This window comes from Natrarchaeobius halalkaliphilus (assembly GCF_003841485.1).
GTDB classification, from domain to species: Archaea; Halobacteriota; Halobacteria; order Halobacteriales; family Natrialbaceae; genus Natrarchaeobius; species Natrarchaeobius halalkaliphilus.
This window is the reverse complement of the sequence record NZ_REFY01000004.1, coordinates 1-57,671: the sequence shown is the minus strand read 5'-3', so window position 1 is coordinate 57,671 and position 57,671 is coordinate 1. Positions and strand designations below refer to the sequence as shown.

49 protein-coding genes (1 of these 49 running past the window's edge) are annotated in these 57,671 nt (G+C 63.9%); 26 read left to right on the top strand and 23 right to left on the bottom strand.

Annotation, left to right across the window (positions count from 1 at the left end; genetic code table 11):
• A protein-coding gene (locus EA462_RS10400; RefSeq protein WP_124178513.1) for a TRAM domain-containing protein crosses the window boundary here: on the bottom strand, positions 1-312 show its 5' portion. 51 nt of this gene lie to the left of the window's left edge; 312 of the gene's 363 nt are visible here — the first part of the coding sequence; it begins with the start codon at positions 310-312; the stop codon falls past the left edge of the window.
• Between the two features lie 102 nt (positions 313-414).
• Between EA462_RS10400 and EA462_RS10395 the strand changes: the two genes are divergently transcribed.
• A complete protein-coding gene (locus tag EA462_RS10395) occupies positions 415-705 on the top strand; it encodes a HalOD1 output domain-containing protein (RefSeq protein ID WP_243641395.1) in 291 nt (96 codons plus the stop codon).
• Between the two features lie 24 nt (positions 706-729).
• On the opposite strand, the gene tgtA is transcribed toward EA462_RS10395, so the two are convergent.
• Both tgtA and EA462_RS10385 read right to left on the bottom strand, forming a co-directional pair.
• Positions 730-2,205, bottom strand: a complete 1,476-nt coding sequence (gene tgtA, locus EA462_RS10390) for a tRNA guanosine(15) transglycosylase TgtA (protein WP_124178512.1) — start codon at positions 2,203-2,205, stop codon at positions 730-732.
• An 88-nt stretch (positions 2,206-2,293) separates the two neighbouring features.
• Entirely contained in the window at positions 2,294-2,842 is a 549-nt protein-coding gene (locus EA462_RS10385) for an NUDIX hydrolase (RefSeq protein ID WP_124178511.1), read from the bottom strand.
• A gap of 188 nt (positions 2,843-3,030) precedes the next feature.
• Here EA462_RS10385 and EA462_RS10380 point away from each other — a divergent pair, with 188 nt between their 5' ends.
• Positions 3,031-3,318 carry a PadR family transcriptional regulator gene (locus EA462_RS10380; protein WP_124178510.1) on the top strand — a complete coding sequence of 96 codons (288 nt, stop codon included), beginning with the start codon at positions 3,031-3,033 and terminating at the stop codon, positions 3,316-3,318.
• 218 nt (positions 3,319-3,536) lie between these two features.
• Here EA462_RS10380 and EA462_RS17285 read toward each other — a convergent pair whose 3' ends face one another.
• Positions 3,537-3,689, bottom strand: a complete 153-nt coding sequence (locus EA462_RS17285) for a hypothetical protein (protein WP_165872042.1) — start codon at positions 3,687-3,689, stop codon at positions 3,537-3,539.
• Positions 3,690-3,822: 133 nt separating this feature from the next.
• The gene (locus EA462_RS10375; protein WP_124178509.1) at positions 3,823-4,545 is read right to left on the bottom strand and encodes a hypothetical protein; all 723 of its coding nucleotides are present in this window, start codon (positions 4,543-4,545) and stop codon (positions 3,823-3,825) included.
• Positions 4,546-4,729: 184 nt separating this feature from the next.
• Here EA462_RS10375 and ahbB point away from each other — a divergent pair, with 184 nt between their 5' ends.
• The 3 genes from ahbB to hemA are packed head-to-tail and all read left to right on the top strand — an operon-like array spanning position 4,730 to position 7,871.
• On the top strand, positions 4,730-5,866 hold the full coding sequence (gene ahbB, locus EA462_RS10370) for a siroheme decarboxylase subunit beta (protein ID WP_124178508.1): 1,137 nt from the start codon (positions 4,730-4,732) through the stop codon (positions 5,864-5,866).
• Positions 5,863-6,519, top strand: coding sequence for a precorrin-2 dehydrogenase/sirohydrochlorin ferrochelatase family protein (locus tag EA462_RS10365; protein ID WP_124178507.1), 657 nt, complete (start codon positions 5,863-5,865; stop codon positions 6,517-6,519). The genes ahbB and EA462_RS10365 overlap by 4 nt, the downstream gene beginning before the upstream one ends.
• A complete protein-coding gene (gene hemA / locus EA462_RS10360; protein WP_124178506.1) occupies positions 6,516-7,871 on the top strand; it encodes a glutamyl-tRNA reductase in 1,356 nt (451 codons plus the stop codon). Before EA462_RS10365 ends, hemA begins: the two co-directional genes overlap by 4 nt.
• Before the next feature lie 27 nt (positions 7,872-7,898).
• Here hemA and EA462_RS10355 read toward each other — a convergent pair whose 3' ends face one another.
• Positions 7,899-9,692, bottom strand: a complete 1,794-nt coding sequence (locus tag EA462_RS10355; protein ID WP_124178505.1) for a hybrid sensor histidine kinase/response regulator — start codon at positions 9,690-9,692, stop codon at positions 7,899-7,901.
• 529 nt (positions 9,693-10,221) lie between these two features.
• On the opposite strand from EA462_RS10355, the gene EA462_RS10350 reads away from it, so the two are divergent.
• On the top strand, positions 10,222-11,259 hold the full coding sequence (locus tag EA462_RS10350) for a PAS domain-containing sensor histidine kinase (protein WP_243641394.1): 1,038 nt from the start codon (positions 10,222-10,224) through the stop codon (positions 11,257-11,259).
• 151 nt (positions 11,260-11,410) lie between these two features.
• Here the strand turns inward: EA462_RS10350 and EA462_RS10345 are convergent, their stop codons facing one another.
• Both EA462_RS10345 and EA462_RS10340 read right to left on the bottom strand, forming a co-directional pair.
• Entirely contained in the window at positions 11,411-11,752 is a 342-nt protein-coding gene (locus EA462_RS10345; RefSeq protein WP_124178504.1) for a hypothetical protein, read from the bottom strand.
• 157 nt (positions 11,753-11,909) lie between these two features.
• Positions 11,910-12,317, bottom strand: a complete 408-nt coding sequence (locus tag EA462_RS10340) for a CBS domain-containing protein (RefSeq protein ID WP_124178503.1) — start codon at positions 12,315-12,317, stop codon at positions 11,910-11,912.
• A gap of 104 nt (positions 12,318-12,421) precedes the next feature.
• Here EA462_RS10340 and EA462_RS10335 point away from each other — a divergent pair, with 104 nt between their 5' ends.
• From EA462_RS10335 to gltB, 6 genes are all read left to right on the top strand, one after another.
• Complete coding sequence (locus EA462_RS10335; protein ID WP_124178502.1) at positions 12,422-14,701, top strand: hypothetical protein; 2,280 nt, start codon at positions 12,422-12,424, stop codon at positions 14,699-14,701.
• Entirely contained in the window at positions 14,698-15,810 is a 1,113-nt protein-coding gene (locus EA462_RS10330) for a PD-(D/E)XK nuclease family protein (RefSeq protein WP_124178501.1), read from the top strand. Before EA462_RS10335 ends, EA462_RS10330 begins: the two co-directional genes overlap by 4 nt.
• Complete coding sequence (locus tag EA462_RS10325) at positions 15,803-19,579, top strand: UvrD-helicase domain-containing protein (RefSeq protein WP_124178500.1); 3,777 nt, start codon at positions 15,803-15,805, stop codon at positions 19,577-19,579. The genes EA462_RS10330 and EA462_RS10325 overlap by 8 nt, the downstream gene beginning before the upstream one ends.
• A 117-nt stretch (positions 19,580-19,696) precedes the next feature.
• Positions 19,697-20,206 carry an 8-oxo-dGTP diphosphatase gene (locus EA462_RS10320; RefSeq protein WP_124178499.1) on the top strand — a complete coding sequence of 170 codons (510 nt, stop codon included), beginning with the start codon at positions 19,697-19,699 and terminating at the stop codon, positions 20,204-20,206.
• Positions 20,207-20,392: 186 nt separating this feature from the next.
• A complete protein-coding gene (proS, locus tag EA462_RS10315; RefSeq protein WP_124178498.1) occupies positions 20,393-21,874 on the top strand; it encodes a proline--tRNA ligase in 1,482 nt (493 codons plus the stop codon).
• A gap of 446 nt (positions 21,875-22,320) precedes the next feature.
• Positions 22,321-26,865: a glutamate synthase large subunit gene (gene gltB / locus EA462_RS10310; RefSeq protein ID WP_124178497.1), complete on the top strand. Its 4,545-nt coding sequence runs from the start codon at positions 22,321-22,323 to the stop codon at positions 26,863-26,865.
• Positions 26,866-26,933: 68 nt separating this feature from the next.
• Here the strand turns inward: gltB and EA462_RS10305 are convergent, their stop codons facing one another.
• The 4 genes from EA462_RS10305 to EA462_RS10290 form a co-directional block, all read right to left on the bottom strand.
• A complete protein-coding gene (locus EA462_RS10305) occupies positions 26,934-28,607 on the bottom strand; it encodes a cache domain-containing sensor histidine kinase (protein ID WP_124178496.1) in 1,674 nt (557 codons plus the stop codon).
• Positions 28,608-28,717: 110 nt separating this feature from the next.
• Positions 28,718-29,620, bottom strand: a complete 903-nt coding sequence (pstA, locus tag EA462_RS10300) for a phosphate ABC transporter permease PstA (protein WP_124178495.1) — start codon at positions 29,618-29,620, stop codon at positions 28,718-28,720.
• Positions 29,617-30,546 (bottom strand): phosphate ABC transporter permease subunit PstC, encoded by a 930-nt coding sequence (pstC, locus tag EA462_RS10295; RefSeq protein ID WP_124178494.1) that lies wholly within the window; start codon positions 30,544-30,546, stop codon positions 29,617-29,619. The genes pstA and pstC overlap by 4 nt, the downstream gene beginning before the upstream one ends.
• On the bottom strand, positions 30,543-31,589 hold the full coding sequence (locus EA462_RS10290) for a PstS family phosphate ABC transporter substrate-binding protein (RefSeq protein ID WP_124178493.1): 1,047 nt from the start codon (positions 31,587-31,589) through the stop codon (positions 30,543-30,545). The genes pstC and EA462_RS10290 overlap by 4 nt, the downstream gene beginning before the upstream one ends.
• A 206-nt stretch (positions 31,590-31,795) precedes the next feature.
• On the opposite strand from EA462_RS10290, the gene EA462_RS10285 reads away from it, so the two are divergent.
• On the top strand, positions 31,796-32,797 hold the full coding sequence (locus EA462_RS10285) for a phosphate signaling complex PhoU family protein (protein WP_124178492.1): 1,002 nt from the start codon (positions 31,796-31,798) through the stop codon (positions 32,795-32,797).
• 180 nt (positions 32,798-32,977) lie between these two features.
• Here the strand turns inward: EA462_RS10285 and EA462_RS10280 are convergent, their stop codons facing one another.
• Positions 32,978-33,352, bottom strand: a complete 375-nt coding sequence (locus tag EA462_RS10280) for a 30S ribosomal protein S8e (RefSeq protein WP_124178491.1) — start codon at positions 33,350-33,352, stop codon at positions 32,978-32,980.
• Positions 33,353-33,489: 137 nt separating this feature from the next.
• Here EA462_RS10280 and EA462_RS10275 point away from each other — a divergent pair, with 137 nt between their 5' ends.
• Together EA462_RS10275 and EA462_RS10270 are read left to right on the top strand one after the other, a co-directional pair.
• Positions 33,490-33,960 (top strand): pyridoxamine 5'-phosphate oxidase family protein, encoded by a 471-nt coding sequence (locus tag EA462_RS10275; protein ID WP_124178490.1) that lies wholly within the window; start codon positions 33,490-33,492, stop codon positions 33,958-33,960.
• Between the two features lie 51 nt (positions 33,961-34,011).
• A complete protein-coding gene (locus EA462_RS10270) occupies positions 34,012-34,608 on the top strand; it encodes an alpha/beta hydrolase (protein ID WP_124178489.1) in 597 nt (198 codons plus the stop codon).
• A 110-nt stretch (positions 34,609-34,718) separates the two neighbouring features.
• Here the strand turns inward: EA462_RS10270 and acnA are convergent, their stop codons facing one another.
• Positions 34,719-37,475, bottom strand: a complete 2,757-nt coding sequence (gene acnA / locus EA462_RS10265) for an aconitate hydratase AcnA (protein WP_124178488.1) — start codon at positions 37,473-37,475, stop codon at positions 34,719-34,721.
• Between the two features lie 205 nt (positions 37,476-37,680).
• On the opposite strand from acnA, the gene EA462_RS10260 reads away from it, so the two are divergent.
• Positions 37,681-38,418: an NAD(P)/FAD-dependent oxidoreductase gene (locus tag EA462_RS10260; protein WP_124178487.1), complete on the top strand. Its 738-nt coding sequence runs from the start codon at positions 37,681-37,683 to the stop codon at positions 38,416-38,418.
• A 12-nt stretch (positions 38,419-38,430) separates the two neighbouring features.
• Here the strand turns inward: EA462_RS10260 and purB are convergent, their stop codons facing one another.
• On the bottom strand, positions 38,431-39,816 hold the full coding sequence (gene purB, locus EA462_RS10255; RefSeq protein WP_124178486.1) for an adenylosuccinate lyase: 1,386 nt from the start codon (positions 39,814-39,816) through the stop codon (positions 38,431-38,433).
• Positions 39,817-39,992: 176 nt separating this feature from the next.
• On the opposite strand from purB, the gene purH reads away from it, so the two are divergent.
• Both purH and EA462_RS10245 read left to right on the top strand, forming a co-directional pair.
• Positions 39,993-41,633, top strand: a complete 1,641-nt coding sequence (gene purH / locus EA462_RS10250) for a bifunctional phosphoribosylaminoimidazolecarboxamide formyltransferase/IMP cyclohydrolase (protein ID WP_124178485.1) — start codon at positions 39,993-39,995, stop codon at positions 41,631-41,633.
• Positions 41,634-41,757: 124 nt separating this feature from the next.
• Complete coding sequence (locus EA462_RS10245; RefSeq protein WP_124178484.1) at positions 41,758-43,383, top strand: hydroxysqualene dehydroxylase; 1,626 nt, start codon at positions 41,758-41,760, stop codon at positions 43,381-43,383.
• A 39-nt stretch (positions 43,384-43,422) separates the two neighbouring features.
• Here the strand turns inward: EA462_RS10245 and EA462_RS10240 are convergent, their stop codons facing one another.
• Positions 43,423-44,283 (bottom strand): universal stress protein, encoded by an 861-nt coding sequence (locus tag EA462_RS10240; RefSeq protein WP_124178483.1) that lies wholly within the window; start codon positions 44,281-44,283, stop codon positions 43,423-43,425.
• A gap of 158 nt (positions 44,284-44,441) precedes the next feature.
• Between EA462_RS10240 and EA462_RS10235 the strand changes: the two genes are divergently transcribed.
• A complete protein-coding gene (locus EA462_RS10235) occupies positions 44,442-45,212 on the top strand; it encodes an SIMPL domain-containing protein (RefSeq protein ID WP_124178482.1) in 771 nt (256 codons plus the stop codon).
• A gap of 335 nt (positions 45,213-45,547) precedes the next feature.
• Here the strand turns inward: EA462_RS10235 and carA are convergent, their stop codons facing one another.
• The gene (carA, locus tag EA462_RS10225) at positions 45,548-46,624 is read right to left on the bottom strand and encodes a glutamine-hydrolyzing carbamoyl-phosphate synthase small subunit (protein WP_124178481.1); all 1,077 of its coding nucleotides are present in this window, start codon (positions 46,622-46,624) and stop codon (positions 45,548-45,550) included.
• Between the two features lie 102 nt (positions 46,625-46,726).
• On the opposite strand from carA, the gene EA462_RS10220 reads away from it, so the two are divergent.
• Positions 46,727-47,140, top strand: a complete 414-nt coding sequence (locus EA462_RS10220; protein ID WP_124178480.1) for an Lrp/AsnC family transcriptional regulator — start codon at positions 46,727-46,729, stop codon at positions 47,138-47,140.
• Between the two features lie 105 nt (positions 47,141-47,245).
• Here EA462_RS10220 and EA462_RS10215 read toward each other — a convergent pair whose 3' ends face one another.
• Positions 47,246-47,959, bottom strand: a complete 714-nt coding sequence (locus EA462_RS10215) for a CehA/McbA family metallohydrolase (RefSeq protein ID WP_124178479.1) — start codon at positions 47,957-47,959, stop codon at positions 47,246-47,248.
• A 54-nt stretch (positions 47,960-48,013) separates the two neighbouring features.
• Between EA462_RS10215 and EA462_RS10210 the strand changes: the two genes are divergently transcribed.
• From EA462_RS10210 to EA462_RS10200, 3 genes are all read left to right on the top strand, one after another.
• Positions 48,014-49,060, top strand: a complete 1,047-nt coding sequence (locus tag EA462_RS10210; RefSeq protein ID WP_124178951.1) for a diacylglycerol/lipid kinase family protein — start codon at positions 48,014-48,016, stop codon at positions 49,058-49,060.
• A 6-nt stretch (positions 49,061-49,066) separates the two neighbouring features.
• Complete coding sequence (locus tag EA462_RS10205) at positions 49,067-49,636, top strand: NUDIX hydrolase (RefSeq protein ID WP_124178478.1); 570 nt, start codon at positions 49,067-49,069, stop codon at positions 49,634-49,636.
• Positions 49,637-49,728: 92 nt separating this feature from the next.
• Positions 49,729-50,052 carry a DUF7853 family protein gene (locus EA462_RS10200; RefSeq protein ID WP_124178477.1) on the top strand — a complete coding sequence of 108 codons (324 nt, stop codon included), beginning with the start codon at positions 49,729-49,731 and terminating at the stop codon, positions 50,050-50,052.
• A 21-nt stretch (positions 50,053-50,073) separates the two neighbouring features.
• Here the strand turns inward: EA462_RS10200 and EA462_RS10195 are convergent, their stop codons facing one another.
• Both EA462_RS10195 and EA462_RS10190 read right to left on the bottom strand, forming a co-directional pair.
• Positions 50,074-50,388, bottom strand: a complete 315-nt coding sequence (locus tag EA462_RS10195) for a hypothetical protein (RefSeq protein ID WP_124178476.1) — start codon at positions 50,386-50,388, stop codon at positions 50,074-50,076.
• Between the two features lie 63 nt (positions 50,389-50,451).
• Complete coding sequence (locus tag EA462_RS10190) at positions 50,452-51,510, bottom strand: zinc-binding dehydrogenase (RefSeq protein WP_124178475.1); 1,059 nt, start codon at positions 51,508-51,510, stop codon at positions 50,452-50,454.
• 140 nt (positions 51,511-51,650) lie between these two features.
• Between EA462_RS10190 and EA462_RS10185 the strand changes: the two genes are divergently transcribed.
• Both EA462_RS10185 and EA462_RS10180 read left to right on the top strand, forming a co-directional pair.
• Positions 51,651-52,289 carry a MogA/MoaB family molybdenum cofactor biosynthesis protein gene (locus tag EA462_RS10185; protein WP_124178474.1) on the top strand — a complete coding sequence of 213 codons (639 nt, stop codon included), beginning with the start codon at positions 51,651-51,653 and terminating at the stop codon, positions 52,287-52,289.
• Positions 52,286-53,035, top strand: coding sequence for a 5-formyltetrahydrofolate cyclo-ligase (locus EA462_RS10180; protein ID WP_124178473.1), 750 nt, complete (start codon positions 52,286-52,288; stop codon positions 53,033-53,035). The genes EA462_RS10185 and EA462_RS10180 overlap by 4 nt, the downstream gene beginning before the upstream one ends.
• A 484-nt stretch (positions 53,036-53,519) precedes the next feature.
• On the opposite strand, the gene EA462_RS10175 is transcribed toward EA462_RS10180, so the two are convergent.
• From EA462_RS10175 to pyrG, 3 genes are read right to left on the bottom strand one after another with little or no spacing between them, the layout of a single operon-like run.
• Positions 53,520-53,846: a DUF7126 family protein gene (locus EA462_RS10175; RefSeq protein ID WP_124178472.1), complete on the bottom strand. Its 327-nt coding sequence runs from the start codon at positions 53,844-53,846 to the stop codon at positions 53,520-53,522.
• Entirely contained in the window at positions 53,843-54,760 is a 918-nt protein-coding gene (gene guaA / locus EA462_RS10170; RefSeq protein ID WP_124178471.1) for a glutamine-hydrolyzing GMP synthase, read from the bottom strand. Before guaA ends, EA462_RS10175 begins: the two co-directional genes overlap by 4 nt.
• The gene (gene pyrG / locus EA462_RS10165) at positions 54,760-56,448 is read right to left on the bottom strand and encodes a glutamine hydrolyzing CTP synthase (RefSeq protein WP_124178470.1); all 1,689 of its coding nucleotides are present in this window, start codon (positions 56,446-56,448) and stop codon (positions 54,760-54,762) included. The genes guaA and pyrG overlap by 1 nt, the downstream gene beginning before the upstream one ends.
• 219 nt (positions 56,449-56,667) lie before the next feature.
• Here pyrG and EA462_RS10160 point away from each other — a divergent pair, with 219 nt between their 5' ends.
• On the top strand, positions 56,668-57,048 hold the full coding sequence (locus EA462_RS10160) for a cyclophilin-like family protein (RefSeq protein ID WP_124178469.1): 381 nt from the start codon (positions 56,668-56,670) through the stop codon (positions 57,046-57,048).
• Positions 57,049-57,671 lie beyond the last annotated feature (623 nt).

Below are 57,671 nucleotides of genomic sequence, written 5' to 3'. Positions count from 1 at the left end.
CGACAGGAGTTTGAACTCGACCACGTCGGCCGACTCGAGGTCGGTGGGAACGTCCTCGACGAAGACGACGAATCCCTCGATCTTGCAGACCGCCTGTCGTTCGCCGGAGTGGTGTTCGGTGAACTCGTGAATCGCGGCCGTCCGGACGTCTCCGACGTCGACCGGCGGCGCTCGCTGTTGCGCCTCCCTGTGGCGCTGCCAGGATTCCGCCTGATCGGTCGAACGGCTCCCGCCACGGAACCGTCGGACGAGCCACGATGCGAACACGACCGTCACGATCGCACCGAGAATGAGCGACGCTACCCCGAGCATACCGTAGCTGGGTAGCGCGGACCCCTTTGCTGTTCTGATATCGATGGTCCGTGACGGCGACGGCGAATACAACCTTTTGTGTGTCGGAGCGCTTGTACCGTCGTGTCCCATCGCTCGTCCGACCGATCGACCGACGTGAGTCTCGCGATCGTCGATGCAGTCGCGACTCGACGCGGAGTCGACCCTCTCTCGCTTCCACCGCTGTACCGGTACGTCGACCCGGACGCGCTGGATCGCCTCATCACCGACGTCCCTCGTAGCGCCACCCCCTTCCGTCTCGAGTTCACCTACGACGGCCACGACGTCGTCGTCGAGCGAGCCGCCGACCTCACCGTCGCCGTCGACGGATCGACGGTCGACGACGGAGCGTCATCGTTCAACACCGACGGATGAGTTCGTAAACCGATCCACTCGCCGCTACTCGTCGGTCAGATCGACCAGTGCAACACGATCTGGAACTCGATCGAGAACGCTCTCCGGCCATCCCCGATGACCGAGCGTGACCGCTGTCTCAGGGTTCGTCTCGACGAGCCGCCTGACGCCGTCGGCCGCGGCACGGAGCGCCGACCGATCGGTTCGGCCGGGGACCTCGGCAGTCAGTGGGTAGCTCCTCGAGAGCGCCCGTGGGAAGGGGCCGAACGGCGGTTCGACGCGCCAGGACTCGTCGAACGTCTCGCGGCTGGCTGGCTCGCCTTCGGTGAGAAATAGCGAGTCGGGAACGGACAGCCGTTCGAGTCGTCGGTGGTGTCGGATCACCTCGGGACGGCGTGCGCTCTCGTGAGACGTATAAAAGAACGTCCCCTTCGAAACCGGATCCGTGCGCTCGAGTTGGCCGGCGTGATCGAGCAGTGCTCGATAGCCGTCGAGCATGGTCGGATGAGAGCGAGCGCGTCCCTCGACGAGTTCGAGGAGGTTTCCGGCGCGGATCGCCTGTTTGATCCGTCGGATCTCCGCGAACGTGACGTGGAGGTTGTGGGCGGCGAGTTCCTCCTCCCGTCGGTCGTCCTCGAGCATCCGAAGCTCGTCCGGCGAGAAATCGGTACAGATCGGACACGAACACGGGAGGTAGTCGAGGTCCTCGAGGTGACGAGTACCGCGGACGGTGAGGTAGCGATCGTCGCGAGCGTAGAGGGCGTAGGCCGCCGAATCGAAGAGGTCACAGCCCATCGCGACGCCGAGTGCGAACATCATCGGGTGGCCAGCACCGAAGAGGTGGACCGGCGCGTCGGCACCGAGCCCTCGCTTTGCGCCCGCGACGACGTCGACCACGTCGTCGTACCGATACTCGTTCATCAGCGGCACGACCGCGCCGACGGGAAAGACGTCGAGTGCGGTCGCATCGGCGTGCCGACCGGCCGCCTCGCGGAGATCCGGATAGGTCGATCCCTGGACGGGTGCGTTGACGAGCATCTCCCCCGTTTCTACCGTTTCCGCGAGTTCGAGACGCTCCTGGGTCGTCTCGAGTTCGTCCTCGGCGCGTTCGCGTGAGACGTCCGGCGGGGTCGGGATGTCGACCGGCGTCCCGATGTCCGAGCCGATCGCGTGCTGGAACTCGAGGATTTCCTCGGTGGTGACGTCGATCTCGCCGTACTCGGCCAGCTGGAAGGATCCGGAATCAGTCACGATCGCTCCGGGAAACTCGAACATCTCGTGTAGCCCGTCCTCTAGGGCGCGCTCTCTGACGTCGTCGGTGCCGTAGATGATGTATGAGTTCGTAATGAGAATCTCGGCACCGAACTCCTCGGCGAGCCGACGGGGACTGATCGTATCTATATTCGGGTTAATCACCGGCAAGAGTGCGGGCGTCTCGACGGTGATATCGGCGCGTGGAACGGAGAGTTGGCCGATTCGCCCACCCGCGTCGGTGTCCCGAATTTCGAAGCACTCGCGCATCGACCGTCCGTTGGACCGTCGAACGTAAGTCAGTGAAGGTTTTCGACGGGCCGATCGACCGGATACCGGACTCCCGTTCCGTGGCTCGTCACTCGCCGAACAACCGATAGTACGAAATCGCGAGAACGGTCCGGCCGTCCGCGATATCTCCGGTACCGATCGCGTCGGTTAGTTCCTCGAGTCCAATCGTCGTCACGCGAATGCTCTCGTTGTGATCGAGTTGCTGTTCGGTCGTTGGCCGACAGTCGCGAGCGACGAAAAAGTGCGTACGGGAGTCCGCAGTTCCGTTCGCCGGCTCGACGGTCACCAGCGCCTCCAGTCGGTCGGCCTCGTGGCCGGTCTCTTCTGCGAGTTCGCGTCGAGCGGCCGCCTCGAGGTCGTCGTCTTCGGGCTCGGTCCCCCCGACGGGGAGACCGCGGTTGACGCGGTCGACGGCCTGTCGCCACTCCTCGATGCAGACGACGTCGCCGTCCGGAGTAAACGGAACGATGCAGACGCTTTCGGGTTCGGAGAGGTAATCGAATTCAGTTTCGGTCCCGTCGGGAAGTCGAACGGACTCGTTAACGACGTCGAAGCCCGGACAGGAGTACGCTACCCCGCGATCGAGCGTCTCCCAGACCAGGGAATCACGGCTCATATCGAGCGGTAGGATCGCCCGTGTAAAAAATACCGCGTCCTCGAGCGCGGTTCGAAGACGACAGGACCCTACCGAGGAGAATGCGGCGGTATCCCGGTCTCCATCGGTCGTTATCGTGTATCGCGGAAACGTATCTTCAGTATAACAAAGCCACGAATCGGTGAACGTTGAAATTCAGAGGATGATCCATGGATCAACTAACCGGATTCCAACGTGATCTGTTGTACGTCATCGCGGGAAAAGATCGGCCGTCAGGACAGCAAATTCTCGACGATATCAACGGCTATATCGACCAGCCGGTCACGCACGGCCGGCTCTATCCGAACCTGGATACGCTCGTCGATAAAGAACTCGTCGAGAAAGGCCAACTCGACCGGCGGACGAACTATTACGCACTGACGCCGAAAGGGAAACGCGAGTTACAGCACCGCCAGGAATGGGTCGGTCAGTACGTCGACGTCGTCGGTAGCCACTGACCGTCGAGGCGCGCCTGCTCGCGAACTCACGAGCAGAATCACGGGCGGCTTTGAACTGTCGATTCTGTCCGGTTCGGTGCGTGCAGTGCGTCTCCTGGCGGCCACCGGCGATGCAGACGGTCGACCGGCTGTTCTCTGGATGCTGTCGAAATACCAGTAGCCGACTGATCGAAACCTACCAACTGAGATCTATCGGCTACGGGTGAGTGCCGGTAGTCTCAGTCATCCGTCTCGTCGTACTCATTCGAGGAATCCGTCGGCATCTCGTCGGGCGTTCCGTCGACGGCGACAGCGACGTCGAACGCCGGCTCGTCCGGCTCGGGCTCGAGATACCCGATCTCGTATGCCGTGTACGGCGTCCCGTCCTCCAACTCGAGCGTCGGGACTGGATCACCGCGATCGATGGGTTCATGTGAGACACGGACGTCGCGAATCGACGTAGCTGTAGTGTATCCGTACCTTCCGTAAACAGCCCCCTACAGCAAACGCGCGGTCGACGTCCGATCACTCGAGCGAGACGGTCGACAGATCGGCCTCCAGATCGTCGACGTGGTCGTTGAACGACGCGACGAACGCGCCGACGTCGTCGACGAGGCGACGGACCTCGGGTGCGGCAGGCGGTCCGTACTGCGAGACGAGGTACGTTCCGTCCGAGCCGCCGACCCGGAGGTAGGACGCGACGTCGCCGTCCCACTTCAACTCCCAGCGCGTTCCCGAAACCGTCGCCGCGTAGGTGCCGTACTCGCCGTCGTATCGGTAGAGTTCGCCCGCCATCCGGTCGGCTACGGTGCGGATTCGGTCGACGATCCGATCGCGTTCTGCGGCCAGTTCGGCCGTCGACTCGATCGGCGGGAACTCCGTCGAAACGCCGTCGAACAGGCCGTCGAACGAGGCGACGTACTCGTTGTACGCGGCGACGAAGGCGTCGTAATTGGCCATCGCAGTCGCGAGCGGTTCGGGTTCGGGCGGCTGTTTGCTCGAGACGACGTACGTCTCGGATCCGGATTTCGGATCGAATCGGAGGTACTGGACGTCGCCAGCCTCGTATTTGAGGGTCCAGCTCCCGGCGTCCGTCGAGAACGTCTCCTGTCCGTAGTCGCCACCCTGCAACACGGCGAGTTCGCGGGCGATCTGTCCCGCGTGCGTCCGAACGCGCGCGGCGACGTCGTCCCGGCGCTCAGCGACGTCGCCTAGTCCGTCCACTTCGCTCTCGAGTTCGTCCGTCATCGTCTGCAGTCCGGGCCGGGAGGGAGTAACAGTTGCGTTCGCGATCGGCGGGCGGATCGCTGCGTCGAGAGCCTCGGTATCGAGGTCCTCTCGCGTGGGAGCCGTCCGTCGGGAGCCGACGGCGACGCGGCTCGTGACGGAACGGTCCGGTTGGCTTATGGCTCGGGACTGCCGATGGACACGTATGAGTGCTGACGTCGATCTTACGGAGCTCGAGCGAGCGGTGGTCAACGCCTATCAGGGCGGCTTTCCGGTCGTCGAGCGACCGTTCGAGCCCGCCGCAGCCGCCATGTGCGAACGCGGGGTCGACATCGATGCGACCGAACTGCTCGAGACGATCCGTGACCTCGACGACCGCGGGGTCCTCTCGCGGTTCGGACCGCTGGTAAACGCCCAGCAGATCGGCGGACAGGCGACGCTCGTGGCGATGCACGCTCCCGAAGAGCGCTTCGAAGAGATCGTCGAGGCGGTCAACGGCCACCGCGAGGTCGCACACAACTACGAGCGAGAACACCCCTATCTGAACGTCTGGTTCGTCGTCTCGGTCGCGAGCGCGGACCGGGTCGCGGCAGTCCTCGAGGAGATCGAGGCGGAAACCGGACAGGAGACGTACAATCTACCCAAACGACGCGAGTTCCGCGTCGAGGCCAAGTTCTACGTCGATGGACCGCTCTCGAAAGCCGGAGAGGGAGACGGAAACGGACGTCCGAAGGACGACGGCTCGACCGGTATCGACTGCTCCGATCTCGGCCCCGACGTCTCACCGACGACGAAATCGACGCTTTCGCCGGCCGAGCGCGACCTCGTCCTCGAGGTTCAGGACGGGATTCCGTTGACCGAAACGCCTTACTCCGACGTCGCTGCGACGATCGGAACGGAGACGGACTGGGTACTCGAGACGGTCAAACGATTCGATCTCGAGGGGAAAATCCGTCGCGTCGGCGTCGTTCCGAACCACTACGCGCTCGGCTATACGGAAAACGGAATGACGGTCTGGAACGTTCCGGACGAACTCGTCGAGGAGGTCGGTCCCGCGGTCGCTTCGCTCCCGTTCGTCACCCACTGTTACGAACGGCCGCGCCACGAGGGCGTCTGGCCGTACAACTTCTTCGCGATGACACACGGACGAACCGAAGCGGAGAGCGATCGCCGGATCGCAGCGGTCCGCGAGGCCATGACCGAGTACTGGGACGTTACCGATGAGGACTGGGACTCGCTGTTCTCGACGCAAATACTGAAGAAGACGGGAATCCGACTCGCGGAACGGGCGGATGCCAACACGGAGTCCGCCGGCTCCGGAGCGAACGAACGACCGCGATGATCCCGCTCCTGCACGACTTTACGGACGCGACGGTGCTCGTCTTCGGCGGCGGTCCGGTCGGGGCACGGAAGGCCCGGCGGTTCGCCCGCGAAGCCACGGTAATCGTCGTCAGCCCGACGTTCACCGATCGAGATTTTGGTCCGAGCGAGCGCGTGCGGGCCGCTCCCGGGCCGACAGAGGTCGCAGCGTGGATCGACCGAACGTCACCGGCGCTGGTCGTCGCCGCGACCGACGACCGGGACGTCAACGATGCCGTCGATGAGGCCGCTCGAGCGCGCGACGTCCTGGTCAATCGCGCCGATCGATCGGGTGGACGCGACTTCGGAAGCGTCGTGGTTCCCGCGACCGTGCGGGACGATCCGGTCGTCGTTTCGGTCGCGACCGGCGGGCGGGCACCCGCGCTGAGCCGGTACCTTCGTCGCGAACTCGAGGAGTCCATCTCCGGTGCCGGGTCGATGGCGACGTTCTGTGCGGAGCTTCGCCGCGAGCTCAAATCGCGAAACGTATCGTCGAGCCGACGGCAAGAGATCGTCACTGACGCTGTCAATTCTCCCGCCGTTTGGACAGCTTTACGTAGCGGCACTTCCAATGACCGACAAGTGATTGAGGACGTGCTCGACGAGGAACTTTCGACTGGAGGTGAGTCGACGTGATTCCGGCCGGCATCGTCGCGGCTGGGCGGGTAACCCACCGGAGTGCGGGCGTCGACGATCTCGCAGCCGCGAGCCCCGAGAGCCAGCGAGCCGGCGTTCGAAAGCTGTGCTCGATCCCCGAAATCGACGAAGCGTACGTTCTTTCGACGTGCAACCGGATCGAGGCCTACGTCGTCGCCCCCGACGCAGCCGTCGGTCGCGCCGCTCTCGAGGGATTTTTTGACGGAACCGACGACGAGGCGATCGTCGAAACCGATCACGACGAGAGTCTTCGACACCTGCTTCGTGTTGCGGCCGGCCTCGAGTCGGTCGTCGTCGGTGAGGACCAGATCATCGGCCAGGTTCGGACGGCATACGAGGACGCCCGGTCGGTCGACGGCATCGGCACGATGCTCGAAGCCGCCGTCACGAAGGCGATCCACGTCGGTGAACGCGCCCGAACGGAAACGGAAATCAACGAAGGGGTGGTCTCGCTCGGATCCGCGGCGACGCAACTGGCCGCGCGGGACGTGACGCTCGCAGGGGCAACGGCACTGGTCGTCGGTGCCGGTGAGATGGGACGACTCGCCGTCCGCAGTCTCGCGGGAGCGGATATCGACGAGCTGGTGGTCGCGAACCGAACCGTCTCACACGCCGACCACCTCGCGTCGGAGGTCGACGTCGACGCGCGCGCCGTTCCGCTCCCGGCGCTCTCGACCGTCGCCGCCGATGCGGATGTCGTCGTCACGGCGACCAACAGTACCGATCCCGTCCTCGAGGTCAGTCATCTCGAACGGAACGAACGCGGGCCGGATAACGGGGTTGTCGGTGAGGGCGACCGGACCGTGATCGTCGACCTCGGCCAGCCGCGCGACGTCGCTCCGGCGGCCGGCTCCATCCCGTCCGTGACCGTCTACGACCTCGACGATCTCGAGTCGATCACGGAGGAGACGCGCGAACAGCGTGCCGACGCCGCCCGCGAGGTCGAGACGATGATCGACCGGGAGTTCGAGTTGCTCTGTGAGCAGTACAAGCGCGCCCGCGCGGACGAAGTCATCGCGGCGATGTACGAGTCCGCAGATCGGATCAAAGAGCGCGAACTCGAGACCGCATACTCCCGACTCGAGGACGAGGAGTTCTCTCCGGCCCAACGCGAGGTCGTCGACTCGATGGCCGATACGCTGGTCAGTCAGTTGCTCGCGCCGCCGACGAAGAGCCTGCGGGAAGCGGCGGCCGAGGACGACTGGAGTACGATACACACGGCGCTCCAGCTGTTCGATCCTCATTTCGAAGGGGAGATGCCGTTCACCCCGGCGTCGTTCGAGGATCGGACGACCGCAGATACCCGGCTCAGATCGGTCGACGACGACTGATCCGGAACGAACCGGTGAGTCGATTCCTTACTCGAGGAAGGACACGTCGGTGATTTCGAAGCGGGCACCGCCACGGTCCCCGTCAGTCACGGTTACCGTCCAGTCGTGTGCAGCGGCTATTTCGTCGACGATCGCGAGTCCGAACCCGGTGCCGTCCGTCGACGTGGAGTACCCGCTTTCGAAGACGGCTTCCCGGTCTTTCGCCGAAATGCCGGGGCCGTCGTCTTCGACGTAAAACCCGGTCCGATTCGGGAGTTCACCGACCGTCACGGTCACGTCGTCACCACCGTGTTCGACGGCGTTTCGAAAGAGGTTCTCGAGGAGTCGTTTGAGTCGGTTCTGGGCCGCACGGACGGATCGGTCGATGTCGGTGATGAGCCGCGCGTCCCCGGTTTCGACCGTTTCCCAACTGGATTCGCTGAGCTCTGCCAGATCGACGACGTCGCGATCTCGCGCCCGCTCTCCCCCGCGTGCGAGCGACAGAATGTCGTCTATCAGCCGGGCCATCCGGTCGTGCGCCCGTTCGACTTCGTCGAGGTGTTCGTCGTCGCGCTCGACTCGAGCCAGTTCCAGTCTCCCTCTGGCCACGTTCAGCGGGTTGCGGAGGTCGTGGCTGACGATACTGGCGAACTTCTCGAGGCGCTCGTTCTGTTGTTCGAGGGCGTGCTCGCGGTCCTTTTGCTCGGTGATATCGATGATGAAGCCGTCGAGAGCATCGGTATCGGTCTGTTGGCCTCGTTCCCAGACCCAGCGCTCGTCGCCGTCGCGGGTCAGAATCCGATAGGTGAGGGTGAACGGCTCCGACTCGTCGATCGCATCGGAAACCGCGTTGGCGATCCGCTCGTGATCGTCGGGATGAACGATATCCACGCCCCAGGTGACCTCGGTACAGAGCTCCGACGCGGTGTAGCCGGTCAGTGATTCGCACTCGCCCGCGGCGAACTCGAACGGCCAGTCGGAGCCGGGTCCCGACCGGTAGACGATTCCCGGGAGATTCTCGATGAGTGTCTCGAGGCGCCGGCTGGTTTCTCGTTGCTGGGTGACGTCCCTGCCGATCGCGACCGAGCCGTTCAACGCCGTCGCCGGATCGGTGAGCGCATACGAGTACCAGGAGATGATTCGGTCGTCGCCGGATTTTGTTCTGATCGTCGTATCGAACTCCGCGACGTTCGTTTCGCTCCGAAGGATGTCGTCGACCTGCTCGAGGATGTCCTCCCGATACGCACGATCGGGATAGAGCCACTCCCAGATTCTGTTGTGGCCGATGACTTCCTCGGACGCGTAGCCGCTGATCGCTTCGGCCGTCTCGTTCCAGACGACCACGTTGCCCGACTCGTCGAGGACGTTGATCCAGACGTTTGCACTCCGGATGATCTCGTCTCGCGCGAGTCGACTCGCCTCCAGCTGGGAGCGTCGATCGGACGCTATTCGTCCACTCGTCGATTCGACGGCGGACAGAATACGGGTTGCCAGTAGGGCGGACTGATCCGTCCCGGGCTCGTTCGGAATGTAGTCGGTGACGCCGCTCGAAATCGCCGCGCTCGCGATCGCCTCGCTTCCGTTCTCGGCAAATAGAATAAACGGGATCTCGTCGTCGTTCTCGCGGACTGCGTCCAGAAACGCCAGCCCGTCCACGTTCGCCAGATCGTACTCGCTGACGATGCAGTCGATCGGTCGTTCAGCGAGGATTTCGACTCCCTCACGGGCGGTGGCCGCCGTGACGACGTCGAGACACGACGCTTCCGCCTCGAGTCCCATCGTGGACTGATGCGGAGCCTCGTCCACGTACAGTATCGTAACCGAATCGAGAGCCTCGCGCATCTACCACACCCATAATACCCCGTATGAAATAACTTTGTGCTCGAGAGACGGCCCCCTTCTCACCACGGAAATTACGGAAAGTCAAGGAGAAAGATTCGCGTTCAGCGCGGGGAGGATACCACGGGTTCTCGTACGGCACTGAGATACTCGACCTGTTCCGTCTGTCGAAACACCTGCTATCACGATTATCCAGCGCTACCCGATATTTTGAGACATATTCTAGAAATATGGCTATTAACCAGACGTAATTAGCGATGCGCTGGTGTTTTCTTACCATCGATAAACTACGAGATACCTGTGTAATAGTGCTGTAATGTTGTGGTGATATAGATGATTTATCACGAATAGGCAAAAAATAGGAAATATTAATACCTGTGCTGAACACTCTCAGCCGTGATTGACCAGTCGTTCAGGCAGCGGCGGACACCGACGACGGTGAGACGGCGGCCGCCGACGGTTCAGCGTCGATTCCTGACCAACCACGGTGCAGCGGACGACGAACGGACCGTCGAATGCGGATCACGGGGAGATGAGCGACGATAACCGGCCGGTGCTACCTGCGGAGTTCGATAACCTAGACGTGGGTATCACGCTCCACGATTCGGAGACCGGAGCCGTTCTCGACGTGAACGAAGAGTTAGAAAAACTGTACGGCTATTCGCGAGCGGAGCTTCGGTCGATGACGGTCGGAGAGTATACGGCACCCTCGACGCGGTTCACTCAGGAAAAAGCGCTCGATCGGATTCGAGCCGCCGCGGCGGGCGAGTCACAGGTGTTCGAATGGCACGTCGAGCGCTCGAACGGGGAGTTGCTCTGGGTGAGCGTCCACCTCAGTGAAACGGTGCTCGACGGGGTCTCGTGCGTTCTGGCCGAGGTCTACGACATCACTGACTTCAAAGCGCGCGAACGTCGACTCCGCCTTCTCAGCCGGGTGCTCCGACACAACCTGCGAAACGAGATGACGGTCCTTCGAGGGTACGCGGAACTGCTCACGGAAGCCATCGAGGAAGAAACCCTCGAAGAGCAAGCCGAGACGATCTTCGAGATCGCGACGGAGGTCGGTGAGTTGAGCGATTCGATCAGGCAGATCGAAGAGATCGCAACGCCGGATGCGACGAAGCGCTCACCGACGAACCTGCGAGACGTGGTGGTATCCGTCACCGGAACCGTTCCCGACGAGTATCCGGAGACGGACCTCTCGGTCGAGACGAGCGAAGACGTCTGGGTCGTGGCCGACAGGAGTATCCGGTACGCGATCACCCACGCGATCGAGAACGCGATCGAACACAACGACCGGGAGTCTCCGACAGTCTCCGTGACGATCGACGACGATCCGGAGGCGGGGCGAGGAGTCGTTCGAATTGCGGATAACGGACCCGAGATCCCGAACGTCGAGATCGACGTCCTCGACGAGAATACCGACCCGAACGAGGTGTATCACGGCTCGGGCGTCGGACTCTGGGTGATGAAGTGGTGCGTAGACTCGCTCGGGGGCAGCCTCGAGTTCGAATCGAACTCGCCGAGGGGAAACGTCGTCTCGATTTCGCTGCCGAGAGTCGATCCGTAGTTCTGTGGAGATCGTCGTTCCCGAACGTCCTCCCGACGTCCTGCGGTTCTCTCGCCGTCCGTTCTCGCTCGAGAACGAATCCGGGTGCGACGTCTTCTGGACGCGTCTCCTCGAGATCGCCGGTGCGGTCTCCCGAATACGTGGTGGCGGGTCACCCACAGCGGCTCTCGAGCCAGGCGCGAAACCGCGAGCCGACGGCAGTAGCGACGGCGGCAGCGATTCGGTCGGGAGCGTCAGTCAGATCCCAGACGTAGTCGCCGGTCCGAGAGATCCCCGCCCACTCGACGTAGTTTTGGCGCTCCAGTTCGAGAAGAAGCTCGTCGAGTCTCCCTTCTTCGATGCGGTAGCCGACCGCGTTCTCGAGGCTCGCTGCGAGTTGGGCGGTCGTCACGATCGCGCGTCCGTCCGAGCGGCTGTCCGGCGACTCGGTCTGTCTCGGGCGAGGTGCGGAGGGCCACGCCGGGGACGACGGCGACGGCGGCTGATCGGTCATACTCGAGCGGGGTTTGTGACGACGACCACATGACGGTGGGCCTTCACCAGTACGGGACTCATGTGGTGGCGGACACCGCCGTGATCCGTCGGTTCCTCGAGCCGCCAGGAAGGATCGTTCGTATCAGCACTTGGGAGTCGACTACCGCGAAAGCCGACTACTCTTCGGGACTCGGCCGCTGCAGCCGGGAGAGGTACGACGCGAGGTCGGTCGTCGTGACGATCCCGATCGCGCCCTCCTCGTCGTCGACGACTGGAACGTGCTTGAAGCCGTGCTCGACCATCAGGTCAGCGACGTCGCGGATGCTGTCCTGTGCCGACGCCGTGACGACGTCCGTACTCATATACCGCGAGACCGTCGTCTCGGCTTTCGGATGGCTCCGTGCGACGATGTCGACGAAGTCCGTCGTCGTCAGAATCCCCTCGAGGTGGCCCTCGTCGTCGACGACGATCACCGAACTGATGTCGTTGTCGAGTATGAGCTGTCCCGCGTCTTCGACGAGCGTGTCCGGACGGACGGTCTTGAGCGATGACGACATGACTCGTGCGACGAAAATATCTTCCATACGACAGAGTGTGGCTTGCACACTATAAGGATTGTCCGACCGGAGCCGCGGACGGGTCGCCCAATTTAAATACGAGTTCGAACATACACGGTGACGTATCAGTCATGTCGCCCGACTCCTCGCTCGAGGGTTCCTGTCGGCTCCTCCCCGCCCCCACCGGGTCGCTGTCCGAGGCGGTCACCGAGGAGTACGCCGAACTCGCCACCGAGTACGGCCCGCGGAACGTCCTCGTTCTGAAGCGACATCCGGCGGGTCTCGAGCGCGTCCGCGAACTGCTTGCGGCCGTCGACGTCGCGGACGGGTCGCCGCGGTCGCCACGGGTCGAGTCGCTGCCCGAACACGCCTCGAAAGTCATCGAGGAGTACGACCCGACGCTCGATCGTCTCGAGTACGAAGAGCGGATCGAGCTCATTTCGCTCGTCATCGACGGTGCGAGTCGGGACGTTCCCGCGTACCTCGAGCGCGCGTCGGATCACGAGAGTTTCGCTCGCGACGTGGGACAGTTGCTGCTCGAAGCGACGCGCCAGCGAACCCGACTCGCTGACCTCGAGGCCGGCGGTCGGGACCCACACGAGTGTCTCGCGTTTCTCTACGCGATGAACGACCGGTTCCACGAGGAACTCGAGCGCCGCGGATACGTCGAGCGGGCCGACGTGGTCCCGCGGGCGACCGCGCTGCTCGAAACCGATTCGGACGGTCTGCAAGGGCGCATCACGTCGTCGATCGACGCCGTGCTCGCAATCGAATTCGAGGAGTACCGCCGGCTCGACCGGCAGTATCTCGGCTTTCTTTCGGAGGACGCAGCCCTCGTCTGTCTCGGTGAGCGCCACGCGAGCGTCGAGCGAACGCGAGTCGAACCGGGCCGGATCGAGAGCGTCGTCGGGGACGGACTCGAGGTCGACGTTCTCGCTGGACGCGACTCGGCTCGTCCGCCGGGCGAGCACGCTCCGAGCGCGTCCGACGAGCGACCTCCGCACGCGGCGATCACCCGGTTTCTCGCGACGGGAGAACCCCCACCAGTGACGCGGGAGAGCCTCCCGTCGGAGACGGGGTCACAGGATCGGGGCCGGGCGAAACGGATTCGATCCCGGACCGCCCGCGAGCAGGTCCGGGCGGTCGCGACGGAGATCAAGTCGCTTCTCGACCGTCACGGCTGGACCGGCGACGACGTCGCGGTCGCCGTCCCGAGGATCGAACGCGTTCCGGAGACGCGACGCCGACTCCGCGAGGCGGGGATTCCGACCGCGACGATCGGCACGCCGTCGCTCGCGGAGGATCCGGCGGTCAACGAACTCTACGCCGTCGTGACTCTCCTGTGCGCTCGAGACCGCGGGGACGACGGAGAACAGAGGCCGCGAGGACGGGACCGTAACCGGGACGTCGCCCGCGATCGGCTTCGAGCGCGAGTCGACGACTTTTCGCCGTCGCTGCTCGGGGACTGCGAGCGGGCGAGCATCGTCCGGTCGCTCGAGCGATGGATCGTTCGGACGGACCTGAAAGGACGGATCGCGAGCGACGAGTCGTGGGTCGACGCCCGCGAACAGTTCGAGGGGATCCGCCGCGTCCTCGAGATCGCACGGTTCGTCGAGCGAACCGATCTGATCGGCCCCGACTGGCGGGGACTCCGACGGATGCTGAGGCGAACGATCCAGTACGACGCACCCTACGTCCACGCGGTCGAGACGCGGCCGCCGACGGGCGGCGTCACGGTCTGTTCCGTCGACGCACTCAAATACGATTCGCGGGAAGCCGTCTTCGTGCTCGACCTGATCGACGAGAACTATCCCGGCGAGCAGTTTCTCACCGGGTTGTTCCCGACGGCGTGGCTTCGGACCATGGCGACGTACCCCGCCGTCACCGATCCGTCACGGGGGACGATCCGGGACACGTTCGCGACCGCCGCCGACCCGGACGCGATCGGTGATCCCTTCGAAACCTACCACGCCCAGCGATCGCGCCGGCGACTCGCTCTCGGCTCTCGGGCGGCCCGAAGCGTCCTCTACGTCTGTTCCTACGAGCGCGGCTCCGGCGGTCTGCGTCGGAGCTACGACGAGTCGCGCTATCTGAAACTGATCGATTCGACGCCAGGGCTCGTCTTGGAGGACGTCGAGACGTCGACCGAAGCGACGATTCACGGCGAATCGAACGCCATCGAGGCGCTGCTCGACCAGCCGCGTGGCGAACTCGAGCGGGTGCTGTGCGAGGCGAGTACCGGTGGACAAGCGGACCTCACGGAGACGGAGGCGCTGTTCGAAGAGATCGCGGTCGTCCTCGAAGGAGACGTCGACGAGGAGCTCGCGGCGGCGGTTCGCTCGCAGTTCGCGTTCGCCGTCGGCGACGTGATCCCTGGATCGGACCGAACCGGATCGGGTGGATCGAGATGAGCGACGATTCGGTCGATCAGTCCCGAGCCGACTCGCGGATCCCCGCCGACGGCCTCGACACGTACCTCCGCTGTCCGCGCCAGTACGAGTTCGCACACGTCTACGGGCTCGAACGCGACGACGACGCGGTCGACGAGCGCGTCGACCTCCTCCGGCGCTCGATCTGTGCGGCCCTCGAGAGCGGTGAAACGGACGCGGAGGCGCTCGGTGAGGTCGCTCGGACGCGGCTGTCGTCGCTGTGGGAGGACCACGACGAACGGTTTCACTCCCGAGCGCAGCGACGCCACGAGCGAAACGTACTCGAGGCGACGCTCGAGGCCTACGTTTCCCGCGTCGGGGCCGATCACGCGGCCGGCATCGACGTACTGGCGTCGACAGCCGACGTCGACGGCGCTCTCGTCGGACCGGACAGGACGCTCTCGAGCCGGGTGTCGGCGTCGCCACCGGCCGCACCTTCCGAACCGTCGTCCTCCGCCGACGCGAACCGCGAGTCGGGTTCGAGAACGGTCTCTCGGTGCGAGCCACGGTCCGTGGCGATCGAGGCGAGCGTCGACTACGTCTACGGCGAGGGCTCCTCGATCGTCGGGGTTCGGTTCGTTCCGACGCTCGCTCCGCTCGGACCACTTCGGTACCGGTCGGAGTGGGACGGCGACGTCGCCGCGCTGTTCGAGGATCACTTCGATCCCGACGCCGCCGCGTTCGAACCGGGACCGGTCGGCGCGCTCCTGGAGACTGCCGTGGTCCTCGAGGGACTTCGAACTCTCCGGGATCGGCTCGGGCTCGAGGGACGGACCTGTCGGTTCGTCGTGATTCCGCTCGCAGACCGGTCGGGAACGTCGGTGAACTGGGTCAGCGAGTCGGTCGAGACGAGCCTCGAGATCGTCGATCTCACCGACGTCTACATCGATCATCACACCTACGGAATGACCCACGAGCACCGAAACGAGACGGTCGAGACGCGACTCGAGACGGTGGCGGCCCAGCTCGTCTCGGATGGCTTCGATCCGAGCGATCGCTGGGATGACATCGAGCGAACGGTCTGTCCGGATTGTGCGTACGCCGTCTGCTGCCAAGAGCGGATCGCGACGGAGGTTCGATTCGATGGCTGAGACGGGAGAACGCGAACCGGAGCGGTCCGACGACGCGGGGTCCGATCGCCTCGAGCCCAGGGGAAATCAGCGAGCCGTCATCGAGAGCACGTCGGCCTGTACGTCCGTCGATGCGGGTGCCGGAACCGGAAAAACCACGACGATGTTGTTGCGACTCGAGCGCGAGATCGAGAGCGGGGACGTCGATCCCGAGGACGTGCTCGTCCTGACGTTCGCCAACGAGGCGGCGGGCAACATCCGCGATGCGGTGTCCGAACGCCTGGATCCCGAAACCGCGGCGGCGATCGACGTCTACACCTACCACTCCTTTTGTTATCGACTGGTCAGGGAGTACGCCTACTTCCTCGGCTACTCGCCGGAGTTCGAGGTCGTGACCGAGCGAACGCGCCGCCGGATCGTCGGCCGGCTGCTCGCTGAAAACGAGTACGACTTTGCGGCACCGCGGGCGACCGGCGACGGATCGCCGGCCGACGTCGTCGACTCGGTCGATCGTTTCATCCGGGCGATGAGCCAGGAGGACATCACGCCGGAGACGCTCAGAACGGAGCTCCCGGACGTTCGGACCCTCGAGTTGCTCTCCGAGTTCGTCCTCTGGCTCGAGCGACGGGCCGACGAGGAGCTGTCGTTCGACAACGAGGCCCTCCGTTACTTCACCGACGAGACGCATCTCCGGGACGCCGGAGAGTCGCTGGTCGGCTACGGCAAGCTCCTCTCGTACTGTCGCGAGAAGATCGTCGAGGCGCCGGCGGCGTTTCGCGACGACGCCGTCGTCCGTGACGTCGATCGCTACCTTCGGATCCTCCAGCGGTGCGTGACGAACACGATCGAGACGCTTTCGCTCGCGGAACCGACGACGAAACAGCTGCCGCGTGCGCTGTTCGGAAACGAGATCTGGCGGACGGCGACCGATCGGATCGAACAGAGCCCGTTCGGTCGGCTGAAACACTACGTGGAGTTCCTCCGGCTGGCTCGCCACTACGCCGACGTCTACGCCGACTATCACGAATACCTCGAGGCCGAGCGCGCGCTCGATTTCGACGAGCTGGTCAGGACCGCGACCGGGCTGGTCGACGGCGAGACGGGCCCGTCGTCTCGGTCCGGGACCGACGCGGAGTCGCCGCCCCCCGAGACGGTCGCAGACGAGATCGCCGGACGCTGGGAGCGGGTGTATTGCGACGAGTTCCAGGACACGGACGAAACCCAGTTCGCGCTGATTACGGCGCTCACGAGCGGCTCCGATCGACCCGACCTGCTCGCGATCGGGGACAAAGACCAGGCGATCTACGGCTGGCGGGGAACCGACCGCGAGGGGCTCGACCGCCTCGGCGCGGTCTACGACGATCACGAGTCGATCGAACTCGAGCTCAATTTCCGGTCGCGCCAGGAGATCCTGGACCTGACCAACCACTGCGACTACGGACCCCAGACCTCGAAGACGCTCCGGGAGGTCGACCGACGATCCGGCGCGGCCGACGGAGAATCGAAGGCGGCCGACGACGAACCGGAGACGGGTGACGAGTCGGATGCGACGCCACCGGATCGCGTCATCAAAGTCGAGAGCGACGAGATCGAGCGCTCGAGCGCCGAGCAGGTCTCGACAGCGATATCGCGGCTGCTCAACGGCGAGTGCGAGAACGTTCCTCGTCGAACGCTCGGCGACGTTGCGGTCATCGTCCGGACCAACCGCCAGGCCCGAGCGATCGCGTCCGAACTTCGCGAGGTGCAGATCCCCTGTGAGATTTCGGGCTCGCCTCGAGGCGAGATCTCGCCGGGCGTCCGGACGGTCCTCTCGTATCTCCGGGTTCTCGTCGATCCGAGCGCGGACGTCCATCTCAGACGAGTCCTCCTCTATCGCTACCGGCTCTCGAACGACGACCTCGCGGTCCTCCAGCGTCGAGAGGGGGCGCTGTACGATGCGGTCTTCGAGGTCGAACGCGACGCCCTCGAGCGCCCGGCCCGTCTCGAGCGAGCGCGCACGCACCTCGAGGCGCTCGCGGGAATGCGCGACGTCTACCCGCTCACGGGGTTCGTCCGCCGGTTTCGAGCGCTGACGCGGGTCGAGTGGTTCCTCACGACCGAAGAACGGGGGGAGATCGACCGCCTCGAGCGGTTCGTCGAGGCGTACGACACCGATGCGACGCTTCGGGCGCTGTCGCCGGAGTTCGTCGACGCCCTCGAGCGGACGCTTCGGGGAGGCGAGCGCGAGCGAACCCGCGCCAGCGGCTCCGACGACTGCGTGGACGTGATGACGGTCCACCAGGCCAAGGGCCTCGAGTTCGATACGGTCCTCGTTCCGTATCTCACCGACGAGGAGTGGTGCGTCGAGACGGATTACGCACAGCGCGCACGGTATCAACTGCTGGCCGCGACGCTCGACGACGAGGTCGACTCGCCGCTGCGTTCGGATCCGGCCGCCGAAACGGTCGGTGAGGAGTGGCGCGTCCTCCACGTCGCGCTCACGCGGGCCGAAAATCACCTGTTCGTCTTCGGTTCGGCGTACGACTACGACGGGGAGGACGGCGAACTCGGGGCCGAAACCGCGACGGCCTGTCTGGCACCGGAGATCGAGTGGTCGGTAACCGGCGAGCGCATGGATCTCTGGTCGTCGCTGACCGAGAGTTTCGAGCGCGTTCGAGAGACCTACCCCGAGACGGTCGTCGACCGAACCGACGAGATCGCCCGGTCGGCCGACTCGAGGCCGGGAACGATCACGTACTACGCCGGCATCGACGATCGGTCGATCGAGCCGCTCGAGACGCGGGAGGCGATCGAGACGGTCCACCGACTGGGGCGGATGCTCAGGGACGGAACGCTGTTGCCGGCGGCCGATGCGGCGGACGTGACCGACGCGGTCGATTCGGCCGCCGTCGGGCAACGGGACCGAGACGACGAGCCACGGGGGCCGGTGCCGAGCGGTCGGCAGGCCTCGGCGCTCACGAACGAGACGGTCCGGTTCCCCGTGGAGGCGCTCGCAGGGGGAGCCGAAACCCCGGTCGCGATGCGCCACAGCTACACCGCGATGGAGACCCACGGCACCTGTCCACGGAAACACTACCTGGACCACGTCGTCCGGGCGGTCGACGATCCGGTCGTGGTCGGGGGCGACTCGAGGGGAGCCGAGACGCTCTCGGACGATCCGAGCCCGCGCGTCGTCGGAACCGTCTTTCACGACGTGGCCGAGGAGGCGTTCTACCGGGAGTACAGCGGCCGGGACGAGTGGCGCGAGGCGGCGGTCCGACAGCTCACCGCCCGGGATCTCGAGGGCTATCGCGAGGCGGTCCTCGCCTGTGTCGATCGCTACTTCGAGGCCGGGGCTCCGTCGATCGACCGGCCGGTCGCGGACTGGGACCTGCTCGCCGCGGAACTGCCGTTCTCGCTCGAGGAGGTCGACGGCGTCTCCGGCGACGTCGTCGGCTACGTCGACTCCGTTCGCCGGCTCCCGGACGACGGTCCCGGCGAGGGATCGCTCGCCGTCCTCGATTACAAGGCGACAGCCGAACGGATCGATCCCGACGAGGCCGTCCAGCTCGCGCTCTACGCTCGAGCCTGCGGCCGCCGCTTCGAGGAGTCGATCGCCACCGCTGGCTACGTCTACGTCGGGGATCTCGATGGGCCGCGCGTCGACCTCTTCGAACCCGACGAACTCCCGCCGTGGACCGCGGTCCGCGAGACGATCGAGGCGGTCGACGATCCCGCCTACGCGGAGACGACGCCGGGCGGTCACTGCCGGTCCTGCTCGCATCGCTCGCTCGGCTGTGGGCCGACGTGAGCGGGACCCGAATCGAGCGAACAGCGGGCGGAGGTGCGGGCGAAGTGGGACGAGCGGGTGCGGGGGAGGACGTGCCGCGATCAGTATCCATACGTTGCTCCGGGCGAATCGACGACCATGATCGAGGCGACGCTGTGTTTTCCCCTTCGAGGCGACGTCGAGGGCGACGCGAAGGAGGTTCTCCTGATCGAGAAACGGCGGGGGCTGGGCCAGGGCTGGTACAACGGTCCCGGCGGAAAACTCGAGGCCGACGAGACGCCCCGCGAGTGTGCCGTCCGGGAAACCCGGGAGGAGGTGGATCTCGCGGTCGACCCCGACGACCTCGAGAGGGCGGCCGAACTCACGTTCGTCCTCGACGGCGAGACGCACACGTTCTGTCACGTCTACGTGACCGAGACGTTCGAGGGCCAGCCGCGGGAGTCTCCGGAAGCCCGCCCGGAGTGGGTCGCGATCGAGGAAGTCCCCTACGATCGGATGTGGGAGGACGATCGGCTCTGGCTTCCGGGGGTACTCGAGGGCCGGACGGTTCGCGGCGAGTTCGCGTTCGAGGGCGGACGGCCGCTCGACGAGGCCGAGTTCGTCGGCCACGACCTCGAGTGGGACGTCCCGCTGTCGGAGGAGTTCTGATCCGGCGATCCTTGGCGTCTGGCGGATAATCGATCAAAATCCAATTAACGGTACTTTCGGGCCTTTTTGACCAATACTTCCGTTATCGAAGTAATGGAAGAGCGAAACACGTCGCGGGGTCGACGGCGAATCCGGGGGAGCCGTCCTTCGCATGGTTTAAGCCTGCGCTGGCAGAGTGTCGAACTAATGAGCGACGAGAGTCAAGAACTCGGGATCACCGAGTCGAAATCGCACAAACCGGGCGAGTGGTACGCCGAAGTCGTCCAGAAGGCGGGTCTGGCGGACTACGCGCCGATGGGCGGCTTCATCGTCACCAAACCCCGCGGCTACGCCCTCTGGGAGCGAATTCAGGACGCGCTCGACGACTGGTTCAAAGCGACCGGCGTCGACAACGTCTACTTCCCGATGTTCATCCCCGAGAGCTACCTCGAGCGCGAAAAGGACATCGTCGAGGGGTTCGATCCCGAGGTGGCGTGGGTCACCCAGGGCGGTCACGACGAACTCGAAGAACGGCTGGCGGTGCGTCCGACCAGCGAGTCGATCATCGCGCCCTTTATGGCCGAGTGGACGCGCAGCCACCGCGACCTGCCGCTGCGGCTGAACCAGTGGTGTTCGGTCGTCCGGTGGGAAGCCACCGAGACGAAGCCGTTCTTCCGGACGAAGGAGTTCATGTGGCAGGAGGGGCACACGGCCCACGCGACCGACGAGGGGGCCTGGGAGGAGGTCTGGACCCGACTCGACCAGTACGAGCGCGTCTACGAGGAGGTCCTCGCCGTTCCGGTGTTGCGGGGCAAAAAGCCGGACCACGACAAGTTCCCCGGGGCCGACACCACGACGACGGTCGAGGCGCTGATGCCCGACGGAAAGTCGGTCCAGGGTGCGACGAGTCACAACCTGGGCCAGAGCTTCGCTGAGGCGTTCGACATCACCTTCGCCGACGAGGACGAGGCCGAACAGACGGCACACACGACGTCGTGGGGACTCTCCTGGCGCGCACTGGGTGCACTCATCATGACCCACTCCGACGATCAGGGACTCGTACTCCCGCCGACGATCGCCCCCACCCAGGTCGTCGTCGTCCCGATCTGGCAAGAAGAGACCAGAGACGACGTCCTCGAGTACGCCAACGCACTGACGGCCGAACTCGAGGAGGCGGGCGTCCGCGTCGACCTCGACGACCGCGACGAGCGAAATCCCGGCTTCAAGTTCAACGAACACGAACTCAACGGCGTGCCGCTCCGACTCGAGATCGGCCCGCACGAGGTCGAAGACGAGCAAGTCACCCTCGTTCACCGCCCCGACAACGAAAACGCCGTCGCTGACCGGGAAGACATCGCGGCCGCGGTCGACGACCACCTCGAGACGGTCTTCGAGAAGCTGTACGACGCCGCCGAGGAGAACCTGACGGAGAACGTCCGGGAGGCCTACACTCCGGAGGAGATCCTCGGAACGATCGGCAAACACGGCGGCTACGTGAAGACGTCCTGGTGTGGCGATCCCGCCTGCGAAGAGGCCATCAAGGAGAAAATCGCGGCCGAAATCGTCATGCAGCCCCTCGACGACGAGGGTGGCTCGAGTGCGGGAGCGGTTCCGGAGCCGGATCACGACGACTGCGGCGTCTGTGGCGAGCCCGCCGACGAAATCGCCTACTTCGCGAAGTCGTACTGACAGGCAAGAGCCTGCGTGAGGCTGTCGTTTTCGAGTCGCTCGACCGTCGTCGCTGTGACCGTGCGACGAACCTAATCCTTTAACCCAAGATGGCTTACCAGTGCCTCGAGAACGGAATACTGGTGTTCACTCCGGTGGTGAACACTATGTGACTCTGACACACATTCCCCCTCGCTGGGTCTGCCCGAAACCGAGCGAGGGTGGGTCGTTACGGGAGTTCAAGGAGAAATCTCCGTGCTCTAGCGCGGGGAGGATGTCAACCCGGTGTCTTTTCACCTGTTCGTCGAAAAACGACTCGAGAGCACCGCCGTCGAACCCGTCGTTCTCACGACGGTCTGCAATACAAACCAACTGAAACCATATACCTTATACACCCTAGTATGTATATATAATACACTTAGTCATTATGGGGTAGTCTCTTATGTACGTTCCCGAGATGAGTGGGTATGCCACAGCCACGTAGCACGCTATCCGCCGAGAGGCGACAGGGGCTCGCGGACCCTGCCGACTCCCGGTCGAACTGCGGAGTCGGCGTCGTCATGGATCTCGACGGCGAGTCGAGCCACGACATCGTCTCCGACGGACTCGATCTTCTCGTCAATCTCGAGCACCGGGGAACCACCGGCGCGGAGAAAAACACCGGCGACGGAGCCGGGATTCTGTTTCAGATGCCCGATACGTTCTTTGCGGACGTTCTCGAGACCGATCTCCCCGACACCTACGCCACGGGCTCGTTCTTCTTCCCGCAGCGTCGCGACGCCCGCGAGGAACTCGTTTCGCTCACCGAGGACGTCTTCGATCGCTACGGCCTCTCGGTCCTCGAGTGGCGGAACGTGCCGACGATCAACGACGACCTCGGTGAGACGGCTCTCGAGTCCGAACCCGACGTTCGACAGGCGTTCGTCGCCCCGGAGGACGACCTGACGGACGAGGCGTTCGACCGGCGGCTGTACGTCGCACGCCGCGCCCTCGAAAGCGCGGTCGACGAGGGCGACGCCGACGGTCTGGATCGGTTCTACGTCTGTTCGCTCGATTCGAAGACCGTCGTCTACAAGGGACTGCTCAAGGGCGAACAGGTCGCATCGTACTACCCCGACCTGACCGACGAGCGCCTCGAGTCGACGTTCGCGATGGTCCACGAGCGGTTCTCGACGAACACGCTCGGTGCCTGGCACCTCGCACATCCCTACCGGAACGTCATCCACAACGGCGAGTTCAACACCATCCAGGGGAACATCAACTGGATGCGCGCCCGCGAGACCGACCTCGAGAGCGACGTTCTGGACGATCTCGACGCGATCAAACCGGTGATCAACGACCCCGATCAGTCCGACACCGCAAGCGTCGACAACGCCCTCGAACTCCTGATCCAGGACGGGCGCGAGCTCGAACACGCCCTTCGGATGCTCGTTCCCGAAGCCTGGCGCGGCGACGACGCGATGGACGACGATCGAACGGACTGGTACGACTTTCACGCCTCGCTCGTCGAGCCCTGGGACGGCCCCGCACTGGTCGCCGCGACCGACGGCGAACGCGTCGGCGCGGTTCTCGACCGCAACGGCCTGCGACCCTGCCGGTACGACGTGACCACCGACAACCGCCTGATCATGGCCAGCGAAGCGGGCGCACTCGAGACCGATCCCGAGACGATCGACGAACGCGGACGTCTCCAGCCCGGCCAGCTGTTTCTCGCGGATCCCAACGAAGGACGAGTTATTCCCGACGACGAGGTGTTCGAGGAGCTGACCGACGACCGCTACGGCGAGTGGATCGACCGCCACCAGGTTCACCTCGACGACATCCGATCGACGGACGACAGTTCACCGCGGGAGACGGCCGCTCCGCTCCGCGATCACCAGGCCGCCTTCGGCTACACGCACGACGAACTCGAGAACCTGATCGAACCGATGACCCAGAAGGGTAAAGATCCCGTCGGCTCGATGGGCGACGACACCCCGCTTTCGGTCCTCACGGAGTTCAACCGGCCGCTCTTTTCGTACTTCAAGCAGCTGTTCGCACAGGTGACGAACCCGCCGCTCGATTACATCCGCGAAGAGCGAGTGACCTCGATGGAGAGCCGACTGGGCTACCAGCGCAACCTCCTCGCGGAGTCGCCCGAACACGCCCGCCAACTCGTCCTCGACTCTCCGATCCTGACCGACGCCGAACTCGATTCGATACGGGAGTGTTCGACCAACGGGATCACCGCCGCGACGATCGACACCACCTACGAGCCGGACGACGAACTCGGCACGGCGCTCGAGGCGGCGATCGACCGCGTCCGCGAGGACGTCGTCGCGGCGATCGAGGAGGGACACGACGTGATCGTCCTCTCGGACCGCGGCGTCGACGCCGACCGCGTGGCGATCCCGAGCCTGCTCGCGACGGGGGGCGTCCACCACCACCTCGTTCGCAACGGCCTTCGCAATCACGTCGGCCTCGTCGTCGAGTCCGCCGACCCGCGGACGGTCCACCACTTCGCGACGCTCGTCGGCTACGGTGCCGGCGCGATCAACCCCTACCTCGCCTACCGGACGATCGACGACCTCACGGCGGGTCCGGACGGTGCCGACACCGAGGTCGCCATCGACGCCTACGTCGGTGCCGTCGAGGACGGCCTGTTGAAAGTCATGGCCAAGATGGGGATCTCGACGGTCGAGAGCTACCAGGGTGCCCAGATATTCGAGGCCGTCGGCCTCGACTCCGATCTCGTCTCCGAGTACTTCGACGGAACCGAAAACCGCACCGAAGGCATCGGTCTCTCCGAAATCGAAGCGGACGTCCGGGAGCGCCACGAGAGCGCCTTCGGCGTGGAGACCGACCTGGAGCGCCACGGCGAGTTCGAACACCGGACCAACGGGATCCACCATCAGTGGAACCCGGAGACGGTCGGAACGCTCCAACAGGCCGTCCGCTCGAACGACTACGAGCGCTACGGCGAGTTTGCCGAACTGATCAACGACCAGAACCAGAATCTCCAGACGCTCCGGGGGCTCCTCGAGTTCGATTCGAGCCGGGATCCCGTCCCGCTCGAGGACGTCGAACCCGTCGAGGAGATCGTCGAGCGGTTCTCGACGGCCGCGATGAGCCTCGGCTCGCTCTCGCCGGAAGCCCACGAGAACAACTCGATCGCGATGAACCGCATCGGCGGCAAGTCGAACTCCGGCGAGGGCGGCGAGCCGCCCGAACGATTCGGGACCGAACGGGAGTGTAACGTAAAGCAGGTCGCCTCGGGCCGGTTCGGCGTCACCTCGACGTACCTCTCGAGTGCGGACGAACTCCAGATCAAGATGGCACAGGGTTCGAAGCCGGGCGAGGGCGGTCATCTCCCCGGCGAGAAGGTCAACGAGATGATCGCCCACGTCCGGAAGTCGACGCCGGGAGTCGGCCTCATCTCCCCGCCGCCGCTCCACGACATCTACTCGATCGAGGACCTGAAACAGCTGATCTTCGACCTCAAGGCGGCCAACGAGGGGGCGGACATCAACGTCAAGCTCGTGAGCGAGGCCGGTATCGGCACGGTCGCGGCGGGCGTGGCGAAGGCCAACGCCGACGTCGTTCACATCTCGGGTCACTCCGGCGGAACCGGCGCGTCGCCGCGGACGTCGATCAAGAACGCCGGCCTCCCCTGGGAACTCGGACTGGCGGAAGCCAACCAGATGCTCCGTCAAACCGGTCTTCGAGACCGGATCCGAATCTCCGCCGACGGCGGCATGAAAACCGGACGCGACGTCGCCGTCGCCGCCCTGCTGGGTGCCGAAGAGTACATCTTCGGGACCGCGAGCCTCGTCACCAGCGGCTGCGTGATGGCCCGACAGTGTCACAAGAACACCTGTCCGGTCGGCGTCGCTACCCAGCGCGAGGACCTCCGCAAGCGGTTCCCCGGCGAGCCCGAACACGTCATCAACTACATGACGTTCATCGCCCAGGAGCTCCGCGAGATCATGGCCGACCTCGGGTTCGAGACGATCGACGAGATGATCGGTCACGTCGAGGTTTTGAGCCAGCGCGACGACGTCGACCACCCGAAAGCTCGCAGCGTCGACCTCTCGGCGGTGCTCGCAGATCCCGGCGGCGACGTCCGCCGGAAGGTCCGCGAACAGGACCACGAACTCGAGGAGCAACTCGACCGGACGTTCATCGAGGACGCCGCCGACGCCATCGAGAACGGGACCCCCGTCGTCCTCTCGGGCGACGTGACCAACGTCGACCGGACCGTCGGCGCGATGCTCTCGAACCGGATTACCGACCGCTACGGCGAGGTCGGCCTCCCCGAGGACACGATCACCGTCGATCTCGAGGGGACGGCCGGACAGAGCTTCGGCGCGTTCCTGGCGAGCGGCGTCTCGATGCACGTCGACGGCAGCGCGAACGATTACGTCGGCAAGGGGCTCTCCGGCGGGAAAGTGACGATACGGACCCCCGAGAACGCCAGCTACGATCCGGCCGAGAACGTCGCGATCGGAAACGTCGCGCTCTACGGCGCGACCGACGGACAGCTGTACGTCAACGGCGTCGCAGGCGAACGATTCGCCGTCCGAAACTCCGGCGCGAAAGCGGTCGTCGAAGGCGTCGGAGACCACGGCTGTGAGTACATGACCGGCGGCGTCGTCGCCGTGTTAGGTGAGACGGGAACGAACTTCGCGGCCGGAATGTCCGGCGGCGTCGCTTACGTCTCCGATCCGGACGACGAGTTCGACGCGCGGGCGAACACGGAGATGGTCTCGATTCACCGCGACCTCGAGGAAAAAGACGAACGGATCCTCCGTCGGCTCGTCGAAAACCACGTCGCGTACACCGACTCCGAACGCGGACGGGAACTCCTCGACAATTGGGAGGGCGCACTCGATTCGTTCGTAAAGGTCATGCCCGAAGCCTACCACGAGGCGATCACCGAGGAGGGCTCGGACGACGTCAGGAACGAACTCCCGGAGACGCCGACGACCGACCTCGAAACCGGATCGACCGGCTACGCGACGAGCGACGACTAACGCGCCGCCTCGATCGACGGCGTCTCCGAGAACGGACCCGATCGCGGACACTTCCGGCAAACCCCCGATTACCGATCCGCACTCGTTTCTGCGGGCGGTCGCGGCAACTCGAGAACGACCGTTCCGCCGCCCTCGCTCTCGTCAGATTCCGGAAGCTCCTCGTCGTCAGCGGCGGTCGTTCCGGACGCGGGAATCAGAAGCCGGCCGTCGTATCGACTGACGATCCAGTCGACCAGCCACAGCCCGATTCCGCCGGTGTGATTGACCTGGGATAGCTCACGCTTGCCCGTGATAACGGCCACATCGTCCGCTGGAATGCCGGGACCGTCGTCTTCGATTCGGATCCGAACCCGGTCGGAGGTCGAGACGATTTCGACGGCCACCGACGGCTCCGGTCCGGCGTGTTCGACCGCGTTTTCGAGCAGTTCGTCGATCGCGATCGACACCTCGGTTCCACAGGCTGCGATCGCCCGCTGTGGTCCGAAGACGGAGATCGAGCGACTGTCGTTCCGTTCCGATTCACCGGTTCGAACCAACCGATCGACTCGATCCCGGACCATAGTCGCGACGTCGGCCCGACACTCCTGCGTGTCGACCGGATCGACCAACGCCTCCGTCATTCTGGCGCGTTCTGCGTCGTCGAGCAGTTCCCGCGCCGCCGTAGCGATCTCCGCGGCGGCCTCGCGGTCCTCACCCTCGAGCGTCGACTCGAGTTCGTCCGCTCGACCGGTGACGACGGTGAGCGTGTTCCGAAGGTTGTGGCGCAAAATGCGGTTCAGAACGAACAGCATCTGTTCGCGACGAGCGAGCGAATCGGCCAACCCGTCGAGTGCGTCGTCGATTCGTTGCCACTCCGCGTGACCTCCGATCGGGGTATCGGAACCGTACTCGCGGCGTTCGATCGCCCGAATGCGTTTTCGGAATCGACCGATCCGCGTGACGTTCGAGCGATACATCCAGATGCCGAAGACGAAAACGGACCCGAGCAGCGCCACCGCGAGAAGCACGTAGCTCTCTACGAGCCGATCGACCGGCGACGTCACGACCGACCGTTCGCGGTGAACGACGACGGTCCAGTCGACCGTCTCGAGTTCGGCGCGTTCATCGATCGGGTCCTCGAGTCGGTCCGCGTCGGTAAACACCGTTTCCTCGTTCGTTTCGACCGTCACCGCGGACCGTTCGTCGGTTACGAGCGAATCGAACGGCGCCGCGTCCTCTATATAGTACGCGCCGTTGAGCGAACCGACGACGTCATCCCCGTCCCGGATCGGCGCGCTGATGACGACGATTTCGGCTCCCGTTTCGGCGGAAACCGGATCGCTGACGGACGTTTCACCCGCGAGAGCCGAAGCCACGTACTGCCTGTCGCTCAGATCCGATCCGGTGACGTCCGACGGATCGTCCGCTGCCGTGGACTCGATCGCCCTGATCTGTCCCGTCTCGTCGACGATACTCGCCCCATCGAACGCCGACAGTTCGACGAATTGCTCGAGCGTATCCGCCTGTCGATCGGTTCCGTGTGCGGCGAGGTTGGGATTCGATGCGGCGAATGCGACCGTTCGTTGGTGTTCTCGTATCCGGTCGTCGAGCGTCGACGCGGATCGGTCGGCCCGCTCCGAAAGCGATCGATCGGCACCGTCCACCACGTCGGATCGGTGTGCGTCGAACGTCACGACGAGACCCGCGACAGTGACGAAGACGACGAGAAGAAAGACGAAGCCGAACCGATACGTGAGCTTCATTCTGGAGAATATGTTGCATTACATATCATGGTGACTTTATATTTATGGCTGCCAGATGGGCGAGAGAGTGTGAGGGCGATCCGATGGACCTCGGAACGGACGGACTCCGGTTACGACCGAGGGTCGTACCGATTTCTGATGAGGATCGCAACGGCGTTCATCAGCAACAGGATCGTCAACAGGACGACGATTCCCGCGGCCGCGACGTGTTGAAACTCCGGTTCGGGTAGCGAAGCCCACTCGAAGATCATCATCGGCATCGCGCTGAAGGGACTCGTCAATCCGTCGGGAGCGACGAACAGCGACGTGGCAGCACCGACCATGAGGATGGGAGCCGTCTCACCGATCGCTCGCGAGAGCGAGAGGATGGTCCCGGTCATGATTCCCGGCAGCGCCCGGGGCAAGACAACGTCGCGGATGACCTGCCACTGCGTCGCGCCGACGCCGTAGGCGGCACGGCGCTGGGAGTCGGGAACCGCCCGAAGCGACTCCTGCGTCGAGACGATCACGATCGGCAGAATCAACAGCGTAAGCGTCAGTGCGCCGGCGATGAGGCTCGAGCCGAGCTGCGCCGCTCGCACGAAGATCGCCAGTCCGAGCAGTCCGTACACGATCGACGGAACGCCCGCGAGGTTGGCGATGTTCGCTTCGATGAACGAAGACAGCCGGCTATCGGCTGCGTACTCCTCGAGATAGACCGCTGCGCCGACGCCGAGAAAGACGGTGAAGACGGCCGTCAGCGCGATGAGGAAGATCGATCCGACGAGTGCGGGGTAGATCCCGGCACCGCGACCGTCGGGCAGGAAGTTCTCGATCACCTGCGACGGCGGGTACGTCAGAAACTCCCAGGTCACCCAGCCCCAGGACTCGGAGAGGACGTCCGCGAGCAGGGCGACGAGCGCGACGATTCCGACGAGCGTCGAGGCGAGACAGACCGCGACGAAGACGCGACCGATCAACCGCTTTCGCTCGATCTCGCGCGTTCCGTCGGCGAACGGGTTCTGCGCGCTCATTGGTACTCCTCTCTGTACCGCGACTTGATCCAGAGGCTGATCAGATTCATCGAGAGCGTCATCGCGAACAGCGTTAATCCGACCGCGAACAGACTCTGGTAGCCGATCGAGCCGATGGAGACGTCACTGATACCGATCTGGACCATGTACGCGGTCATCGTCTGCATCGGCTCGAGCGGATCGAACGAGATCTGCGGATGCATTCCGACCGCGAGCGTGACCGCCATCGTCTCTCCGATCGCCCGCGAGAGCGCGAGGATGTACGAGGCGATAACGCCCGAGAGCGACGCTGGAACGACGACGCCCGTCGAGACCTCGAACTTCGTCGCACCGAGTCCGTAGGCCGCGTTCCGGAGATCGTCCGGAACGGCCGACATCGCGTCCTCGCTCAGACTCGAGACCATCGGGATGATCATGATTCCGACGACGAGCGCCCCCGCAACCGCGTTGAACGTTCCCGTTCGGGGAAAAAGCTGCTGGAGCAGTGGCGTGATAAACGAGAGGGCGAAAAAGCCGTACACGATCGTCGGGATCCCGGCGAGGATCTCGAGTGTCGGTTTGACGATCTTCCGGAACCGGGGACTGGCGTACTCGCTCAGGTAGATCGCAGTCGCCGTTCCGACGGGGATCGCGACGAGTGCCGATCCGACCGTCACGACCAGAGTTCCCCAGATCAGGGGTAACACGCCGTAGCTGTGGGGGCGAATAACCGGCGACCACTCGGTTCCGGTCAGATATTCGACGATCGAGACGTGCTGGAAGAACTCGAGAGATCCCTGGACGAGGACGAGGATAATGCCGAGCGTCGTCAGAACGGTGACGAACGCACACGAAAAGAACACGTACCGGATCGCGGCGTTTTTGCGGTCGTCGATCCCACCCGGGCCGCCCGTCGTGATGGCCGTCGTCGTGTCGGCCTGGCTCATTCTGTCACCTCCGCGATTGCGCCGGCGAGTGTTTCTCGTCGATCGTCGATCTGGTCGTCGGGGATCGCGTAGTAGCCGACCCGACGAGCGGCCCACTGCGTCCAGGTGAGGCTCTCTCCCGGCTCGACGATGTCGGCTTCGGTCGCCTCGCCGTCGATCTCCTCGAAGTAAAACCGGGCAAACGAACGAACCTCTTCTCGTGCCAGTGCGTCGGCCCGGAAATAGGTGTACAGGGGACGAGTCAGCGGCTCGTAGTCGCCGCTTTCGATCGTCGCTTTCGTCGGCTCGATACAGCCCTCGCCGTTGTCCACGCCGACGAGTTCGAGTTCGTCTTCGTTCTCGTAGTAGTAGCCCGCCCCGCCGAATCCGAGGGCGTACTGACTACCTCGGACGCCTCGAACGATGACGTTCGTATCCGCGCTCGCGGAGTAATCCGATCGGATGTTCCCGACCTCGCCGGTGATATTCTCGGTGAAGTAATCGAACGTCCCGGAGGCCGGATCGCGCCCGTAGAGTTCGATCTCTTCGTCGGGCCACCCCTCGCGAACGCCGCTCCACCTCTCGACGTCGGAGCCGGTCTCCCAGATCCGTGCGAGCTCGTCGACGGTGAGACAGTCACACCAGTCGTTGTCGGGGTGAACGAAAACGGCGAGCCCGTCCAGTGCCGTCTCGAGTTCGACGTACTCGATTCCGTTTGCCGTACAGAGCGCGCCCTCGTCCTCTCCTCCGTCGTCGAAGATCGGACGGCTCGCGTTCTGGACGTGGGTTTCGCCGTCACAAAACCGCTGGAATCCCGCGCCGGTTCCGGAGCCACGAACCGGGATCTGAACGCGGTTGTTCCGCCACTGGAACTCCTCGGAGACGACCGCGCCGTGAGGCAACACGGTGTTGCTTCCGTCCATCCGGATCTCGCCTTCGAGATCGCTCTCGTATCCACGAGCGATACAGCCGGCGAGCCCGGCGAGCGTCGCTCCGGCCGCACCGAGGAGAACGCGCCGACGCGAGCGGTCGACGGCTCGATCAGCTATCGGCTCGGTTGGCATCACCAGAACAGTGGCGAGATTCCATCTAAATAACCTACTATGATCGCTATATATATCTATATGAGTCAACCGTTGTCGTGGGTTCTCTCCCGTGATCTCGGAGTGATATTTGCACGACGGTCGACCGAACCCGGTTCGATATACACGATCGGGACTGGATACATAGCGGAAGCCATATTTATGTCTCCATAGCCCAACTCCAACCTATGGAGACGCGCAAGGTGCAGGTGACGGGCGGATCGACGTACACCGTCTCGCTTCCCAAAGAGTGGGCGACCGACAACGACGTGAGTGCCGGAACGACCGTCGAATGCTATCCCGAAGACGACTCTCTGTTGTTGACCCCTCAGAGCGACACGCAACGACAACAGGGGACGCTCGACGTCTCCGATCTCGAGGGCGAACGGCTCACTCGAGCCGTGATGACGATGTACGTAAGCGGCTTCGACATCATCCGCCTCGAGGCGGGCCGGATCACGACCGATCAACGCCGGGCGATCAGGGATGCAACCCAGAGTCTCGTCGGCGTCGAAGTTCTAGAGGAGACGAGCGGGAGCGTCGTTATCCAGGACCTGCTCGACTCCTCGGAGCTGTCCATCGTCAACGCCGTTTCCAGAATGCGGTTGATCGCGATCTCGATGCTCGACGACGCCATCACAGCCCTGATCGAGAACGACGACGACATCGCTCACGACGTCATCGAGCGCGACGACGACGTCGATCGGCTCTGGCTGGTCGTCTCGCGCATTTTCCGGGCCACGCTTCGTTCGCCCCGAGCAGCCGAAGAGCTCGGCGTTCCCCGCGAGGACTGTTTCGACTATCACTCGAGCGCCCGTCAGCTAGAGCGCGTCGCCGACCACGCCGCAAAGATCAGCAACCTCGCGCTCAAACTCGAGGAGATTCCGGAATCGGTCGCTGAGGCGCTCGCGGCGCTTCGAACTGATGCGGGCGACGTCCTCGAGAAGGCGATGGACGCGCTGTTCGCAGACGAAAGCGACGAGGCGATCCGACTGGGCCACGCGGCCCGCGAGGCCGTCCTCGAGATCGACGAACACACCCGCACGATCGACGACATGCTTCGCGACCTGGAGCCCGTTCAGGCCCAATCGCTCGGGCTGATCGTCGACTCGCTCTCTCGGAGCGCAGATTACGGCGGGAACATCGCTGAAACCGCTCTCCAGAAGGCGGCACCCCGGCCCGGATCGTAGCCGGTCCTCGACGAACCGGATCGGCGTTCTGCTCCGGCGCTCGGAGCGTCTACTCGTACAGACGGAGTTCATCCGCGAGGGCGGCGACGAGCGAGATGATCCCGAAGATCGAAAGAGCATATCGACTCGACCGTCGGAAATCCACAGAAAGAACCGCGAAACCTCCGATCAGCGATTCGATCAGTTCTCGAGCGAGACGGCGTTGACCTGGCCGGTCTGGCCGGGTCGGGACGTCACGCGGGCCTGTCCTTCGGAGGTCGCGATGACGGCACCCTTGGTGATGATGTTCCGACGGACGTAGTTGGGGTTCGCGTCGTTTTCGACGACGTCTTCGATTTCCGCGGAGACCGCCTCACCGCCTTTGTTGACGCTTGCAACGTCCGTCGCGAGGGCTCGCGTCTTCGAGCCGTTTCCGCGAACGTCGACGGTACGGAACCGGGGTTCACCCACCTGGGTCTCGGTCGGCAGTCGACCGAGTTCGTCCTTTCGGCGGTTGCGTACGTTCTTCAGTCGGCCGCCGGTTCGCTTTCGCGTAGAGCGTCCCTGATCTTGCATACCCGGGAAAAGATCCGGCGAATACTTGAATGCACGCTTTCGAACCGACGCCAGCACCGAGTCGAGCGACACTTCGCGTTCCCAGCAGGTAGGAGGTCACGCTCGCTTTATCCGTCCTCCCGATCGAACAGTCGCGTATGTCTAACACCGTAGCGTCCGTCTCCGGGGTGGATATGCCCGAAGACGAAATCGACTCGTTTCTCGAAAAGACCGGTATCGGAACGCTCTCGTTCGGAACCGAAGACGGCGGATACGCGGTCCCGATGTCGTTCGGGTTCGACCGCGACAACCAGCGGTGTCTCTTCCAGTTCGTCTCGGACGATGACAGCACGAAAGAGGCCCATCTCGAGCGATCGAACCGGGTGACGTTGACGGTCTACGAGTGGTCCGAAGTCGACGACTGGCGGTCTGTCGTTCTTCGAGGTTCGTTGGACGAACTCCCGGACGACGAGCTGTATGACGCCGCGGATACGTTCTCCGATTATGCGGTTCCGGTTTCGCTGAGTATCTTCGAGAAGAAGGCGACGGAACTGGATTTTTCGTGGTACACTCTCGACGTTCGGAGCAAAAGTGGTCGGTGGGCGAAACCGATCGAGACCGACGGATAAACGCGACCTTCGACGAGTGGTATTCAAGGCTATCGAAACCAACCCACGGGTATGACCGACGTGCTCGTTCCCGGCGGCCGTGACGTTCGCGGATCACTCGAGCCGGCCGATGGAGCGGACGCCATCGTCGTCGCGTGTCCGCCCCATCCTCGACAGGGTGGCTCGCGACGCGACAGTCGACTCCTCGCGCTCGAGGCCGCACTCCAGGAGCGGTCGATCGGAGCCCTTCGGTTCGATTACGGCGCGTGGGACGAGGGGAACGGCGAGCGAGAAGACGTTCGAAACACCGTTCGCTGGGCCAGCGAACGACACGACCGCGTCGGCCTCTTCGGCTACAGCTTCGGCGCGAGTCTGGCGCTCCTCGCCGCGGGCGACGTCGACGGAATAGCCGCCGTCTCCGCGCTCGCTCCGACGGCCCGCATCGGTGACGATCTCGACGCTGTCGCCGCCCTCGGGGCGCTCGAGGTACCCGTACAGATCGTCTACGGCGAGCGAGATACGACGGCCGAGTGGGAGCCGGTCGTCGAGGCCGCAGACGTCCGCGAACTCGACTCGAGGATCGAGGCCTTCCCCGCGGATCACTTCTTCGTCGGCAACGAAGTGGACGTCGCTGAACGAGTTGGATCGTTCTTCGAGGAGACGCTGTGATGGTGAACTGCACTCCCTCTCGGTTCCGCGAACGGAGAACGAAGTCCGTTTTCGTCTGCGCTCGATCGGACGACCGATGAGTCGATCGCGGGCGGCCGTCGTCGACGTTTTCAGTTCGCTTCCGACGTCAGCAGTCGACGAAGCACGAGGTGAAGCACGCCGCCGTTTTCGACGTACTCGACCGCAGCAGGCGTATCGACCTGTGCGGTCACGTCGAACTCGGTGGTGTCGCCGTCGTCGTACTCTGCGGTGACGGTCAGTTCGGCGTTCGGCTCGAGGCCGCCCTCGAGTCCTTCGATGGTGAAGTGCTCGGAGCCGTCGAGGCCGAGTTCCTCCCATCCCTCTCCCTCCGCGAACTGCAGCGGGAGAACGCCCATTCCGATGAGGTTGTCCCGGTAGATCCGTTCGTAGCTCTTGCCGATGGTCGCGCGGATGCCCAGCAGGTCGGTACCTTTGGCCGCCCAGTCACGGCTCGAGCCGGTGCCGAGTTCCTCGCCAGCCATCACGACGAGGGGCGTGTCTTCCTCGCGGTATCGCTCGGACGCTTCGAAGACGGTCGTCTCCTCGCCAGTGGGGTGGTGGATCGTGTATCCGCCCTGTTTCCCGTCGAGCATCTCGTTTTCGATGCGGACGTTCGCGAAGGTCCCTCGCATCATCACTTCGTGGTTGCCACGGCGCGAGCCGTAGGTGTTGAACTCGTACGGTTCGACGCCGCGTTCGGAAAGCCACTGACCCGCGGGCAGCTCCTCGCTGAACGGTCCGGCGGGACTGATGTGGTCGGTCGTGACGGTGTCGCCGAGAGTCAACAGACCGCGAGCGTCCTCGACGTTCTCGACGCCGGGTTTCTCGAGCGGGAAGTCCTTGAAGAACGGCGGCTCGCGAATGTACGTCGACTCGGAGTCCCAGTCGTAGACGTCGCCGGTCGGTGCGTCGAGTGCCTCCCAGCGTTCGTCGCCTTCGAAGGCGCTCGCGTACTTCTCTTCGAACATCTCCGGCGAGACGTTCTCGTGGATCGTCTCGCGGATCTCCTCGGTTTCCGGCCAGACGTCGGAAAGATACACCTCGTTTCCGTCGTCGTCTGTCCCGATCGGTTCGTTCTCGAGGTCGATATCCATCTTGCCGGCGAGGCCGTAGGCGACGACCAGCGGCGGGCTGGCGAGGTAGTTAGCCGCGATCTTCGGGTGAATACGCGCCTCGAAGTTGCGGTTACCCGAGAGGACGCTCGTCGCCCAGAGATCGTTCTCGTCGATGGCCGCCTCGATCGGTTCCGCGAGCGGACCCGTGTTGCCGATACACGTCGTACAGCCGTAGCCGACGACGTGGTAGCCGAGTTCCTCTAGGTCCTCGAGCAGCTCTGCTGCCTCGAGGTACTCCGTGACGACGCGGCTGCCGGGTGCGAGGCTGGTCTTGACGTACTCCGGCACCTCGAGTCCCTTCTCGGCGGCGTTGCGCGCGAGCAGGCCTGCCGCGACCATCACCGACGGGTTCGACGTGTTCGTACAGCTGGTGATCGCGCTGACGAGGACGCTCCCGTGACCGATCTCGACTTCGGTTCCGTCCTCGAGTTCGACGGGAACGCGGTCATCCAGATCGAGTCCTCGATCCGCGACGAGCGCACCGTCGCCGGTATCGACGTCCGAACCGACCGCAGCTCCGTCGCTATCGACGACGTTCTGCTCTTCTAACAGCGCCGGGAAGTGTTCGTCCAGATCGCCCATCGGGATGCGCGAGTGGGGTTTCTTGTGGCCCGCGAGGCTTGGCTCGACCTCGCTGAGGTCGAACTCGACGGTTTCGGTGTACTCGGGTTCTTGCTCCCCGAAGAGACCCTGTGCCTCGAGGTACTCTTTGACGAGATCGATGTGGTCCGGATCGCGGCCGGTCAACTCGAGGTACTCGAGGGTCTTTTCGTCGACCGGGAACATGCTGATCGTCGATCCCTGCTCGGGAGCCATGTTCGAAATCGTCGCTCGGTCGGCCACCGAAAGCTGCGAGACGCCGGGACCGAAGAACTCGACGAACTTGTCGACGACGCCGACCTGACGCAGGCGCTCGGTGATGTGGAGCACGAGGTCGGTCGCCGTTGCGCCGTCGGGGAGGTCGCCGGTCAGCCTGACGCCGACGACTTCGGGCAACGACATGGTGATCGGCTGACCGAGCAGCGCCGCCTCGGCTTCGATGCCGCCGACGCCCCAGCCGACGACGCCGATGCCGCCGATCATCGGCGTGTGACTGTCCGTACCGACGAGCGTGTCGGGCAACAGCCACTGTTCGCCGTCGATTTCGCGGTCGTGGACGACCTGGCCGAGGTGCTCTAAATTGACCTGGTGGACGATCCCGGTCCCCGGCGGAACGACGTTGAACTCGTCGAACGCCTGCTGTGCCCACTTGATCGCGCGGTAGCGCTCTTCGTTTCGCTCGTACTCGAGTTCGACGTTCTGCTCGTAGGCGTCCTCGCTGCCGAAGTAATCCACCTGAACGCTGTGGTCGATCACCAGGTCGCAGGGCACTTCGGGTTCGACGACCGTCGGATCGACGTCCGTTCGCTCAGCGGCCGATCGAAGGGCCGCCAGGTCGACGACCGCGGGAACGCCGGTGAGGTCCTGGAGCACCACTCGAGAGACGGTGAACGGGACTTCGACGTCCGGGACGTCCGGCTCCCAGGAGGCGGCGTTCCGAACGTCGTCGTCGTCGATCATCTCGCCGTCCGCGTTTCGGAGTACGGACTCGAGGAGAATTCGAATGCTTACAGGAAGCGTATCGAGGTCGCACAGTCCCTGTTCCTCGAGAACCGTTAGATCAGCCATCGTATACGATTCGCCGTCGTGTTCGAACTCCCGGATCGCATCCGAGAACTCATCGGTTACCATACGGCGAGTTAGAAACCTACGCATTTGAATGCCTCGAGATGTTGCCGTAGCGCCGCAAAAACCCCCGACAGTTGTCGAGTACGTTATTCGACATCACGAACTCGACAGGTTCGACGCTTCGAATCATATCGTGGCCGAGGTGTTCGGTGATCCAGGTAGTCACGAACCCGACACGTTATATGACACTGGTGTCTCTGGCTCGCGTATGAGAGACGTCTGTATCGTCGGCGGCGGTGTCGCGGGTCTGGCCGTGTCGATCTTCACCGCTCGAGCCGGCCTGGACACGCTCGTCGTCGACGGCGGCGAATCGATCCTCGCGCGCAACGCCAGTCTCGAGAACTATCCCGGCTTCCCCAACGGCGTCGACGCCCGTCGGTACCTCCAACTAACGAGGGAACAAGCCAGCGAAGCGGGAGCGACGTTCGAACTCGGGCACGTGACGAGCGTGGAGGCGAAAGACGCGACGAACTTCGAAGCCGGATTCGTCCTCGAGACCGAGGCTGGAGAGCCACTCGAGGCCCGCCGGGTGGTCGCGGCGTCCTGGTCCGACAGCGAGTACCTGGTTCCCCTCGACGTCGGCCGAACGCAACGCGGGAGCAAGCACTTCGTGAGCGTCGACGAGGGCGGCCGAACGGCCGTCGACGGCGTCTACGCCGCCGGCAGGGTTGCAGGCGAACCCCACCAGACGATCGTCGCGGCGGGTCACGGCGCGAAGGTCGCACTCGCCGTGATCCACGACTCGGATGCGAATTTCTATCACGACTGGGTCGTCCCGGAGGGCTATTTCACCGGTCGCGGTCGCGAGGTTCCGCCGGCCTGCGAAGAGATCGACGACACAGAGCGTCGGCGGCGGGACGAACGAGCGCGAACGCGGCTCTTAGAGGCGTTCGACGAACCGCTCGAGGAGGTCCCGACGATGCACCCGAGCGTCGAGCGAGAGTGACGAAGAGGACGGTTACTCGAGGTTGTCGACAAGACCGCTCGCGACGCCCGTGTATCCCGTCGGCGTCAGCGCGTGGAGTTCCTCGCGGACGTCGTCGTCGACTTCGAGGTCGTCGAACATCTCTCGGAAGTCCGCGAGCGCGACGTCCTTGCCGCGGGTGACGTCTTTGACCCGTTCGTAGGCGTCTTCTTGTCCTTCCCGGCGGAGGATCGTCTGGACCGCTTCCCCGATTATCTCGGGGGTGGACTCGAGGTCGTCGCGCATGACGGTCTCGGTGGGGACGACCTTCGCGAGGCCGACGGCCGTCTTGTCGTAGCCGATCAGACAGTGCGCGAAGGCGGCGCCGATGTTGCGCTTGACCGTCGAATCCGAAAGGTCGCGCTGGAGCCGAGACGTCGTGACGTAGTCCGCGAGGAAGGTGAGATCCGAGTTGGCCTTCGAGAGGTTGCCCTCGCTGTTTTCGAAGTCGATCGGGTTGACCTTGTGAGGCATCGTCGACGAGCCGGTCTCGCCGTCGACGGCTTCCTGGCCGAGGTAGCGATCCGAGACGTAGAGCCAGATGTCGAGGTCGAGATCCAACAGGACGTCGTTCGCACCTCTGAAAGCGTCGAACAGCGCCGCGAGGTCGTCACAGGGGCTAACCTGCGTCGTGAGCGACTCGAACCCGAGGCCGAGGTCGGTCACGAACCTCTCGGCAAACGCCTGCCAGTCGACGTTCGGATAGGCAGCGACGTGGGCGGCGTAGGTGCCGGAAGCACCGCCGAGCTTTCCGCGCAGGCCGTCGGTTGCGCCTCGGATTCGGCCGGTTGCGCGGCCGAGACGGGCGGCGTAGACGGCCATTTCCTTGCCGAACGTCGTCGGCGTCGCGGGCTGGCCGTGAGTCCGTGCAAGCATCGGCAGGTCGCGGTGTTCGCGTGCCATCTCCGCGAGGGCGTCCCGGACGTCGTACAGGGCGGGCAACAGGACGTCGTCGACGGCGTCCCGAACGAGCAGCCGGTGGGCCAGGTTGTTCACGTCCTCGCTGGTCAGCCCGAAGTGAATCCAGGGCGAGGCATCGCTGTCTTCGGGGAGCCGATGCCGGACGAAGTACTCGACGGCTTTCACGTCGTGATTCGTCGCATCGAAGCCGGCGTGACCGTCCGTCTCGAGTTTCTTTACCAGTGCCGCATCGTCCTCGTCGAAGCCCTCGTACAACTCACGGAGCGTTCCGCGCTCGTCGGAGTCGAGCGAGAGCGGCGTGGCCTCGAGGTCGGAAAGCGCGATCAGGTACTCGACTTCGACGCGAACTCGAGCGCGCATGAGCGCGGCCTCGCTCGCGTACGGCGACAGCGGCTCGGTCCGCCTCCCGTATCGACCATCGAGCGGCGAGACGGCGTATAACGCGTGGGTGTCGGTCATCGTCCGACTCTTTCCAGCGCGGTGCAAAAGGGTATCGAAACGCCGACCGACAAGAGCCACGTGTATGTATATCGATCTCAGAATTCGGTGTATTAGAGCGGATACAATACACAGATGTGGATATGTTCCGATCCGAGACCGCAATCACTTTGCCCCTCGCGGGTGGCGTGTGAACCATGACTCGAATCGCCGGGATGGCCGGCAACCGGGGCCGCAACCTGTTGAACATCGACGATCGACGGCCGGGCGAAGCCGAACTCGCCGTGATCCTGACGAACGGCGAGGACGCGCCAGTGCTCGAGTCCGCGTCCGAGCGCGGCATTCCGACCGAAGTCGTGCCGATAGCGGACGGGGCGAGCCGCCGCGAACACGAGGAGGCGGTGCTCGAGGCGCTGTCGGATCACGAGTTCGATCTGGTCTGTCTCGACGGCTACATGCGGATCCTCTCGGATACGTTCCTCGAGAGCGTGCCGACGACGCTGAACGTCCATCCGTCGTTGCTGCCGTCGTTTCCCGGCGTGGACGCCTGGAGCGATGCGCTTTCGGCGGGCGTCTCGGTGACCGGCTGTACGGTTCACGTCGTGACGGACGCGACCGACGCGGACGGAAACGTGATCGAACGCGAGGTCGATGCGGGTCCGATCGTCACCCAGGAACCGATCCCGGTCTACGAGGGCGACGATTCGGACTCCCTGAAAGAGCGAGTGCTCTACGAGGGCGAGTTTCGGGCGTATCCTCGCGCGATCTCGTGGTTCGCTGCGGACGCGATCGACGTCGACCGTGAGGCGGACGAGGTAACGGTCGACGTCGACGTGGCGAGCACCGACGGCGGCGACCACGACGGACTTCCCGGCCGGCGGCTGACCTCGAGCGACCGCCTCGACACCTTGCGCTACGGGGAGAACCCACACCAGGACGCTGCGGTGTACGCCGATTACACCTGCGACGAAGCCAGCGTCGTCCACGCCGAGCAGTTGAACGAGGGCGCGAAAGCCCTGTCGTACAACAACTACAACGACGCCGACGGCGCGCTGAACCTGATCAAGGAGTTCGACGAGCCCGCCGCCGCGGTTATCAAACACACGAACCCGGCGGGCTGTGCTACGGCGGACTCGCTGTCTGTGGCGTACGACCGGGCGCTCTCGACGGACCCGATGAGCGCTTTCGGCGGCATCGTCGCGCTCAATCGCGAGTGCGACGCGACCACGGCCGAGGCGATCGTCGACTCGTTCAAGGAGGTCGTCGTCGCGCCCGGCTACGACGAGGACGCCCTCGAGGTCCTCTTCGAGAAGGAGAACCTGCGCGTGCTCGACGTGGGTGAACTGAACGAGAAACGGACCGAACGGTTCACCGAGAAACCCATCGTCGGCGGCCGACTCGTCCAGGAACGCGATTTACAGTCGGTCTCGGTCGACGACCTCGAGGTCGTCACCGAGCGCGAGCCCACCGAGGCACAACTCGAGTCGATGGTCTTCGCCTGGGGGACGCTGAAACACGTCAAATCGAACGGCATCCTCTTCGCCGACGGCACCGAGACGGTCGGAATCGGGATGGGGCAGGTCTCGCGCGTCGACGCGGTTCGCCTCGCGGCGATGAAAGCCGACGAGCACGCCGAGGGCAAAGACGCCGAGGGCGCGGTGATGGCCTCCGACGCCTTCTTCCCGTTCCCCGACGGCCTCGAGGAGGCCGCGAAGGCGGGCATCGAGGCCGTCGTCCAGCCCGGCGGCTCGGTCAACGACGACGACGTGATCGCGGCGGCAGACGAACACGGTATCGCGATGACGTTTACGGGCCAGCGGAGTTTCCGGCACGACTAGTGAGCGCGAGGCTGCCGGGACACGACTAGTGAGCGCGGCCCGTTACGAGCGTGCTCGAGTAACCGATTCGAAACCACCTCGTTAGGGGTGGCCGTTAATCCGCTGGCGGCCGTAGGACGCGATAATGACTACGACCCTCGTAATCGGCGGGGGAATCGGCGGCCTCACGGCGGCCCACGAACTCGCCGAGGACGGCGTCGACGTCACCGTCCTCGAGGCCAACGGCCGTTTCGGCGGGAAAGCGCGATCGATGCCGGTCGACGACGATCCGTCGGCGCTCCACGGCGAGCACGGCTTTCGGTTCTTCCCGGCGTTTTACCGCCACGTCGTCGAGATGATGGCGCGCATTCCCGACGGAAGCGGTACCGTCGCGGACAACCTCGTCGAAACCGAGGCGACGCTGCTCGCGAGCACAACCGAAGCCGACCGAATCGCGGAGACGCGGACGCCCGACTCGATTCGCGGCTGGCTCGAGGCGCTTCGGCCGGCGTTTGCGGACGACCTACCATCCCGCGACGTACGCTTCCTGCTCGAGCGGTTGGCGTACCTGCTGACGTCCTGTGAGAAACGGCGGACGGAGGAACTGGACGACGTCACCTGGTGGGAGTTCACCGACGCCGAGAACCGCTCGCCGGCGTTTCGGGATCGACTCACCTCGACGACGCAGTCGCTCGTCGCGCTCAGGCCCCAGGCCGCCAGCGCCCGCACGATGGGGACGATCTACCTCCAGTTGTTGTTCGGCCAACTCGACCCCACCAGGCCGACCGAACGGGTGTTGAACGCGCCGACGAACGAGGCCTGGATCGACCCCTGGCTTCGCCACCTCGAGAACCTCGGCGTCGACCTCCGTCCGAACACCGCCGCCCGATCGATCTCGTTCGACGGGCGACGGATCGACGGCGTCGAACTTGTCGACGGGACGACGCTTTCGGCCGACGAGTACGTCCTCGCGGTTCCGGTCGACGTCGCACCGAAATTCGTCACGCCCGATCTGGCTCGCGCCGCGCCGGAACTCGGTCGAATCGAGCGACTCGAGACCGCCTGGATGAACGGCATCCAGTTTTACCTCTCCGTCGACCTCGCGTTGAGTCCCGGTCACCAGGTGTACACCGATTCGCCGTGGGCGCTAACGTCGATCTCTCAGCGCCAGTTCTGGACGGAGTGCGACGTCGACGAGCGGGGTCCGGAGGAGGTCGCTGGCGTGCTCTCGGTGGTCGCCTCGGACTGGAACACGCCGGGGATCCTGTTCGATACGCCGGCCAGGTCGTGTACGCGAGAAGAGATCGCACGCGAGATCTGGGCCCAACTCAAAGCGCACCTCCGCGTCGCAGAGCCACGACTGACGGACGACGTACTCGTCGATTGGCACCTGGACCCGGCGATCGTCGAAACGGACGACGGCGTCGAGAACCGTTCGCCGCTGTTGATCAACACCGTCGGCTCGCTTTGCAATCGTCCGCCGGCGGACGTCGCGATCGAGAACCTCACGCTCGCGGGCGATTACGTTCGGACGAACACCGATCTGGCGTCGATGGAATCCGCCGCCGAGGCCGGTCGCCGCGCGGCCGATGCGATCTGTCGTCGTCACGGAATCCCATCGACAGCCCGTATCTGGGACCTCGAGGAACCCCTCGTCTTCGAGCCGTTCAAACGGCAGGATCGGCTCCGGTACCGTCTCGGCCTTGCACACCCCGCCGAAGTGACCCAGACTCTCCGCTCGGTGACCAACCGGATCGGCGGCCGTCGGTGAGTCCCCTTAGTGTCGTACCGCGGCTGTCACTCGATCCCGCTACGAGAGGCGGTTGCGGAGTCGACGAATCACCGTCTCGGGAATGTCCTGACGTCGTTTCGCCATGATAACCGCGCTCTCTGCCTCGCGTCCGACCGTCTCGGGAACGTCCCCGACGAGAGCACGCTGTAAGAATCCGCCTTCGGCCGCGCCGAGGACGGTGACGTCGTGGGCCGCGGTCCGCTCGACGATCGTCTCGACGACGGAGCCCTCGAGGGCCGTCTCCTCGACGGACTCGACGGCGCCGAGCATCGACGACGTCCGTGTGAGCATGGCTCGGGCGTCCGAGATCGTCTCTTCGGTACGGTCTGGGACGACTGTGAGGAGCTCGATGCGTGCGTCGTGAGAGCGAGCGAGCGAGCCGGCGACCGAGGCGGCGAACTCGGTGTGGGGACCGCCGGCGACCGGAACGAGTATCGACGAAACGTCGGTCCGATCCCGATCGATGCGCTTGACGAGGACGTCACACGGAGCATCCGAGAGGACCTCGTCGATGTAACTCCCGAGGACGACGTCGCGGCGACGGGGTCGTCCGCGCCATCCGAGGAGAATCACCTCGGCGTTACTCTCGGTCGCGACGCCACAGATTCCGCTCGCGACGTCCCGACCGAACCGAATCCGTCCGGTCGCCTCGAGACCGTATCCGCGGGCCCGCTCGACGACGTCCTCGACGAGCGCCTCGCTTTCGTCGATCTCGAGCGAGTCTCGGGCCTGTGTGAGTGAGAGCTGCATCGGCACGGTGACGACCGTGAGAACGAGAATCTCGAGGTCTCGATCGGAGGCGATATCGATGGCGGTGTCGAGGAGTCGGTCTGCGGTTTCCGGATTCGCGACCGGGACGAGGAGCTGATCGCCGGACATATCGGAGATCTCTCTCGCGCAGGGTTATCAGTCGGTCGACCGTTCTCACGACAGTCGATCGAGGGACCGTTTTCGGATCGATTCGTTGATCCACCGACCGCTGAAAGAGACGTTTTAGCTTACCGAGGTGATTTGAGAGTGTCGGTCCAACACCTGGTATGGATCGAAGACAGTTCCTCGCAGCATCGACGGTCGGCGTGACGGCGGCGATGGCCGGCTGTATGGACCGCGCACTCGGGAGTGACGAAGGCGAGCGCTCCGATCGTGGGACGACGGGGGCGGCATCCGGCGACGCGGTCGACCGAGAGATCACGGTGAGCGCAAACGGCGAGGTCGAGACCGAGCCCGATCGGGCGACACTCTCGGTCGGCCTCGAGGCCGAGGGATCGGAGGCGGAAGAGGTGACTAACGAACTCGCAGAACGGGCCGAGGCGCTTCGGGACGCCCTCGACGAACTCGGGATTCCGGACGAACACGTCGAGGAAGGACAATATCGCGTCCATCCCCGACGCGGCGACGGTGACGGGTTCGAGGGGACGCACACCTTTCAGATAGAACTCGACGACGTCGAACGCGTCGGCGAGGTCATCGACGCCCTGGTCGAAGAGGGCGTCGACAACGTCGGCCGAGTGAACTTTTCTCTTCACGACGAAACCGAGGCAGAACTCCGTGACCGTGCGATCGATTCCGCATTCGAGAACGCGGACGAAGAGGCGATGTACATCGCGCAAAATCGAGACGTCTCACTCGCTGGAATCGTTTCGGTTTCGACGACGAACGTAGATACCGTTCCCGTGCGGTACGATGCGCGGGATGTAGTCGCTGAGGACGACGTCGCAGCGTCGGCGGCCGAAACGGAAATCGACGCCGACCCCGTAACCGTAACCGCGTCCGTCGAAGTCGTTTACGGCTTCGAAAACCGCGGCTGAGGTATCGAGTCCGGATCGTCGAGCGATCGACCCGACCCGGTTAGCACAAACGACCGGTCGCCCGCACCGGATTTCGCCTGATCCAGCGATCGCTGTACCGTCCGTCAGTCGTTATTCGTCGCGAGAACGACGCTCCGCTCGCTCTCGTCGGCGCGACCAGCCGAGCGAACACCGTTTTGAGCGCGTTCGTGTCGTCGCCGGTCAACAGGATCGAGGTTCCGCTCTCGACGCCCTCGACGATGAACTCGAGTCGGCCGTGGGCGTCCGGCAGGTCTCGGTTGAGGTATTCGACGATCAGCTCTTCGAACGATTCGGTTTCGATCTCGCCGGTGGAATTAGTCGTCGGCGGGGACGGCCGCGGTCGTCTGCGAGTCGGTCATCCCGAGGACGTCGTCGAAGAAGTCGAGGGTGTCCTCGGGACCCGGGTTGGCTTCGGGGTGGTACTGACGCGTGATGACGTCGTACTCGAGGCCGTCGAGTCCCTCCGGCGTGTCGTCGTTGACGTTGACCTGGGTTATCTCGAGGTGGTCGCCGGGGTCGGCAACGGTGTAGCCGTGGTTCTGGGTCGTCATGACGACTCGACCCGACTCGAGATCGAGAACGGGTTGGTTGATGCCGCGGTGACCGAACGTCATCTTCTCCGTCGTCCCTTCGAGCGCTTCAGCGACGATCTGCTGGCCGAGACAGATGCCGGCGACGGGCGTATCCTCGACGAACTCCCGAACGAGCGAAATAGCGTTTTCGTAGTTCGTCGGGTCACCGGGTCCGTTCGAGATGAACAACACGTCCGGGTCGATATCGTCGATGGCTTCGACGCTCGTATCGTACGGGAGAACGTGAACCGTCGCCTCACGCTCGAGCAGGGAGTCGACGATCGATCCCTTCGCACCGCAGTCGACGAGTGCGACGTCGGGACCGCCGTTGTCCGCGCCGTGGATCGTCGGTTTCTCGACGCTGACCTGTGCGCCGATGTCGGTGTGTTCGCTCATCGTCTTGCACCGGTCGAGTTCCGCCAGAGCGTCTTCTTCGGTGACGTCGTCACCGACGGCGATGCCACATTTCATCGCACCACCGTCGCGGATGTCGATGACGATCTCGCGGGTATCGAGGTGATCGATCGACGGCACGCCTTCGCTCTCGAGCCACTCCGCGACGTCTCGGGTCAGTTCCTTTGCGAGTACTGCACGCGGGTGAACGCGGTCGTCTTCGAACCGCTCTTCGCGGACGCCGTAGTTACCGATCAGGGGGTACGAGAAGGTGAGCACCTGTTCTTCGTAGGACGGATCGGTGAGGCTTTCTTCGTAGCCGGTGTACGCCGTCGTGAAAACCAGTTCGCCACGAGCTGTTCCTGGGGAACGACCACGGCCCTCGATCACGTGGCCACCCTCCAGTGCAACGTAGGCAGCTGTCATTACGATCTACGTATCGGGCACACGATCATAAGTGTTGTCTTCGAAGCTGAGTTACGAAATTCGTAATCGGTAAGTGGGGTGTCGTCGTACTCTCGAACCTCCATGGACGACCTGGACCGACAGATCCTCGATATTCTCCGCCGAGACGCCCGGACGCCTTACACCGAGATCGCAGACGAGGTCGAGACGAGCGAGGGAACCGTTCGCAACCGCGTCGAGCGAATGATGGACGACGACGTCATCGAACGGTTTACAATCTCGACGCGGACGGGAAACGTCAAGGCGATGGTCGAAATCAGCGTCGCCGTCGACGTCGACACGAAGGCCGTCTCCGAACGGATCGCCAGCTGGGAAGAGGTCGATTTCGTCTGGATGGTTTCCGGAGAACAGGACATCGTCCTCGTCGTCGACGCCGCGGACACGCGCGGCGTCAACGATCTCATCACGCAGGCCCGCGATCAAGAGGAGGTCGTGAGCACGAAGACGCGGCTCATTCTCGACGAACAGCTCGGGTAGACGTCCTCGGGTCCCCTTCGGTTCATACGGTCTGCTGTAACTGTTTACCGGCGCACCCGGCATCCGGTCTCCGGATACGCCGGTACTGACTTACGGCAGACCGTATCAGGACCTCTCCTCGCCGGGTGGAGTTCCGACTCCCGGCGTCGGCTCCTCGAGCGCGTCGATCACCCGTTTGCGGCGGTGGATCGTCCGGTAGCCTCGACGAAGCAGTCGGTCGAACCGCGAGTGAGCGACGCGCGCTCCCACACGTCCGTCGCGGATCGCTTCGACGACCGCCGTGGGCGTGAGTCGATCAGCGTCGACGATCGTGTACGCTCGCCCCACCTCGAGCGGGTAGTGGGCGTCGCTGCCACCGACCAGTGGGAGATTTCGACCCTCAGCCAACGCTTCGACCAGCGGTCGCGACCGTGGATGCTTGCCGTTGACCTCGATCGCGTCGAACGGAACCTCCTCTAGTTCTCTTATCGTACTGTTTCGAAACGGGTGGGCAACGATCGCAGCGCAGTCGCGCTCGTGAGCTAACTCGACCGCCTCCGCCGGCGTGAGCGTCCCGGGTTTCGTCTCCGCGGGCGGGTCGGGACCGACGGCGAGGACGTGGCCCCGATCCGTCGTGATCTCGATCCCCGGGACGAGTTCGACGTCGGCGGGCGGATCGAGGGGCGTATAGTAATCGTGGTTGGTCGTCGCCACCCCCTCGAGGCCCCGTCGCTTGGCCGCTCGTGCGAGCAATCGAACGCCGAGCGGGTCGAATCGATCTCCGAGCTGTCGGTGACCGTGGAAGAACCTGGTATGTGCGTGCAGATCGACGGCGTACATGGAGATGCAGACGCCGGGAAGATGCTTTTGCGCTGTGCCGGCGTCTTCCACTGCATGGGATCGGACGGCACGGACGGAGGCCGGACGGATGGTGATCGCGTCCTCGTTCTCAATCCCGTCAGCGGAGACGAAACGCGCGTCGACGACGTCGTCGAACTGGCACGCGATCACGGCTTCGAGGTTCGACGGACCGAGCGGAGCGGCGACGGGAAGAGGTTGGCTCACGAGGCGGCCGTCGACGCAGGTCTCGTCGCCGCAGCTGGCGGCGACGGAACGATACACGAGGTCGTCAACGGCGTCTTCGACGCTGACGCACTCGGGTCGACGACCGTCGCCGTCGTTCCGACGGGAACGGGAAACAACTTCGCGACGAACGTCGGGATCGAGGGCATCGAACACGCCTTCGAGGCGATCGATCGGGGTCGCCGTCGGATCATCGACCTCGGAATCGCGAACGATCTCGCGTTCGTCAACTCCTGTGTCGGCGGTCTCACCGCCGAGGCCAGCGACGAAACGTCCTCTGAGAGCAAACGCAATCTGGGCGTGCTCGCGTACGTGAAAACGACGCTTCAGACGGCTCGCTCGTTCGATTCGCTCCCGTTGCGGGTAGAGTCGGCCGTTGGACCGGACGGCGAACGTGGACGGACCTGGGACGGCGAAGCACTGTTCGTTCTCGTCGGTAACTGCCGGCGGTTCAACGGGACGCGGACTGCACAGGCCAACGTCGAGGACGGCCTGTTCGAGCTAACGATCGTCGAAGCCGCCTCGGCACCCGAGCTACTCGGAGACGCCGCTTTCGAGAGACTGTTCGGCCGCGACGGAAAACACATCGTCCGCCTGCGGACGCCTTCGCTCTCGATCGAGAGTGGAGGGGAACCCGTCGGATACAGTCTCGACGGCGAGATACTCGAAACCGAACGCCTCGTCCTCGAGACGAATCCCGGTGCGCTCGAGGTCGTCGTCACCGAGAGCTATCGCGCCGATCCAGATGCGGACGGAACGCCGTGGCCGCTCGGCCGACAGCTGGAAAGAAAAGCGAGTAACGGTGTGCGTTCGACGCGGTCGAAAGACGATACTGGTTTCACGAGTCGAGACAATTAGACGAGTATGAGTACACCGACGGACGAGCTAGAGCACAAAAACGCCGCACAGGACGTTATCGCTGTCGACGAAAACGATAGTGAACTCGAACTCGTCAACCGACTCGAGGCTCACACGGGCGATGGGATTCGCCACCGGGCGTTTACGTCGCTCGTCTTCGATCAGGACGACAACGTCCTGCTCGCACAGCGATCGCCGGACAAGCGCCTCTGGGGGACCTATTGGGACGGAACCGTCGCCTCACACCCCGTCGAGGGCCAGAGCCAGGAGGAAGCGACTCAAGAGCGTCTCGAAGACGAACTCGGAATCTCCCCGGACCAGTACGACGGCCTCCGGCTTACGGACCGATTCGAGTACAAGCGGTACTTCGAAGATCAGGGCGTCGAACACGAAGTCTGTGCCGTTCTGAAGCTGACGCTGACGGATCGAACCCTCGATCCGAACGAGGAGGAAGTCGCGGGGCTGCTGTGGGTTCCCTACGAACGATTGCACTCGAACCCCGAGTGGTATCGACAGCTTCGGCTCTGTCCGTGGTTCGAAATCGCGATGCGTCGAGACGTTCGATCGGTCGAGTAGCATTCTCGGTGTGTGCTAACTTGTGACAAGGCTTATTACGTCGCTGTTCGTATCGTCCTCTGAGGGCCGACGGAATCGGTCCGTGTGACGAAATGAGTTCCCCACCACCGGAAACCGAAACGCACGAAGTGACGCTCTCTATAGAAGAGCAATGGGTCGTCCATCACGTTCTGGCCGACCGAGTCGACGAAGCGCTCGACGCCGAAAAAACACCTCCTTCGTGGACGATGTCGGCGTTCGAGACGATCGAATCCGACGACGATCCCGAGACGTTCACTGGCCGGCAGATCCGGAACCTCTCGGGCGAGTTGGCGACGTACGTCGATCGCGACGAGACGCCCGAACGAGATCTCGTCCACGGATCGGCCGTCCTCGAGCGCTTCGAGGACGCGCTTCCGTCGGACTCCGACCGGTAGTACAGCGTCCTGTTTTCAGCGTCAGGGTCGAGTCGTCGCCCAGACGGCCGTCACCGCGAGCAATACAGCGGGGACCAGCGGCAAGATCAACAGTGCGAACAGATAGCCCACGTCCGGTGGCCAGAGCAAGATCGCAACGGGAGAGACGATAAACGCGAAGACGATGACGCCGACGAGTATCCACCCTCGCCAGTCGAACTCTCGGTCGGCACTATCGGGATGAATCGGCTCGTCGGTCCACTCGCTGTCGTCCGATTCGGCTGAGCCATCCCGGCGCTCCCCGTCGGAAAACGCCGAAGGGTCGTGAACGTATCCACCGTCGTCGCTCGAGGTCACGGGCGGACGTTCGGAGCGCGCTATCAAAGCACTCACGGTTCGCCGCTGTGGCTCACGGGCGGCTCACGGCGAGAGCCGTCCAGTGTACTCGCTGTCCGGTCGGACGACGACCTTTCCAAACCCCTCGCGGTCTTCGATGATCTCGTGTGCGCGGGCCATCTCGCTCATCGGAAGGACCGCGCGAATCGACGGCTCGAAGGTGCCGTCCCAGACGAGTTCCATCACGTCGTCGACCTGTCCCGGCGTCCCCATCGTCGAGCCGATAATCTGGAGTTGATTCCAGAAGATGCGCGGGATATCGGTCCGGGGGTTCCCGCCCGCGGTTCCGCCGCAGGTAACGAGTCGCCCGTTCTTGGCCAGGCTCTTGATCGAGTCCTGCCAGGTTCCCGCGCCGATGTAGTCCACGACGACGTCGACCCCGCGCTTTCCCGTCTTCTCGCGAACCCACTCCGAAAAGTCTCGGTGCTCGTAGTTGACCACGTGATCGGCTCCGTGCGCGCGTGCGTACTCGAGTTTATCGTCCGTGCTTCCCGTCGCGTACACCTCCGCACCCGCGAAGTCCGCGATCTGGACTGCGGCGTGACCGACGCCGCCGCTCGCACCGAGAACGAGGATCTTCTCACCCGCCTCGACACCGGCGCGGTCGATCAGCATTCGCCAGGCGGTCTGAAAGACCAGAACGGTGGATGCGGCCGTGAGCCAGTCGACGTCGTCGGGGACGGGGATCAGATTTTCCTCGTTGACGGCGGTGTACTCGGCGTGGAGTCCTGGCACGTGCTCGCCTATGAGATGAAAGTTGACGCAGAGCGTCGGATCGCCGTGTCGACAGAACTCGCAGTCGCCACAGCTCACGCCGGGCGTCACCGCGACCCTGTCCCCCGGCTCGAACCGGGTCACGTCCCGACCGACCTCCGCGACGACGCCCGCTGCATCGCTGCCCGGAACGTGGGGCATCTCGAGGGAGAGCGTCGGCAACCCACGACGAACCCAGACGTCGAGGTGATTGAGCGCACCCGCTTTCACGTCGACCAGCACCTCGTCCGGGCCGACATCGGGATCGGGATACTCGCCGTACTCGATGACGTCGGTCCCGCCGTGTTCGGTGATTTTGACTGCCTGCATATCTCACACAGACGAGAACTCCATCCATAACAGTTGGGCACTCGACCACGTTCGAACGGTTCACACGGACGGTCGTCGGTGATCCGTCGCGCCCGTTCCGTGTGCGTATCGTTTTCCCGTCGGCTCACGAAGACGGCTCCATGAACGAGACGGAACAGCAGGCGAGTTCGGAGGCGACCGGTCAGGAGTCCCGGGCGGCGGATCCCACGCTCGGCGTTGCGACCGTGACGATCGCCTCGAGTCGAACCCTGGCGTCCGACAGTGCGGGTAAAGCTATCGAGACCGCCATCGAGCGGACCGATCACGAACTGACGACTCGAGAACACGTCGGCACCGATCACGACCGGGTTCAGTCGATCGTCTCGCGCGTGATCGAACGCGACGACGTCGACCTCGTCGTCACCGCCGGCGCGACGAGCGTCGAGCCGACCGATATCGCCATCGAAGCGGTCGAACCCTTACTCGAGAAGAAGTTACCCGCGTTCGATCACCTGTTCACCTCGCTTGCCTACGAGGCGGTCGGCACTCGAGTCGTCGCCGCCAGAACGCTCGCCGGCGTCGCTGAGGAGACGCCCGTGTTCTGTCTTCCCGGCGACGAAGCTGCGACCCGACTCGGAATCGAAGAGATCGTTCTCCCCGAAGCGACACACCTCGTCGATCTGGCTCGAGCGGATCGCGAACGCGAGGAGACGTACGGGACGGACGACGGAGATGAGCCGATGGGCAACGAACGTGACGATGGGTCGAGTGGCGGTGGAACGACCGGTGGACACGAATGACCGACGAGGGAGTTCTGGATCCCGACGACGCCGACAAACCGGCGATCCGCGAGCGGGTCTGGGATGATCTCGAGGAGAGCGGAACGGCTCGGTTTCCGTTCCCGCCCCACGGTCGCATTCCGAACTACGAGAACGCGATGACAGCGGCCGAACGACTCGCTGAACAACCCGAATGGACGGAGGCCTCGACGATCAAGGCCAATCCCGACGCACCACAGCTTCCCGTCCGTCGGCGGGCGCTTCGGGACGGCAAAACCGTCTACATGGCGGTCCCTCGGTTGCGAGAGGAGCGGTGCTTTCTGAAGCTCGATCCCGACGAACTCGAGGATTTCGACGCGGCGACGACGGTTTCGGGCTCGTCAGAACACGGCCGGCCCGTCCACCCGGACGAGATGGATCGAATCGACCTGATCGTCTCCGGGAGCGTCGCAGTCACCGACGACGGCAACCGAGTCGGTAAGGGAGAGGGGTACAGCGACCTCGAGTACGCGATCTTGCGAGAACTCGACCTCGTCGACGACGAGACGCCGGTCGCGACGACCGTCCACGAACGACAGGTACTCGACGATGCGATCGAGGCCGACGATCACGACGTCCCGATGGATCTGATCGTCACGCCCGAACGGGTGAGACGACCGGACGAACGCGACTCACCGACCGGAATCGACTGGGATCGTCTCGATCCCGATCGGCTCGAGGAGATACCCGTTCTCGAGCGACTTCGCGAAAAACACGGTAACCGCTAACCGTCGAGCGTGTCGTCCCCCGTGCACTGATCGTCGCTCCGCGTCGAATGACTCTCCGGTCTAACGTCGCGTCGAATGACTCTCCTAATCGAAGCTACTCGTCGTACTCGGTCGGAAAGAAGTCCCCCCAGGACGCGAACGGCGCGTCCGGGGTGCCAGAACCGCAGGGTGTGACGCGGGCCGGTGCAGCGGAACCCGCGTCGAAACGGTGTGGCAATGGTGGGAAGGGTGCTGTGGTGGGATTGCTGGAAGTCACGGGAACAGGCGTGGGGTGCCTCGGTGGGATATGCCCGTCGACCTCCATCGTAACCAATCGGTGACTGCTACTTCAACGGGGATGACGGTATACCGTTCTTACGCCGAGTTCCGTCGGATTTAATCCGGATTCAATCCCCCGATAACGGGGTGTAGACTGTTCATACCTCCCTATTCGTGAGTCTATAATAATCCATCACGTGCGAACGCCGAACGCGGATCGTCGGGTTCAATCGACGAGCTCGTCGGCCACGACGGCCGGATCGACCAGCCGCGGATCGACGGAGAGATCGAGCTGTCCCCTGACGAACTCGGGTATCGTCTTTCGGCTGTAGACGACGGTCCGAATCTGATCGCTGAGATCGCAGACGATCGGTATCGACGTCGCCTGATCGATATCGGTGAGGACGTACAGTTCGGCGCCGACGATCCCGACCTCTTCGAGTCGAGGTCGCGTCAGGACGCCGTCGAGTCGATGCACGTCCGCACCCTCGTTCTCGAGGGCCGGTGCGATGTCGTCGTCGTCGGGACCCGCGACGATTACTTTCCGGCTCATTCGTACTCGATCGTCGCGGGAGGCTTGTGCGTGACGTCGTAGACGACGCGAGCGACGTTCTCGTTCGTCCCGGTGATACGTGACTGAATGCGTTGAAGGGTTTCCCAGTCGATCTCCTGTGCGCGGGCGGTCATCCCGTCTCGCGATTCGACGGATCGAACCGAGACGACCCAGCCGTGAACGCGGTTATCGCCCTTGACGCCGGTCGCCTTGCCGATGACCGCGGCGAGTGCCTGCCATGGCTCGTACTCTTCGAGTTCGTCTTCGACGACGTGACAGGCGTCTCGTGCGACCTCGAGTTTCTCCTCGGTGACGGGGCCGATCACGCGTACGGCGAGGCCGGGACCGGGAAACGGCATTCGTTCGGCAACGAGTTCGTCCAGTCCGAGGTGGCGAGCGACCTCGCGGACCTCGTCCTTGTAGAGGTCGCGGACGGGTTCGACGATGCCGTCGAAGTCGACGACCTCCGGAAGTCCGCCGACGTTGTGGTGGGACTTGATCCCGCCCTCGCTCTCGATCCGGTCGGGGTAGATCGTCCCCTGGACGAGGTAGTCCGCGTCGGCGTCGTTTGCCTCGCGTTCGAACTCGCGGATGAACTGCTCTCCGATGATCGCGCGCTTTTCTTCGGGGTCGCTGACGCCGGAAAGGGCCTCGAGAAACCGGTCTTTGGCGTCGACGACACGAAGTGACTCCATGTAGGAAAACGTCTCGCGAATCTGTTCCGTCTCGCCTTTTCGCATCAGGCCGGTATCGACGTACACCGGCGTGAGCCGATCGCCGATCGCCTCGTAGGCGAGCGCGGCGGCGACCGAGGAATCGACGCCGCCCGAGAGGGCGATGACGGCGTTCTCGTCTCCGATTTCGGTTTCGATCTCTTCGACTGCGTCCGGGGTGAACGTCTCAGTGTCTACCATCAGTGGGTTACCTCCGTTTCGGAATCGATGTCGGTCGTCTCCTGTGTGTTTCCGGTTTCGTCGATCTCGATTTCCTCGAGAACAGCCTCGACGAGTCCGAGAAACGGCGGACTGGGCTGTCCAGGCCGGGACGTGTACTCAGGGTGGAACTGCGTGCCGACGAAGTAGGGGTGGTTCTCGAGTTCGAGGATCTCCATGCGATTGCCGGCCGTTCCCGAGAACGTCAGCGGCTCGTCTTCGAACGCCTCGAAGTACTCGGGGTTGACCTCGTATCGGTGTCGATGGCGCTCGGAACAGGACGTATCGCCGTACAGTTCGTAGGCGAGCGTCTCAGGTTCGATCACCGTCGTGTGCTCGCCCAGACGCATCGTCCCACCCATGTCCTCGACCTCGTACTGTTCGGGCAGGATGTCGATGATCGGGTGGGGCGTGTCCTCGTCCATCTCCGCGGAGTGTGCGTCCTCGAGTCCCAGCACGTTTCGGGCGTACTCGACGACGGCCATCTGAAATCCGAGACAGAGTCCGAGGAAGGGAACGTCGTTCTCGCGGGCGTACTGGACCGCCCGGATCTTGCCCTCGGAACCGCGCATACCGAAGCCGCCGGGGACGATGATTCCGTCGACGTCCTCGAGCTGGTCGTCGTAGCCGTCGGCCATCCCGTCGGCGTGGACCCAGTGGACGTTGACGTCGACGCCGAGTTCGAAGCCGGCGTGTTTCAGCGACTCGTGGATCGACATGTAGGCGTCCTCGAGGTCGTACTTGCCGACCAGCGCGACGTCGACCGTTCCCTCTTTTTCGCTGGTGACGATGTCGCGCCAGTCGTTCGTTCGCTCCGCCTCGGGAAGTGCCTCGTCAGCGAGTCCGAATCGCTCCAGGACGTACTGATCGAGTCCCTCGTCTTCGACCATCAGCGGAACGTGATAGACGTCTTCGACGTCGGGGTTCGAGAACACCGCTTCGGTCGGGATGTCACAGAACAGTGCGATCTTCTCTTTCGTCTCGGACTCGAGGCGATTCTCACAGCGGCCGACGATCACGTCGGGCTGAAGTCCGATCGAGCGTACCTCCTTGACCGAGTGCTGGGTCGGCTTCGTCTTTTGCTCGCCGTTTTTCGAGTACGGTACCAGAGTGACGTGTGCAAAGAGAATATCGTCGTCGTCTTCCTCGTGGGCGAACTGGCGCAGCGCCTCGAGATACGGCATTCCCTCGATGTCCCCGACTGTGCCGCCGACTTCGACGAGACAGACGTCGGTTCCTTCGGCCGCCTCTCTGATCCTCCGTTTGATGTCGTCGGTGATGTGCGGAATGATCTGGACGGTCTTGCCCAGGTAGTCACCAGCGCGCTCTTTTTCGATGACGTGCTGGTAGGTCTTTCCGGTGGTGACGTTGTGGTCCGACGTCATGTCGACGTCGAGGAACCGCTCGTAGTTCCCCAGATCGAGATCGACCTCGCCGCCGTCCTCGAGGACGTACACTTCGCCGTGCTGGTAGGGATTCATCGTCCCGGCGTCGACGTTCAGGTACGGATCGATCTTCACCGCGGTGACGTCGAAGCCGGCGTTCTTGAGAAGACGGCCGGTGCTCGCAGCCGTGATTCCTTTGCCGAGTCCCGACATCACCCCGCCGGTGACGAAGATGAACTTGTTCCCCAGAGACGGGTCATAATGAGTGTCCGATTCCGTCGGCATACCGACTGTCCGCGTGAGCAGTTGAAAACGATTTCGGGACCGGACCGTCACCGCCAACCGTTCGCATTCCTCGAGCGACCGTGGCTCGGCATTCGAAACGATCCGAACGCGTACTCGAGGACCCCGAGACGACACTCGACGTGATCAAGCGCCGTCGAACCGGTGCTTAGGTGAGTCGGATCCCAACCGCTGAAGTACTGCCTCCCCGTTGGAACGCGTATGACGGACCTACGTCTCACCGTCGGCGGAATCGAACTCGAGGCGACCTGGACTAACGACGCGCCGGAAACCCGCGCGGAGCTCGATGCGGCGCTTCCGGTCTCCGGCGACGCGATCCGCTGGGGCGACGAACTCTACTTCGACGCTCCCCTCGGAGTTTCGAGCGAGAACGCGCGCGAGGTCGTCGCCGAGGGGTCGATCGCGTACTGGCCCGCCGGCGGAAAGCTGTGTCTGTTCTGGGGTGAAACGCCCGCGAGCGTCGACGGCGAACCGAGAGCCGCCGCGCCGGTGAACGTCGTCGCGCGCGCAACCGAGACGAAGCCACTCGAGACGCTCGAGGGCGGAGCGAGGATGACGCTCGAGCGCGCCGAGGAGCGTTGATTCCAGAGAAAAACGATTCATCGGGAATTCGATCCGTAAATCCGAACCCCCGTTCAGGTCGTCGCTACTTGCCGAGAGATGGGCAGCGACTTAGCAACCGAGTTGTAGGAATCCTCCGCCTCGATGCTCTCCCGTTGGTGGTCGTCTGCTTGCTTGTCTGTACTATACCACATAACATGCTGATATTTCTGTGGACCGCTGCTTACAGGTAGTTCCTTATATAAATACTGGCGGTTGCTTACAGGGTGTAACGCATCGGTCGATTGCTTACAACCAGACACAGCAGACACACATCTATACTTCGTTTTGAAGGGTTATTCGGCTGTCTCAATGATTAACTCTGAAACCTCAACTGTTGAACTATTATCAGTAGAACCATCACTATAATTAATGCGAACAGTATTTTCAGGGTCTTCATATTCATTTGTTGTATCTGCTGTGAATGTATGCTCACCATCTTCTTGGATATATATCTGGTCGACAGATGTGGTTGAACGTAAACAACCACGGGTCAGGTGACCCGTGGCTTTTGTAATTCCCTCAGCCTACGTCGTAAGCACTCCACGCGAAGCGATTTCGCGGGATGAGGATGGGCGGTTTACAGAGCGCCCCGACCCAGACAG

Excerpts from the sequence above, each read along its gene's own strand:
- EA462_RS10185 (WP_124178474.1), top strand. The coding sequence starts at position 51,651 with ATGAACGAGACGGAACAGCAGGCGAGTTCGGAGGCGACCGGTCAGGAG.
- pyrG (WP_124178470.1), bottom strand. The coding sequence starts at position 56,448 with ATGCCGACGGAATCGGACACTCATTATGACCCGTCTCTGGGGAACAAG.
- EA462_RS10270 (WP_124178489.1), top strand. The coding sequence starts at position 34,012 with ATGACCGACGTGCTCGTTCCCGGCGGCCGTGACGTTCGCGGATCACTC.
- acnA (WP_124178488.1), bottom strand. The coding sequence starts at position 37,475 with ATGGTAACCGATGAGTTCTCGGATGCGATCCGGGAGTTCGAACACGAC.
- EA462_RS10340 (WP_124178503.1), bottom strand. The coding sequence starts at position 12,317 with ATGGAAGATATTTTCGTCGCACGAGTCATGTCGTCATCGCTCAAGACC.
- EA462_RS10325 (WP_124178500.1), top strand. The coding sequence starts at position 15,803 with ATGGCTGAGACGGGAGAACGCGAACCGGAGCGGTCCGACGACGCGGGG.
- carA (WP_124178481.1), bottom strand. The coding sequence starts at position 46,624 with ATGACAGCTGCCTACGTTGCACTGGAGGGTGGCCACGTGATCGAGGGC.
- EA462_RS10205 (WP_124178478.1), top strand. The coding sequence starts at position 49,067 with ATGAGTACACCGACGGACGAGCTAGAGCACAAAAACGCCGCACAGGAC.
- EA462_RS10350 (WP_243641394.1), top strand. The coding sequence starts at position 10,222 with ATGAGCGACGATAACCGGCCGGTGCTACCTGCGGAGTTCGATAACCTA.
- EA462_RS10320 (WP_124178499.1), top strand. The coding sequence starts at position 19,697 with ATGATCGAGGCGACGCTGTGTTTTCCCCTTCGAGGCGACGTCGAGGGC.
- EA462_RS10245 (WP_124178484.1), top strand. The coding sequence starts at position 41,758 with ATGACTACGACCCTCGTAATCGGCGGGGGAATCGGCGGCCTCACGGCG.
- EA462_RS10200 (WP_124178477.1), top strand. The coding sequence starts at position 49,729 with ATGAGTTCCCCACCACCGGAAACCGAAACGCACGAAGTGACGCTCTCT.
- ahbB (WP_124178508.1), top strand. The coding sequence starts at position 4,730 with ATGAGTGCTGACGTCGATCTTACGGAGCTCGAGCGAGCGGTGGTCAAC.
- EA462_RS10280 (WP_124178491.1), bottom strand. The coding sequence starts at position 33,352 with ATGCAAGATCAGGGACGCTCTACGCGAAAGCGAACCGGCGGCCGACTG.
- EA462_RS10260 (WP_124178487.1), top strand. The coding sequence starts at position 37,681 with ATGAGAGACGTCTGTATCGTCGGCGGCGGTGTCGCGGGTCTGGCCGTG.
- EA462_RS10335 (WP_124178502.1), top strand. The coding sequence starts at position 12,422 with ATGTCGCCCGACTCCTCGCTCGAGGGTTCCTGTCGGCTCCTCCCCGCC.
- EA462_RS10385 (WP_124178511.1), bottom strand. The coding sequence starts at position 2,842 with ATGAGCCGTGATTCCCTGGTCTGGGAGACGCTCGATCGCGGGGTAGCG.
- tgtA (WP_124178512.1), bottom strand. The coding sequence starts at position 2,205 with ATGCGCGAGTGCTTCGAAATTCGGGACACCGACGCGGGTGGGCGAATC.
- guaA (WP_124178471.1), bottom strand. The coding sequence starts at position 54,760 with ATGGTAGACACTGAGACGTTCACCCCGGACGCAGTCGAAGAGATCGAA.
- EA462_RS10285 (WP_124178492.1), top strand. The coding sequence starts at position 31,796 with ATGGAGACGCGCAAGGTGCAGGTGACGGGCGGATCGACGTACACCGTC.
- EA462_RS10305 (WP_124178496.1), bottom strand. The coding sequence starts at position 28,607 with ATGAAGCTCACGTATCGGTTCGGCTTCGTCTTTCTTCTCGTCGTCTTC.
- EA462_RS10330 (WP_124178501.1), top strand. The coding sequence starts at position 14,698 with ATGAGCGACGATTCGGTCGATCAGTCCCGAGCCGACTCGCGGATCCCC.
- EA462_RS10160 (WP_124178469.1), top strand. The coding sequence starts at position 56,668 with ATGACGGACCTACGTCTCACCGTCGGCGGAATCGAACTCGAGGCGACC.
- EA462_RS10375 (WP_124178509.1), bottom strand. The coding sequence starts at position 4,545 with ATGACGGACGAACTCGAGAGCGAAGTGGACGGACTAGGCGACGTCGCT.
- EA462_RS10365 (WP_124178507.1), top strand. The coding sequence starts at position 5,863 with ATGATCCCGCTCCTGCACGACTTTACGGACGCGACGGTGCTCGTCTTC.
- proS (WP_124178498.1), top strand. The coding sequence starts at position 20,393 with ATGAGCGACGAGAGTCAAGAACTCGGGATCACCGAGTCGAAATCGCAC.
- EA462_RS10190 (WP_124178475.1), bottom strand. The coding sequence starts at position 51,510 with ATGCAGGCAGTCAAAATCACCGAACACGGCGGGACCGACGTCATCGAG.
- purB (WP_124178486.1), bottom strand. The coding sequence starts at position 39,816 with ATGACCGACACCCACGCGTTATACGCCGTCTCGCCGCTCGATGGTCGA.
- EA462_RS10180 (WP_124178473.1), top strand. The coding sequence starts at position 52,286 with ATGACCGACGAGGGAGTTCTGGATCCCGACGACGCCGACAAACCGGCG.
- pstC (WP_124178494.1), bottom strand. The coding sequence starts at position 30,546 with ATGAGCCAGGCCGACACGACGACGGCCATCACGACGGGCGGCCCGGGT.
- gltB (WP_124178497.1), top strand. The coding sequence starts at position 22,321 with ATGCCACAGCCACGTAGCACGCTATCCGCCGAGAGGCGACAGGGGCTC.
- EA462_RS10275 (WP_124178490.1), top strand. The coding sequence starts at position 33,490 with ATGTCTAACACCGTAGCGTCCGTCTCCGGGGTGGATATGCCCGAAGAC.
- EA462_RS10175 (WP_124178472.1), bottom strand. The coding sequence starts at position 53,846 with ATGAGCCGGAAAGTAATCGTCGCGGGTCCCGACGACGACGACATCGCA.
- EA462_RS10235 (WP_124178482.1), top strand. The coding sequence starts at position 44,442 with ATGGATCGAAGACAGTTCCTCGCAGCATCGACGGTCGGCGTGACGGCG.
- EA462_RS10380 (WP_124178510.1), top strand. The coding sequence starts at position 3,031 with ATGGATCAACTAACCGGATTCCAACGTGATCTGTTGTACGTCATCGCG.
- EA462_RS10290 (WP_124178493.1), bottom strand. The coding sequence starts at position 31,589 with ATGCCAACCGAGCCGATAGCTGATCGAGCCGTCGACCGCTCGCGTCGG.
- EA462_RS10215 (WP_124178479.1), bottom strand. The coding sequence starts at position 47,959 with ATGTACGCCGTCGATCTGCACGCACATACCAGGTTCTTCCACGGTCAC.
- EA462_RS10210 (WP_124178951.1), top strand. The coding sequence starts at position 48,014 with ATGGGATCGGACGGCACGGACGGAGGCCGGACGGATGGTGATCGCGTC.
- purH (WP_124178485.1), top strand. The coding sequence starts at position 39,993 with ATGACTCGAATCGCCGGGATGGCCGGCAACCGGGGCCGCAACCTGTTG.
- EA462_RS10345 (WP_124178504.1), bottom strand. The coding sequence starts at position 11,752 with ATGACCGATCAGCCGCCGTCGCCGTCGTCCCCGGCGTGGCCCTCCGCA.
- EA462_RS10355 (WP_124178505.1), bottom strand. The coding sequence starts at position 9,692 with ATGCGCGAGGCTCTCGATTCGGTTACGATACTGTACGTGGACGAGGCT.
- pstA (WP_124178495.1), bottom strand. The coding sequence starts at position 29,620 with ATGAGCGCGCAGAACCCGTTCGCCGACGGAACGCGCGAGATCGAGCGA.
- EA462_RS10240 (WP_124178483.1), bottom strand. The coding sequence starts at position 44,283 with ATGTCCGGCGATCAGCTCCTCGTCCCGGTCGCGAATCCGGAAACCGCA.
- EA462_RS10220 (WP_124178480.1), top strand. The coding sequence starts at position 46,727 with ATGGACGACCTGGACCGACAGATCCTCGATATTCTCCGCCGAGACGCC.